Source organism: Breznakia blatticola, from assembly GCF_004365815.1.
Taxonomy (GTDB): Bacteria; Bacillota_I; Bacilli_A; order Erysipelotrichales; family Erysipelotrichaceae; genus Breznakia; species Breznakia blatticola.
In genome coordinates this window covers 57,672-100,616 of sequence record NZ_SODD01000004.1, presented here as the reverse complement: position 1 = coordinate 100,616, position 42,945 = coordinate 57,672, and the positions used below count along the sequence as shown (strand labels likewise).

42 protein-coding genes and 2 other annotated features (1 of these 44 cut by a window edge) are annotated in these 42,945 nt (G+C 34.4%); of the genes, 2 read left to right on the top strand and 40 right to left on the bottom strand.

The features are described from left to right. Window positions 1-246: 246 nt before the first annotated feature. Genes EDD63_RS02450 through truB form a run of 3 tightly spaced genes read right to left on the bottom strand, consistent with a single transcriptional unit; the run spans window position 247 to window position 3,345 of the window. Entirely contained in the window at window positions 247-1,608 is a 1,362-nt protein-coding gene (locus EDD63_RS02450; RefSeq protein WP_166667519.1) for a GTP pyrophosphokinase, read from the bottom strand. Continuing rightward, window positions 1,589-2,515 carry a bifunctional riboflavin kinase/FAD synthetase gene (locus EDD63_RS02445; RefSeq protein ID WP_134168135.1) on the bottom strand — a complete coding sequence of 309 codons (927 nt, stop codon included), beginning with the start codon at window positions 2,513-2,515 and terminating at the stop codon, window positions 1,589-1,591. Before EDD63_RS02445 ends, EDD63_RS02450 begins: the two co-directional genes overlap by 20 nt. Then, window positions 2,515-3,345, bottom strand: a complete 831-nt coding sequence (gene truB, locus EDD63_RS02440; RefSeq protein WP_134168133.1) for a tRNA pseudouridine(55) synthase TruB — start codon at window positions 3,343-3,345, stop codon at window positions 2,515-2,517. Before truB ends, EDD63_RS02445 begins: the two co-directional genes overlap by 1 nt. A gap of 120 nt (window positions 3,346-3,465) precedes the next feature. On the opposite strand from truB, the gene EDD63_RS02435 reads away from it, so the two are divergent. Together EDD63_RS02435 and EDD63_RS02430 are read left to right on the top strand one after the other, a co-directional pair. Continuing rightward, entirely contained in the window at window positions 3,466-4,218 is a 753-nt protein-coding gene (locus tag EDD63_RS02435) for a tRNA lysidine(34) synthetase (RefSeq protein ID WP_134168131.1), read from the top strand. Window positions 4,219-4,225: 7 nt separating this feature from the next. Further along, a complete protein-coding gene (locus tag EDD63_RS02430; protein WP_166667518.1) occupies window positions 4,226-4,708 on the top strand; it encodes a GNAT family N-acetyltransferase in 483 nt (160 codons plus the stop codon). A gap of 37 nt (window positions 4,709-4,745) precedes the next feature. Here EDD63_RS02430 and EDD63_RS02425 read toward each other — a convergent pair whose 3' ends face one another. The 37 genes from EDD63_RS02425 to pepV all read right to left on the bottom strand — a co-directional run. Continuing rightward, a complete protein-coding gene (locus tag EDD63_RS02425; protein WP_134168127.1) occupies window positions 4,746-5,663 on the bottom strand; it encodes a transketolase family protein in 918 nt (305 codons plus the stop codon). Then, the gene (locus tag EDD63_RS02420) at window positions 5,663-6,475 is read right to left on the bottom strand and encodes a transketolase (RefSeq protein ID WP_134168125.1); all 813 of its coding nucleotides are present in this window, start codon (window positions 6,473-6,475) and stop codon (window positions 5,663-5,665) included. The genes EDD63_RS02425 and EDD63_RS02420 overlap by 1 nt, the downstream gene beginning before the upstream one ends. 162 nt (window positions 6,476-6,637) lie before the next feature. Continuing rightward, on the bottom strand, window positions 6,638-8,236 hold the full coding sequence (locus tag EDD63_RS02415) for a xylulokinase (RefSeq protein WP_134168123.1): 1,599 nt from the start codon (window positions 8,234-8,236) through the stop codon (window positions 6,638-6,640). Between the two features lie 11 nt (window positions 8,237-8,247). Beyond that, window positions 8,248-9,246 (bottom strand): aldose epimerase family protein, encoded by a 999-nt coding sequence (locus EDD63_RS02410; RefSeq protein ID WP_134168121.1) that lies wholly within the window; start codon window positions 9,244-9,246, stop codon window positions 8,248-8,250. A gap of 2 nt (window positions 9,247-9,248) precedes the next feature. Next, a complete protein-coding gene (locus EDD63_RS02405; RefSeq protein ID WP_134168119.1) occupies window positions 9,249-9,950 on the bottom strand; it encodes an L-ribulose-5-phosphate 4-epimerase in 702 nt (233 codons plus the stop codon). 8 nt (window positions 9,951-9,958) lie between these two features. Further along, window positions 9,959-11,443: an L-arabinose isomerase gene (gene araA / locus EDD63_RS02400; RefSeq protein WP_243833725.1), complete on the bottom strand. Its 1,485-nt coding sequence runs from the start codon at window positions 11,441-11,443 to the stop codon at window positions 9,959-9,961. Continuing rightward, window positions 11,433-12,524, bottom strand: a complete 1,092-nt coding sequence (locus EDD63_RS02395) for a GntR family transcriptional regulator (RefSeq protein WP_134168117.1) — start codon at window positions 12,522-12,524, stop codon at window positions 11,433-11,435. Before EDD63_RS02395 ends, araA begins: the two co-directional genes overlap by 11 nt. Before the next feature lie 408 nt (window positions 12,525-12,932). After that, window positions 12,933-14,672, bottom strand: coding sequence for an aspartate--tRNA ligase (gene aspS / locus EDD63_RS02390; RefSeq protein WP_134168115.1), 1,740 nt, complete (start codon window positions 14,670-14,672; stop codon window positions 12,933-12,935). Between the two features lie 8 nt (window positions 14,673-14,680). Then, the gene (gene hisS / locus EDD63_RS02385) at window positions 14,681-16,015 is read right to left on the bottom strand and encodes a histidine--tRNA ligase (protein ID WP_134168113.1); all 1,335 of its coding nucleotides are present in this window, start codon (window positions 16,013-16,015) and stop codon (window positions 14,681-14,683) included. Between the two features lies 1 nt (window position 16,016). Continuing rightward, window positions 16,017-16,340: a TfoX/Sxy family protein gene (locus EDD63_RS02380; RefSeq protein WP_134168111.1), complete on the bottom strand. Its 324-nt coding sequence runs from the start codon at window positions 16,338-16,340 to the stop codon at window positions 16,017-16,019. Between the two features lie 72 nt (window positions 16,341-16,412). After that, window positions 16,413-16,603: a binding site (T-box leader), on the bottom strand. A 101-nt stretch (window positions 16,604-16,704) separates the two neighbouring features. After that, window positions 16,705-16,914, bottom strand: coding sequence for a hypothetical protein (locus EDD63_RS02375; RefSeq protein WP_134168109.1), 210 nt, complete (start codon window positions 16,912-16,914; stop codon window positions 16,705-16,707). Between the two features lie 55 nt (window positions 16,915-16,969). Next, window positions 16,970-17,650, bottom strand: a complete 681-nt coding sequence (trhA, locus tag EDD63_RS02370; protein WP_243833724.1) for a PAQR family membrane homeostasis protein TrhA — start codon at window positions 17,648-17,650, stop codon at window positions 16,970-16,972. A gap of 12 nt (window positions 17,651-17,662) precedes the next feature. Then, the gene (locus EDD63_RS02365; RefSeq protein ID WP_166667517.1) at window positions 17,663-18,259 is read right to left on the bottom strand and encodes a TetR/AcrR family transcriptional regulator; all 597 of its coding nucleotides are present in this window, start codon (window positions 18,257-18,259) and stop codon (window positions 17,663-17,665) included. A 103-nt stretch (window positions 18,260-18,362) separates the two neighbouring features. Continuing rightward, window positions 18,363-19,013, bottom strand: coding sequence for a TMEM175 family protein (locus tag EDD63_RS02360; protein WP_134168103.1), 651 nt, complete (start codon window positions 19,011-19,013; stop codon window positions 18,363-18,365). A 64-nt stretch (window positions 19,014-19,077) separates the two neighbouring features. Beyond that, on the bottom strand, window positions 19,078-19,965 hold the full coding sequence (locus EDD63_RS02355) for a hypothetical protein (protein WP_134168101.1): 888 nt from the start codon (window positions 19,963-19,965) through the stop codon (window positions 19,078-19,080). 21 nt (window positions 19,966-19,986) lie between these two features. Next, window positions 19,987-22,197, bottom strand: coding sequence for a RelA/SpoT family protein (locus EDD63_RS02350; protein ID WP_134168099.1), 2,211 nt, complete (start codon window positions 22,195-22,197; stop codon window positions 19,987-19,989). A 61-nt stretch (window positions 22,198-22,258) separates the two neighbouring features. Next, window positions 22,259-22,774 (bottom strand): adenine phosphoribosyltransferase, encoded by a 516-nt coding sequence (locus EDD63_RS02345; RefSeq protein ID WP_134168097.1) that lies wholly within the window; start codon window positions 22,772-22,774, stop codon window positions 22,259-22,261. A gap of 16 nt (window positions 22,775-22,790) precedes the next feature. Further along, a complete protein-coding gene (locus EDD63_RS02340) occupies window positions 22,791-24,383 on the bottom strand; it encodes a single-stranded-DNA-specific exonuclease RecJ (protein ID WP_134168095.1) in 1,593 nt (530 codons plus the stop codon). Between the two features lie 120 nt (window positions 24,384-24,503). Then, the gene (gene secF / locus EDD63_RS02335) at window positions 24,504-26,795 is read right to left on the bottom strand and encodes a protein translocase subunit SecF (protein WP_134168093.1); all 2,292 of its coding nucleotides are present in this window, start codon (window positions 26,793-26,795) and stop codon (window positions 24,504-24,506) included. Beyond that, complete coding sequence (locus tag EDD63_RS02330) at window positions 26,788-27,084, bottom strand: post-transcriptional regulator (protein WP_166667516.1); 297 nt, start codon at window positions 27,082-27,084, stop codon at window positions 26,788-26,790. The genes secF and EDD63_RS02330 overlap by 8 nt, the downstream gene beginning before the upstream one ends. Before the next feature lie 63 nt (window positions 27,085-27,147). Further along, window positions 27,148-29,013 carry an NAD(+) synthase gene (gene nadE, locus EDD63_RS02325; protein ID WP_134168089.1) on the bottom strand — a complete coding sequence of 622 codons (1,866 nt, stop codon included), beginning with the start codon at window positions 29,011-29,013 and terminating at the stop codon, window positions 27,148-27,150. Window positions 29,014-29,044: 31 nt separating this feature from the next. Then, window positions 29,045-30,343 carry a thymidine phosphorylase gene (locus tag EDD63_RS02320; protein ID WP_134168087.1) on the bottom strand — a complete coding sequence of 433 codons (1,299 nt, stop codon included), beginning with the start codon at window positions 30,341-30,343 and terminating at the stop codon, window positions 29,045-29,047. A gap of 7 nt (window positions 30,344-30,350) precedes the next feature. After that, window positions 30,351-30,821: a dihydrofolate reductase gene (locus EDD63_RS02315; protein ID WP_134168084.1), complete on the bottom strand. Its 471-nt coding sequence runs from the start codon at window positions 30,819-30,821 to the stop codon at window positions 30,351-30,353. After that, window positions 30,821-31,708, bottom strand: a complete 888-nt coding sequence (gene thyA / locus EDD63_RS02310) for a thymidylate synthase (RefSeq protein ID WP_134168082.1) — start codon at window positions 31,706-31,708, stop codon at window positions 30,821-30,823. Before thyA ends, EDD63_RS02315 begins: the two co-directional genes overlap by 1 nt. Window positions 31,709-31,711: 3 nt before the next feature. Continuing rightward, entirely contained in the window at window positions 31,712-32,407 is a 696-nt protein-coding gene (locus tag EDD63_RS02305) for a pseudouridine synthase (protein WP_208318288.1), read from the bottom strand. Continuing rightward, window positions 32,407-34,053, bottom strand: a complete 1,647-nt coding sequence (locus EDD63_RS02300; protein ID WP_134168078.1) for an oligosaccharide flippase family protein — start codon at window positions 34,051-34,053, stop codon at window positions 32,407-32,409. The genes EDD63_RS02305 and EDD63_RS02300 overlap by 1 nt, the downstream gene beginning before the upstream one ends. Beyond that, the gene (locus EDD63_RS02295; protein ID WP_134168076.1) at window positions 34,043-34,579 is read right to left on the bottom strand and encodes a hypothetical protein; all 537 of its coding nucleotides are present in this window, start codon (window positions 34,577-34,579) and stop codon (window positions 34,043-34,045) included. The genes EDD63_RS02300 and EDD63_RS02295 overlap by 11 nt, the downstream gene beginning before the upstream one ends. Window positions 34,580-34,693: 114 nt before the next feature. Continuing rightward, a complete protein-coding gene (gene tyrS, locus EDD63_RS02290; RefSeq protein ID WP_134168074.1) occupies window positions 34,694-35,920 on the bottom strand; it encodes a tyrosine--tRNA ligase in 1,227 nt (408 codons plus the stop codon). 33 nt (window positions 35,921-35,953) lie between these two features. Beyond that, window positions 35,954-36,134, bottom strand: a binding site (T-box leader). After that, window positions 36,131-37,126: a LacI family DNA-binding transcriptional regulator gene (locus EDD63_RS02285; protein WP_134168072.1), complete on the bottom strand. Its 996-nt coding sequence runs from the start codon at window positions 37,124-37,126 to the stop codon at window positions 36,131-36,133. Its footprint overlaps the feature before it by 4 nt. A 19-nt stretch (window positions 37,127-37,145) precedes the next feature. Beyond that, on the bottom strand, window positions 37,146-37,634 hold the full coding sequence (locus tag EDD63_RS02280; RefSeq protein ID WP_134168070.1) for a hypothetical protein: 489 nt from the start codon (window positions 37,632-37,634) through the stop codon (window positions 37,146-37,148). Further along, a complete protein-coding gene (locus EDD63_RS02275) occupies window positions 37,624-38,013 on the bottom strand; it encodes a hypothetical protein (protein WP_134168068.1) in 390 nt (129 codons plus the stop codon). The genes EDD63_RS02280 and EDD63_RS02275 overlap by 11 nt, the downstream gene beginning before the upstream one ends. 46 nt (window positions 38,014-38,059) lie before the next feature. Continuing rightward, window positions 38,060-39,367, bottom strand: a complete 1,308-nt coding sequence (murC, locus tag EDD63_RS02270; RefSeq protein ID WP_134168066.1) for a UDP-N-acetylmuramate--L-alanine ligase — start codon at window positions 39,365-39,367, stop codon at window positions 38,060-38,062. Window positions 39,368-39,382: 15 nt separating this feature from the next. Then, window positions 39,383-40,084, bottom strand: coding sequence for a hypothetical protein (locus EDD63_RS02265; protein ID WP_134168064.1), 702 nt, complete (start codon window positions 40,082-40,084; stop codon window positions 39,383-39,385). Between the two features lie 10 nt (window positions 40,085-40,094). Next, window positions 40,095-40,685 carry a YtpR family tRNA-binding protein gene (gene ytpR / locus EDD63_RS02260; RefSeq protein ID WP_134168062.1) on the bottom strand — a complete coding sequence of 197 codons (591 nt, stop codon included), beginning with the start codon at window positions 40,683-40,685 and terminating at the stop codon, window positions 40,095-40,097. Beyond that, window positions 40,682-41,017 (bottom strand): thioredoxin family protein, encoded by a 336-nt coding sequence (locus EDD63_RS02255; protein WP_341768190.1) that lies wholly within the window; start codon window positions 41,015-41,017, stop codon window positions 40,682-40,684. Before EDD63_RS02255 ends, ytpR begins: the two co-directional genes overlap by 4 nt. Before the next feature lies 1 nt (window position 41,018). Next, complete coding sequence (trmB, locus tag EDD63_RS02250) at window positions 41,019-41,645, bottom strand: tRNA (guanosine(46)-N7)-methyltransferase TrmB (RefSeq protein ID WP_424945037.1); 627 nt, start codon at window positions 41,643-41,645, stop codon at window positions 41,019-41,021. After that, window positions 41,638-42,945 carry the 3' portion of a dipeptidase PepV gene (gene pepV, locus EDD63_RS02245; RefSeq protein WP_134168057.1) on the bottom strand. Its footprint extends 90 nt past the window's final position, so 1,308 of the gene's 1,398 nt are visible here — the last part of the coding sequence; its start codon lies off the right edge, out of view — the gene reads right to left on this strand; its stop codon occupies window positions 41,638-41,640. Before pepV ends, trmB begins: the two co-directional genes overlap by 8 nt.

Here is a 42,945-nt window from a genome sequence, read left to right as displayed (position 1 = left end):
TTTGTCTGCGTCAGCGAGGACTGAATCGACTTCCACTCTATATAACTAACGGGGCTCAATCACTTCACGCTTTCGCATTTCGGCTCTCAAACTTCTTTGACTACGCTTAAACCTAACGTCACCGCTTCGGCTCCAAGTCTAGGTACTGGTTGTTGGTTATTCTTTACCAGATTGGGAGTTTCACCCAATTATATATTATGCACCGAACTGGCGCACCCTCACTAACTCATTATAGCACAACAAAGACTAAAATAGTTGAGCAACACTGTCAGATAATTCTTTTTGGTAATTCTCTTTATTCACTTCAAAATCAATGTAATTAATAATTCGTTTATCTACACTGTTTAAGAAGTTATTATAGGTTTCTTGAATTTTCTTGATTCTTTCGTTATGTACGATTTGAATCGTTTCTACTTGAATAAGTGCTTGTGCTAACATTAACTCTAAATCTCGAATAACTAAAGTTGCATCACTTTGACTACAACTTTTAAATCGTTGCTCATAACAATCTTTTTCAATAATAGAATCATGGAATACTTTCACAAACAATGCAAAGTCTTGATCATTATTTCCTGGTTCTACTGCAAATAGTATTTTAAAGAATACATACCATTCAAAATCCTTATTCATCACTTCAATAAAGAAGTTTGAAATTGCTTTACTAAATGCATCTTTCGCACGTTTTGGCGGATGTACAACAAGCGCATTTTCAAAATCCATGTCATCATCTTGAATTCGTTTAAAAATTCCTAGTAACGATAATATTTGATCTTTATTGCTGTAATCCATTAAGTCTTTTTCAAATATATAATGTCCAAGAATTGCACTAGTGCCTCGTATATCCACACCAAAGCCAATCGAAGTTTGTAGTTTTTGTAAACACAAATCATTGATTGCTTTACTTATTAACTCTTCGAATGAAAATCTGGAATTAAAACTGCTCGTAATTTGATTTTCACCATCAAACGAATCATAAATAATTTGCAATTGTCGATCGATAATCACTAGATTTGCTTTAATTGAACTCAACATATCTTTAATCATCCCATCCGCTACACGAAACGTATGGTTTTTATAGACAAGTTTATGTTCAATATCTGACCAAAACGAGTTAACTAGACTTTTGATTTGCAGTTCAAAGCGTACTTTATGGGTTCCATTTAAGAAATATCCATCAATACGATAAATCGTATATCCATTCTTTTGTGTTTGTGGTTGAAAACTTCCCATATCAAGTGCTAAATTCTTATGATGATCATTAATATAGTATCCATCTTCCAATTGCACATTGAAAAATTCTTTCAATTGTTTATATGCTTTAAATTCATCTTCAATAAAACGCACATCAATTTTCAAACCAATTAAATCATGCATATTATCGATAATTGCTCTTGGTGAATCAAATGTCAAATAGTAACGATTACGAATAATCTTTTCACGTAAAGACATCTCTGTTTTAATTCGCGTCGTAATTCCAGTATGAATTTCTGAATCCAACATATTTAAAAGTGTATATTTGATTTCTCTAGTGATAATCAAATACTCTTCTTGGTTTTCCTGAAATAAATTAATGCTTCTGTCGATAATATCAAACATTTCTAATTTCATAGGTATAATCTCTAACGGATTGAACATCGTTATCTAACTGTTCAATCAACTCCTCCTTACTGTTAAACTTCTTTTCATATCGCAAATACTTTGAAAACTCAACAACAAGTCGTTTTCCATAGATATCTTGATCAAAATCAAGTATATGTGCTTCTAGCGATAAAAAATCACGTCGGTTGATTGTCGGATTATGTCCAATATTAATCATTGCTCGATACGTTTTCCCTTCATAAATCACACGTCCGATGTATACCCCAACCCGAGGTAATACAATAAATGGGTTGTACTCTATATTTGCTGTTGGATATCCTAGTTTTGTACTTCCAACTTTATTCCCATGGATAACAAAACCATCAATTGCATAGTAACGATTCATACATGAACTAACATATTCCACTTCACCTTTTTCTAGTGCTTCAATAATCGTTGTTGAAGAAATTTTTTGTCCATATAACTCAACTAATGGAATGATTTTTGTTGGCATCTGTTTTTCAAGCATTAAGACATCCCCTTTGTTTTGCTTACCAAAGCGAAAATCTTCACCAGCAACAATTGTATCAATGCATAATGATTTTAGTAATTCGATAAAATCAGCAGCACTTACATTTGCCATCGCTTGATCAAAATGTAGTAAATAACACTGTTGAATTCCATAAGAACCGATTGCTTGTAAACGTTGTTCGATATCCATAATTGTTTTAATATCACGTTCTGGATATAAAACTTGCAGTGGTTCTCTTGAAAGCGTAATGCAAGCAGGCGTTAATCCTTTTTGCTTTGCTAGCTCAACGGTTTGTTTGATTAAGTGTTGATGTCCTACATGTACCCCATCAAAGAAACCAATACAAGCAACTGTCTTATTCATTACTTGATAGTGCTTGTTTGCATATATATCAAATATTTTCATTACCAAAGTCCTCTTTCACTACCATATAAACCGTTATCTAATCGTTTGTAAATCGCTATACAATTACCATCATGTGTAATGCATACACGTTTTTCAGTCGTATCTAGTTTAATTTTCTTACCATGATAGATTTCCTCAATTGGTTCATACTCCACCATCTGTAAATGATTAAGCAATTCTTTAATTGGATATAATTTCATAGATTCAGGATGTAGATCATCTAAATTTGTTGCTTGATTTATATCAAAGCGACCCACTTTTGTGCGTACAAGTGAAGACATACAGCCTAAGTTATTACTTGCTGCTGCAATATCTACACATAGTGAACGTACATAGGTTCCACTACCACAGTGCACACGAAACTTTAGTGCAGATGCATCTAAACATTCAATTTCATAAATATCCACTTGGCGTGTTGGTATTTCTACAGGCTCGTTTGCTCTAGCATATTCATAGAGTTTCTTTCCATTCACTTTTATACTAGAAACCAATGGTGGAGTTTGTGTGATGGTTCCTTGAAACTTTTGTAAAAGTGAAGAAAAATCTTCAATTGGTGTAATTGGCTTTTCTTCTAACACTTCACCCCAAATATCATCACTTAATGTCTTTTTTCCTAAAGCAAGAGTTGCAATATACTCTTTATCTGTATCTTCTAAAAACGGTAAGATTTTTGTGGCTTTACCTACCAACAATAAAAGAACACCAGTTGCATTAGGATCTAAAATTCCCGTGTGTCCGATTTTCTTTGTCTTTAATTTTCTTCTTGCGATATTTACAACATCATGACTTGTCATGTCTGTTGGTTTGTTTATTACGAGTATTCCGTCCATAAGCCATCCTTTTTTCCTTTCATATTATACCATATTCGCTACAACAAATATGTATAATAAACTATCGAAATTGGTGATTATTACAATTTGTGAATTACGGTATTCTAAAGAAGTGGAATTATGTATAATAGATGCATGAAGAAAATACTGAAACAATTACGCAAAGCAGATGAAGACTTTCATTTAATCGAATCGAATGATTTAATTATTGTTGGCGTTAGTGGTGGTAAAGACAGTATGTTATTGTTATATGCATTATCACTATACCAAAAGTTTGAACATAAAAAATTTAATCTACTTGCAGTTCATTTAAAAATGAATTTCCCTGATATGGATAGTACACCAATCAGAGAATATTGTAAGAAGTTAGGTGTAGAATACTATGAAGAAGACACCTATATGAATGAGATTCTTGCGTATCATCAACGCAAAGATGGATCTTATGATTGCAGTTTATGTTCTACTTTAAAGCGTGGAGCAATTGTCAATATCGCAAAAGAAAGACAAGCAACTAAAATATGCTTTGCCCATCACGCAGATGATGCAATTGAGACATTTTTCTTAAATGCGATCTATGGTGGACGATTAGAAACCTTTCAACCAGATATCTATTATGAAGATAAAGAGATTCACTTTATTCGACCGCTTATTTATACTTACGAAAAAGATATCAAACAGGCAGTTAAAAAATACGATCTTCCAATCGTAGAAAGTACGTGTCCAAACGATGGAGTAAGTAAACGTGAAGATATGAAGCAACTTGTTCAAAGTATTTATAAAATCTATCCACAAGCAGATAAAAACTTACTAAATATGCTGAGTAATGAAAATATCCATTTATGGAAAAAAGATACTGGTACGTCAGAAAGATAACATTATTATGAATATACGTTATGCAACTTTAGATGATGCACAAACATTAGCATCAATTGAAGCTTCTTGTTTCCCAAAATCAGAGGCTGCAAATTTACATGCAATTATGATGCGTCTTACTACTTATGAGCACTGTTGTTTTGTTTTGGAAGTAAACAATCAAATTGTAAGTTTTATTAGTGGAATGTATACAAATACACCATGCATTTGTGATTCTATGTATGATTCTAGCGACATGTATCAAGCAGATGGTGTATATTTTGCGATTTTTTCTGTTAGTACACATCCTGACTTTCAAGGAAAGCACTATGCATCTACTCTCATGAATCATGTTATTGCTACTTGTAAAAGTCAAAATCGTAAAGGTATGATTCTTACTTGCAAAAAGCAATTACTATCTTTCTATGAGCAATTTGGCTTTAACAATCAAGGGATTTCTTCTTCTACACATGGTGATGCTGTGTGGTATGATATGTATCTAGACATCTAAAAAAGGACTTGGCAATTTGTGCTAAGTCCTTTATTTATTATAGATATGTATTTACTTTGTTTGCGATAGCTTGACTATCAAGTCCGTATTTCTTTAATAGATCTACAGGTTTTCCTGATTCTCCAAATGTGTCATTAACTCCCATACGAACAACTGGACATAGGTTGTGTTCTGCTAATGCTTCTACAACTGCTCCTCCAAGTCCGCCAATGATACTGTGTTCTTCAATAGTCACAATTACATCATGTGTTTTTGCTAGATCAATCAATAAGTCTGTATCAATTGGTTTGATGGTTGGCATATTGACGATTGTCGGGTTTCCTTCATATAAGTCTTTTGCTCCTAGTGCTTCTTGCACCATCATTCCTGTAGCTACAATAGCAACTTTTTCTCCCTTGTTAAGGATGACTCCTTTTCCAAGTTCAAATGTATAGTCTTCATTGTTCACTCTTTCTACTCCAGAACGTCCAAGTCTTACGTAACATGGTCCATCAATATCATATACTGCATTGATAATTGCTGCAGTTTCAATATCATCACATGGTTGGAATACTTTCATATTTGGAATTGCACGCATAAGTGCTAAATCTTCAACACTTTGGTGACTTGCTCCATCTTCTCCAACGGTTAACCCTGCATGTGTTGCACATACTTTTACATTTAGGTTTGGATAACAGATAGAGTTACGAATTTGTTCGAATGCTCTTCCTGCTGCAAACATTGCAAAACTAGATGCGTATACAACTTTATTACTTGCTGCAAGTCCTGCTGCTACACTCATCATATTTCCTTCAGCAATCCCCATGTTGAAGTGATGGTCAGCTCTTGCATTTTTTGCATCAATTGTTTTTGTACTTTTTGTTAAGTCAGCATCTAGTACGATAACATTATCTTTCTCAACGATTAATTTCGCTAAGGTTTTTCCGTATGCTTCTCTTGTTGCTACTTTTGCCATTACTTACTACCTCCACGTAAACATTCCATTGCTGCTTCGTATTGCTCCTTGTTTGGTGCAACACCATGCCATCCATAGTCACCTTCCATGAAACTTACACATTTTCCTTTTGTGGTTTTGGCTAGAATCATGGTTGGTTTTCCTTTGCAATTTCTTGCTTCATCAAACCCACGACGAATGTCATCAAAATCATGTCCGTCAATGTGTACAACATTCCATCCGAATGCCGCAAATTTCTCATCAATTGGTGTTGGATTCATAACATCTGTAATGTTTCCATCGATTTGTAGTCCGTTAAAGTCTACAACTGCACATAGATTATCAAGTTTATAGTGTGCTGCTGCCATAGCTGCTTCCCATACTTGACCTTCTTCACATTCACCATCTCCAAGCATTGCATATACTCGATTTGGTGAGTTATCTACTTTATTTGCAATTGCCATTCCTACTGCACATGAGATCCCTTGTCCCAATGATCCCGTAGACATATCTACACCTTCTACATAATTCATGTTTGGGTGTCCTTGTAGTTTTGAATCTACTTGTCTGAATGTTGGAATTAAATCGGTAGAAATAATACCTTTCTCCATTAAAATTCCATATAACAATGGTGAAGCATGTCCTTTACTTAAGACAAAACGATCACGATTGTTTGATGAAGCATTATCAGTATTGATATTCATTTCATCGAAATACAAGTAAGTAATGATGTCTGCACCACTTAATGAACCACCTGGGTGTCCTGATTGTGCTGCATAGACCATGTCAATGATGTTCTTACGAACGTTTGTTGCGTGTTCTTTTAAGTTCATACGTACCTAATAAAAGGGAAAAGTATTTCTCCCTTCGTTTTCCTTTCTGCATTATTGTACCATTTTTTATAGTGCTTGAACATTGGCAATACGGTACATTTTTTGTCCAATATTTTGTCACAGAGTATACCTATGTATATTTCTATCACAAAAAATGTATACTTATTGACTAATTAATTCAGAAGCAAGCTTTACAACTGGTAATGCTTCGACATATTTTTCCATAAATGCATCAAATCCAATAGCTTCATCCTCATGAGGCAATATGATTGCTTGTTTTGCATTTTTAAAGACATCTTCTTTCAAGTAAGAAGCTAACTTCTTTGTATTTTCTTTTGTATACTTGGCAAGTACAGCAATTCCCCATGCACCACCTTCACCAGCAGTTTCCATAAGCGCAACTGGAGTACGTAAAGCTGCTGCTAATACACGTTGTCCAACCTCTTCTGTTTTGAAAAATCCTCCATGTCCATAAATGCAATCTAAAGATACTTTCTCTTCTTTTAATAAAATATCCATACCAAGTTTTAGTACACCAAAAGAAGCATATAGTTGTGTTCGCATAAAGTTTGCAAGCGTAAATGATGAATTTGGTGTACGAACAAATAACGGACGTCCATGATCAATCTCAGTAATATGCTCACCTGACAAGTAGTTGTAGTTTAATAATCCACCACAATCAACATCTCCTTCAAGTGCTTTCTTAAACAATGTTGTAAATAGATCATGCTTTGATATCGTTGAACCAAAAGTATCTAATAACTGCTCAAATAGTTGCATCCAAGCATTTAAGTCTGACGTACAGTTATTAACATGTACCATAGCTACAAGTTCACCACTTGGCGTTGTGACTATATCAACTGCATCATAAACCTTTGATAATTCATGTTCTAAAACAATCATGGCAAAAGTTGAAGTACCTGCTGAAATATTCCCAGTTTTTACTTCTACTGCATTGGTCGCCACCATACCCGTTCCTGCATCACCTTCAGGTGGACAGAAAATACTACCTGTTTCTAGTTCGCCACTTGGCTCAAGTAATAAAGCCCCAGATGTACTTAATGTTCCTGCTTGCTCACCTGCAAGCAATACTGAAGGTAAGATATCGCGTAAGTTCCATGAATATCCATCTGTTTTTGCTAGTAAATCAAATGTATCAATCATTTGTTGATTATAATCTTTTGTTTCTAAGTCAATTGGAAACATTCCACTAGCTTCACCTACACCTATCACTTTTTGATTCGTTAACTTGTAGTGAACATATCCAGCAAGTGTACTTAAGAAGTGAATATCATGAACATGTTCTTCTTTTGCTAGCATTGCCTGATATAAATGTGCAATTGACCAACGTTGCGGTATTTTATAGTTAAATAATTCCGTTAACTTCTTACTTGCTTCTTGGGTCATTGTATTTTGCCATGTACGAAATGGAACTAATAGTTTATCTTGCTTATCAAAAACCATGTATCCGTGCATCATTGCACTTATACCCATTTGTCCTATCTTCACTAACTTTACACCGTAAGCTTTTTTTACATCTTCTTTTAATGCTCGAAAACTTGCTTGAATTCCACTCCATACATCTTCTTCACTATATGTAAAAATTCCATTTTCAAATCGTGATTGCCATTCATGATTTCCACTTGCAATCACTGTTGTATCACTTGCAATAAGAACTGCTTTAATACGAGTAGATCCTAATTCAATTCCTAAAGATGTACTTCCTGCAAGGATTTCTTGTTTTACTTGTTCTTTATTCATGCTTTACTCCTTTATTCAAAGGTAAATGTTGTAGTTGAAGTAAATACTTCATTTGCTTTTAACACAGACTTTGGTTCATTTTCGATATTGATATTATCAGGCATAAATGATGTTTCAATACATAGTGCACAGTGTCCTGTATATAAAGCTCCATCTTTACCAATAAGCGCTTCTTCATAAGCAGGTACATACATGTGATATCCACTTAAATCCGTTTCTACACATAGTTTATGTTTTGTAGTTGGATCATAAACTGTGACTTTTCTTTCTACATTATCCGCAAAATCAAAGTAGTGATCATATCCATTACAAAACTGAATTTGTGGATCATCTGCATCAATGTCTTTTCCAATCGCTTTTCCTTCTAAGAAATCAAATGGCGTACCTTTGACATCAACTAATTTTCCAGTTACCAAACGATCTGCATCCCCAGGTGCATACAAAGGTGCTGTTGAACTCATGATTTGATCAACAATTTCACCATTGCCTTGCCCTTGTAAAGCAAAGTATGTATGGTTTGTGAAGTTTATAACTGTATCTGCATCACTTTGCGCTTTATATGTAACAACAAGTGTATTTTCTTTTAATTGAAAAGATACATTGAAATCTAAATTTCCTGGATATCCTTCTTCACCATCTTTACTTGTGTAATGTAATGTAAGTATGTCATTATCAATTTGTGCATCAAAATAGCGCATATGAAATCCTGTAGGACCACCATGTAATGCATTAGGACCATTGTTTGTTGCTAATTGATAATCTATATTGTTGAGTGTGAATTTCCCATTACGAATACGGTTAGCAAAGCGTCCAATCGTTGCTCCAAAGTATGTATCATCATTTGGATAATCATTTACTGTTGGTTGTCCCAAAACTACATCCATACCATCTTCATTGTAGATAATATGGGTAATCGTTGCCCCTAAATTGATAATTTTAACACTTAGATCTTTGGAAGTCAGTGTATACTGTTCCAATTGATCATTTATTTTTTTTACAGTTATTGCCATACCTACTTCCCCTGTCCATAATACGCATTTGGACCATGTTTTCTTTTGAAATGCTTGTCCAATAATTCTTGTTGCATCACATCTGCTTTTCCTTGATGTAATTGCAATGTTGTAAATGCCATCGCTGCACATTCTTCCATAACAACTGCATTATGGACAGCATCAAAAGCATCGTTTCCCCAGGCAAATGGACCATGCGAATGAACAAGAACAGCTGGAACATCTACAGGATTTAGTTTCTTATCTGCAAATGTCTCGATAATCACGTTCCCTGTTTCAAGTTCATAGTTACCATGAATTTCATCATTCGTCATTTTCCTTGTGCATGGAATTTCACCATAAAAGTAATCGGCTTGTGTGGTTCCAAAAGCAGGAATTCCATATCCAGCTTGTGCAAATGAAGTTGCCCAGCGTGAGTGTGTATGTACAACACCATGCACTTGTGGCCATGCTTTATAAAAAGCTAGATGAGTCATTAAGTCGCTAGAAGGTTTCAAAGAACCTTCTACGACATTTCCTTCCATATCGACAACAACGATATCTTCTACTTTCATGTTGTCATATTCAACCCCACTTGGCTTAATAGCTACAACTTGATGTTCACGGTCAATCTCAGAAACATTTCCCCATGTGAAAGTTATTAATCCATGTTTAGGTAAGAGTAGATTTGCATCTAATACTCTTTGTTTTAACTTCTTATACATATAGTCACCTATTTTAACTTCCAAATAAGATCGTTGTATTGTAGTTCTCTTCTAAATGATGGTAAATCTAAGTCTTTACCAATGTGGATAAATTCAATATTCATGATTTCTGCAAAGTCTCGCATTTCTTCTGCAGTTAAATCATAGCTAATAGTACAGTGGTGTGCTCCACCAGCATAAATCCATGCTTCTGTACTTGATTCTAAATCAGGCAATGGCTTCCATAAAACACCAGCTACTGGTAACTTTGGCATTTCGTGTTCTTGTTTTTGACACACTACATCATGACAAATCATTCGGAAACGATCTCCCATATCTACAAGCGTCACAAGAATTGCTGGTTCTGCTTTTGCTTTAAAAGTTAAACGCGCAGGTGCTTCACGATCTCCGATTCCTAAATCATGTACTTCAATATTTGGTGTGGATTCTGCTAATGTTGGACATACTTCTAACATATGTGCACCCATATTCATTCCATTTTCTGGATCAAAGTTATACGTATAGTCTTCCATAAATCCAGTTCCACCATTTTTATCAATCGTCATCGCTTTCATGATTCGTGTCATTGCCGCTGTTTTCCAGTCACCTTCACCAGCAAAACCATATCCTTTGCGTTCTAAATCTTGTGCGGCTAATCCTGGCAATTGTTTTAATTCTTGTAAGTCCTGGAAGTTTGTATGGAAAGCATTATAGTCTCCAAATTCTTTCATTGCTTTTTCGATTGCAACTTCTTCTTTTGCTTGATAACGTACAGCATCTAAATTTTTTGTTGCTATATGGTAGTGTGTTTCATATTCTTTCATTTGTGCATCGATTTCCGCATCACTAACTTCATTTACCATGCGTATAATATCACCAACTCCATAGTGGTCCACTGTCCAACCAAGTTTAATTGCAGCTTCTACTTTGTCTCCATCTGTAACTGCGACATCACGCATGTTATCTGAAATACGCATAACCCGAGTTTTATTTGATTCTGCTGCACCAATTGCTGCACGCATCCAAGAACCCATACGCTTTCTTTGGTTTTCATCTTCCCAATGTCCGCTAATTACTTTTTGATTCATACGCATACGCGCAATGATGTATCCATGTTCACGATCTCCATGTGCTGCTTGGTTTAAGTTCATAAAGTCCATATCAATTTCATTCCACGGAATATCACGATTAAACTGTGTATTCACATGTAACAATGGTTTATTTAACACCTTAAAACCTGGAATCCACATCTTGCTTGGACTAAATGTGTGCATCCACGTTATTACACCTGCACAGTTTTCATCATTGTTTGCAGCAACGATTGTATCCTTAATTTCTTTTGCATTTCGTACGACTGGTTTCCAAACAATCGTTCCAATAATATTTGGATCTTTATTCCACCCATCAACCATAATTTTTGTGTGTTCATCTACTTGTTTTAATGTTTCTTCACCATATAAATCTTGAGATCCCACCACGAACCAAAAATTGTACTTTTTCAAACTATTCATCATAACCTCCTCCATTTTGTTGAATGTTTTTTACACTATTTCCTTCAACCAGTTTTGGTTGAAAGTCCACCGACTTGTTATATGTCGGTTTTTGAATCATTTCTAACATTGTTTTTGCAGCTGTACTACCAAGTTTTTGTAATGGATGTGCAACTGATGTAATTTCCACATCACTTTTTCCAATAAAGTCTGTGTGGTCAACAGACACAATGGATATCTGTTCTGGCACTTTGATATCATGCGCTTCCAAAAACTCAAGTAATTGATATGCTAGTGCATCGTTGTAGCAAAGAATTGCTGTATAATCCTTTAACTTATCTAGTAACATTTCATTCATAAAGCCCTTTTCAAAATCATCCGTACTGTACCAAAAAATATCTTCATCACTAATTTGTTGGCCATGTAACTTACTTGCATCATTAGCTCCTGAATATCGCAAATGTCCTTGGATATCATCATATTTAAAGAAAGAGAAGATTCTTCTATGTCCTCTTTCATACACATATTCATAAATCATTTGTCCTGTTTTGCGATCATCTAATGCAACATGAACGGATGGTAATACTTGATAACTTGCATTGATGAATAACAGTGGATATCCTTGATCCATCAAGCTTTGATACAAATCCATATTTGGATTTGGCAAGGCGCTTCGAGTTGGTTCAATAATAAAACCATCAACATTTGACTGAATCATAAGTTCTAATGCCCGTCTTTCATCACTCACGCGATTATGTGTAAAACCAAGTTGCATCGCATATTCATGATCTGCAAGTACCTCTTCAATTCCACCTAAGATCCTAGGGAAAATATAATCTGTATTATAGGTTGTAATTACTCCTACAACTTTACTTTCCTTTTCACTTCTCTTGCTTTTCTTAACATACGTTCCTGAACCTTGTGTTGATTCCAATAAACCCTCATTAATCAATAATGAGATTGCTTGTCTAATTGTTTGTCTTGAATATCCAAACTGTTTGGATATTTTTGCTTCTGTTTGAATTTTATCTCCATGATGAAGTGACCCCTTATCAATTTGGTCCTTGATCCAATTTGCAACTACCATGTACTTTGCTTTTGTCATAATACCCTCTTTTCATGCATACCTTAACAAAATAAAAATGGACTTTCAATCGAAAATCCACAATTTGTACGTACAAATAAAAAGTCCGTAAAATATTCATATGAAATCGTAAAATAGCAAAGATTTACACCGATTTGTATGTAACAAATTTCTCTGTATAAACAAAAAAAGCACAAGCGTGCTTTTTGTTTATATTATTGTCTAGGAGGAGATCTTTCCCTGTTTTAGCAGGTGGGTTTTCTGTGTACCACACTAGGATTCCTAAGCAATGCAAAGGCGTTCAACACAGTGATACAACTTCTAAAATCCCTTATCTCAAAGTGTCGGAAAATATGTAACTCCTAGACATGTATATTATATCAGTTTGTTTGGTAAAGTGCAGTCTTGACAACCAAGTTATTTATGCTTTTACTCTTTTTCGCTATAAATGACTTGTAAATGCAACTCTTCAAGTTGTTTGTCATCAACTTTACCTGGTGCACCTGTCATTGGACAACGTGCAGCAGCATTTTTAGGGAATGCAATAACATCACGAATTGAGTCAGATTTACTTAAAATCATCGCAACACGGTCAAGTCCATATGCAAATCCACCATGTGGTGGTGTTCCATATTTAAATGCATCCACAAAGAAACCAAATCGTTCTTGAATTTCTTCATCAGAGAAACCTAAAATCTTAAACATTTTCTTTTGGACTTCATTATCGTAAATACGAAGGGATCCTCCACCAATTTCATATCCATTTAATACCATGTCGTATGCAGCTGCATGAACTTTCTCAGGAGCTGTATCTAGGTATTTTAAATCTTCATCTTTTGGACGTGTAAATGGGTGGTGTTTTGCATAATAACGACCATCTTCTTTATCGTATTCCACAAGTGGGAAATCTGTTACCCATAAGAATGAGAAATCATCTTTACTTGTAAGTTGTAGTACATCAGCAAAGTGTAAACGTAATGCACCAAGTACTTCACATGTTGTTTGCCATGTATCACTACTAATAAGTACTAAATCATTGTTTTGTAGGTTTAGTACAGTAATCAGTTCAGCAATTTCGGTATCACTGAAGAATTTCACAACTCCACCTTGTAGTGCATCATCTACAAATTTTAAGGAAACAAGTCCCCCTGCTCCATATTTTTTTGCAAGATCAGTAAGTTTATCAATTTCTTTTCTTGATAGGCTTGCTTGTTCTGGCACAACAATGGCTTTAATGCTTTCTACACCCTTGAACACTTTAAATTCTGAATGTTCAAAAACTCCTTTGATATCTTTTAATTCAATACCAAAGCGATTGTCTGGTTTATCTGAACCATAACGATTCATTGCTTCTTCATATGGTAAACGCAAGAATGGAACTTTTAAATCGTAGTCTAAAGTTTCTTTCATAACCTTTACCATCATGTTTTCTAACATGGTTTGAATTTCTTCTTCTGACATAAATGACATTTCAATGTCCACTTGTGTAAAGTCAGGTTGACGGTCTGCACGTAAATCTTCATCTCTAAAACAACGTGCAACTTGGTAGTATTTTTCAAACCCTGAAATCATCAGCAATTGTTTAAACAATTGTGGAGACTGCGGAAGTGCGTAGAATTCACCTTCATGAATACGACTAGGCACTAAGTAGTCACGTGCACCTTCAGGTGTTGATTTTGTTAGGATCGGTGTTTCAATTTCAAGAAACTCTTGATCATCTAAGAAATTACGCATCGTTTTTGTGATTTTATGACGTAACATCATTTTATTTTGCATCACAGGACGACGTAAATCTAAGTAACGATATACAAGACGTGTATCTTCTAATGCATCTGTTTCATCTGCAATAATTAGTGGTGTAGTTTCTGCTGTATTTACAATTTCAACACCTTTTACTTTAATTTCAATATCACCAGTTGCTAGTTTTGGGTTTTTATCTTTACGTTCAGCAACAACTCCATCTACTTTTAAGATGTATTCATTACGTACATTTGTAATATGTTTAGCAAGTTGTTCATCAAAGACTAACTGTGTAATACCATAACGGTCTCGTAAGTCAATAAATACAAGGGCTCCAAAATTACGACGCTTACTTACCCAACCAATTAAGGTTACTTCTTCATTTACATTGCTTAAACGCAATTCTCCATTGTTATGTGTTCGTTTCATACTCTCTCCTACTCATGATGGCTGTGACATTCACAGTTTCCATCTTCACAGTGACATTCGTGTTCATCTTCACTTTGAAATAATTCATCCATCAAATCAACCACTTGATTTACAGGTACAGTAAAGTTTTCTTGGCTCTCAATCACCTTCACAGTCACATTTCCTTCAATTAAATCTTTTTCACCGACAATTACAGCTACTTTTGCATTTTTACGCTCTACGCTCTTAAATTGTGCCTTAAATGAACGATCTAAATAATCTCTTTCACTTGTGTATCCTGCAGCTCGTAATTCTGTAACTAATTGTAATGCAGTAAATGATGTATTTGGACTTAAGCTTAATACATAAGCATCTAGTGTTTTTTCTTCACCAAGTTCTACGCCTTCACCTTCTAAAGCGATTAATAGACGTTCCATACCCATAGCAAATCCAATTCCTGATAGCTCTGGACCACCAAAGTATTCGACAAGACCATCATAGCGTCCGCCACCAAAAACAGTAGATTGACTACCCATCTCTTTATTTGTTGATACAACTTCAAATACCGTATCTGTATAGTAATCTAGTCCACGTACCAAACGATCTTCGATTTCATATGGAATTCCAAGTCCATCAAGTCCTTCGCAGACTGCTTCAAAGTACGCTTTACTTTCTTCAGTTAAGTAATCTTCAATTCTTGGTGCTGTTTTCATCGATTCACGGTTGGCATCAATTTTACAATCCAATAAACGCAGTGGGTTTTGTTGTAAACGACGTTTACAATCCGCACACATGTTATCGATATCTTTTTCAAAGTGTTCTTTCAATGCTTTACGATACGCTTCACGACTTTCATTATCACCAAGTGTATTCACTAATACTTTTAATTCGCTCATTCCTAACGCAGAAACAATAGAATATCCTAAGGCAATTGTTTCAACATCAAGGTATGGATTTTTCGCACCAATAACTTCAACGCCAAATTGGTGGAAGATTCTCTGTCTTCCCTTTTGTGGGCGTTCATAGCGGAACATTGGTCCTACATAGTATAATTTTTTTGGTAAATCACCTTCACCAAACATCTTGTGTTGTACAAAGCTACGTACAACACTTGCAGTCATTTCTGGGCGTAATGTTAAAGAGTCTTTTCCATTAATGGAAAATGTATACATCTCCTTATTTACAACATCACTGCTATCATTTTCACGTTTAAAAACTGCAGTGTCTTCAAACATTGGTGTACGAATTTCTTCATAATCATAAAGCATGCAAAATTGACGAATCACATCTTCAATTGCGTGCCATTTCTTTATATCTTTAGGAAGGATATCATTAGTCCCTCTCGGGTTTTGAAATTGCTTCATCTTATTCTCCTTTTTTCTTTCTTTTCTTTGGTACTGGAGTAACTTCTTCCAGTATTTCAATTACCGCTTCAACAAGTTCGCGATTTTCAATATCCAATACATAATGTTCTTTAGCAGATGGATAAGGAAGACCACAACTGGCATCTTTCATAAGTTCTTCTAATTGCGGATGTTTTTTTACAAACACGGTATTATCACAAACGAGTAATATGGGTTTATCATTTGCATATACCATGTATTCACCAAACATCTTACGATGTCGTGTTTCATATGGAATGTGAAGTTGATCCATCACAAATTCTATATAGTCTACTGTTGTTGCCATCTACTCACTTCCTTTCATTATATTAGTAATTACAACATTTATGTATATATCTAAAAGAAAAACGTCCTTACTTCTAAGGACGTTTATACGCGGTACCACCTTAGTTCATGTATACATACATGCACTCAAGACCTGTAACGTTGGCTAACGGCTAGGATTAACTAGCATCTCCAAAGCGTCCTTTATGTAGTTTATCAGAAACTTTCACCAACCGTTTCTTCTCTAGAGACTACTTACATAAAGCTCTTTTTCTTCGATATATGTGAATATATTACCACGCTTAGTAAAAAAAAACAATGAAATGCTCACATTACATAATCGAAGTTTTAAATGAATCATATTCGTTTGCGCTTTGCATGCTGCTTTACTTCTCAATTTTCTTAAACTCAACCGTTTTATTCTTTAGTGATATTTTATTGACCTCATAACCATAATTACAACATTCCTTTTTGTAGGTTAGAAATGAATGATCAATTGGAATTCCAGTTATAGAGAGTATATCTTCATAAGATAGAACCAAGCATTTCTCTTCACTAGTACTTACATATTTCCATAATACATCGTATTTACTCATCGTCTATCTCCTTTACTGTTATTTTAGCAAATTGACATGCAATCGCATAATGTAATTACATTACATATAGTACAATTGCAAGAAAATGAAAGAAACTACCAACTAGAATAAATAAATGGAAAATCGAATGCGAGTATTTCATCTTTTTTCCTAGGGCATAGAAAATAACACCAATCGAGTATGCAATACCACCAATTAACATATATAGTAATCCAGTAAAACCAACTCCAGTAAGAACTGCATCTTTAGCAAGTAAAACACTCCATCCCATTGCTAGATATATAATTACTTCTAGTATTTGAAACTTTTTAAACTTTGAAGCTGTTAATATCATACCAGCAATCGCTACTAGCCAAATCGCAATACAAAGTGTCCATCCAAGTTGATTATCATATTCACGAATCGTACATAAAGCTATTGGTGTATACGTTCCTGCAACTAGTAGATAGATCGCGCAGTGATCTAGAATACGAAATACTTTCTTGGCTTTTAAACGTGGACTCAAACCATGATAGACACTACTTGTTGTATAAAGCAAAATCATAGTTGACCCAAAGATTGCACCACTAACAATACCATATCCATTTTGATGTCTTGCAGCTATCACTACGCATAAAACTGTTGCAACTATCCCTAATACACCACCAACGATATGACTAACCATATTAAAAATTTCTTCACCTTTTGTATATGGTGGAATTGTTATTGCATCTAATTTACTTTGTTTTCTCATCATTGCTTGCTCCATTTATCTCACCATCTCTTTCACAATTGTATCAACTGGATATTCTTCATCACTAATTAACTTTTGCATCATCAATCCATTTACACTACCTACAAGAATATACACAAATGCATCGACATTATGATTTGGTAGACGATCTTTTAGGATAGTGGCAAGTTGATGATGCCACTGATCATAAATACTTTGAAAACGCTTTGCTAACTCTTCATCACCAACAATTGCTTGACTGAGTAAATGAACATGCAATTTCGCTCTTTGATCTGCATGCAACACTTTCTTCATAATCGTCGAGAGTATGGTTTCTACAGAATCACTGTCTTTTACATTTTCAAAAATACCATCAGTAATTCCCTTTAAATTGAAATCGGAAATATCTAATATAATATCATTTTTAGCTGAATAGTAATAATATAGCGTTCCTTTTGAAATGCCAGCAGTTTTCGCGATATCTTTTAAACTTGTTTCCTTGATTCCCTGTTTCATCATCAAGTCAGTTGCAACACGTAGAATATGTGTTCGCATATCAACAAGAACTTTTTCTTCTTCATTTTTTGTTTCTAACACTTCAACTTCATGTTTCTTTTTTTCTTTTTTACTCATAACTACTCCTCTACCAGTCGGTCGGTCGACCGATATGGCAGTATTATAATACCACTTCATTAATTTTTCGTCAACGTCAACTAATAAAGTGGTTGTTTTACAATTATGAAACTAATGGTTTTTTATCATTTTCTTGATTACGACTTAACGGCAAGAAGAAAAATGATACAATTGGCATTGCTAAATATAGCACCATAATAACATCATGAGCAACATTTGCAAGTGCGATTAAAATAACATTTAGTAATAAATTCAAGTACATGCGCCCAAAAAATAAATGACGTAAGATTTGAAGATTATCCGTTCTATTTACACCAGATGCTACTACTTGATATAACATGAAAAGCAGTATCAACTGCACAATCAGATACAATATTCCATAGCACATCACTGATGTTGTATTTCCTGAAAACATAACCCATTTACTTATTACTGGCAACAAAGCTAGTAAGGCTAAAAAGATAAAATTGATTACTAATATAGATTTAGTAAATGCATGAATACCATTCATGATACGATGATAAGAAATCCAAAAATAAGCGATAATAAAGAAACTTATAAGAAACACAATAATGGATTTTATAAAGTCTGTGTACTCACTTGTTTGCGCTGGGATTGGTATTTCCAATACCATGACTGTGATGATAATTGCGATTACAGCATCACTAAAGGTAACTGCTTTTTCTTTTAACCAGTCAAAAGATTCTTTTGGAAAGTTATGATCATGGATCTTTTTTCTAGTTTTTCTATTCATAATACTACCTCAACATGCTTGCAATTATACAACTATCCAACCTAAGAAGCAACTAACTTGTATTCTACAAAATAAATAGACAAAAAAGCATACATGCAATCGCACAAATCCCAATCACTAAGTTTTTTGTTGGGTTTGTTGAATCCTCATCAAAGAAGTGCATTGTATCTGGATTATAATAAATTGTTTTATACACACCAATAACATCATCACTTTTTGCTTGCGATAGTCCCATATATTCATAGTGTTTTCCATCAACTTCTATACTATAAAGTGGATGTACAAAAGTTACCTCATAAGACGAATGATCATCACTACGTATTCTAGTAACTTCAGTTAGTTTAGTAATTTTAGCTTGCACAGACACCAATCGATTTTGTTTCACATCAAAATACATAGAAAATGAAGTGATTGCAATGACTAACGATAATAATGCAAATATCACATTACGAAACCCTTGACCAAAGATTTCAAGTTCGCTTGTATCGCTTGTTAGTGATACAACACTTGCGATGATTAGAAGTGCTACTAGGATATAAAATGACCATGCTTGTTTCGCTAAATCTTTTGTATCTTCTACTCGATACATACGTGTAATCGTATCTTGTTTGTCTTTTTCAATGTATACATCAAAAGTATCGTCGATTGCAAATACTTCCCTTGTATATGTTTCTTGAATATCTCCTATATACTGTCCATTAAAATCAATACGAATAGAATAGATATATTTAGGTGATCCTGTTGTTTGTTCAATCTTTAGTGATGTAACGATTGCTTGATAAACTGGATCATTTGCAAGACGTTTTTTATGATCTTTCGTCACACTTACATATAAAATCATCATAAGAATAGCAAAAACAGTAGTTACCACGATAGTAGCTACTGTATGTTCAATGATTAGTGATAGTATCAAAAAGACTATCGCTGTAATAATCGATAAGATAAGTGACATAATATCCCTCTATTTTTGAAACTATAGAATTACACGTTCTACTGAGTTTACACTTGTTACTTTCTTTAAGTTTGTCATTAAATTTTGCAATTGATCAAGATTTTGTACAAGAACAGTTAATTTTGTTGTTGCATGAATTCCATCTTCATTTACTTTACTATCCACATGTTGCATTCCTACTTTGCTTTGACTAGATACCGTGACAATATCACTTAATAAGAAATTGCGATCTGTAGAATGAATAACAAGATGTACTGGATAGTTTTTTACAGTACGATTATCTTCCCACTCCACATCAATTAGACGTTCTTTTAGATCTTGTACATTCGGACAATCTTTACGGTGAACTTTAACCCCTTGCCCTTTGGTAATATATCCAACAATATCATCACCAGGCACAGGCGAACAACATGGTGCCAAACTAATAACAATACTGTCAATACCTGGAACATGCACTCCATACTTACTTGAACTTTGTTCTTTAAGTTCCTTTTTCGTTGGTGCGTGTGTTTTGAACTCGATATCTTTACTTCCCGTTTCACCAGCTCCAGCTTTTTGGTGTGTCAATTTTTCAATCGCATTTTGTAATGGCAACGCCTTAACAAATATTGCGTAATACAAATCCGTTAATGTATGCATTTTAAATTGACCAGCTAGATTTTCAAGATGACGATTCACCATATAGTCTTTAGTTTCATAACCACGTTTACGTAATTCATCCTCTAGCATTTTCTTTCCTTTTTCTGCACCTTCTTCTTTTTCTTCTTGTTTGATGCGTTGGAAATAGGAACGAATTTTGTTTTTCGCATGATTTGATTTTACAATTTTTAGCCAATCTTCACTTGGTTTTGAATTCTTATTTGTTTTGATGTTAACAACATCACCCGTTTTTAGTTGTGTATTTAAAGGAACCAATACACCATTAACTGTTGCACCAATGGTTTGGTGACCAACTTCTGTATGGATACGGTATGCAAAATCCAGTGGTGTCGATCCACTTGGTAGTGCAATAACTTTTCCTTTTGGACTCATCACATATACATTTGCTTCAAAGATGTCTTTAGAAATCAAATTCATAAATGATTTTGCATCTTCATTTACATCTTCACTCATCAATTGGAAATCTTTGAAGAAGTGTAGTTGTTCTTCTATTTCTTTTTGTTGTTGGTTTGGTACATAGTTTGAGTTTTCTTTATAACGCCAGTGCGCAGCAACCCCACGTTCCGCAATATCATCCATCATTTCTGTACGGATTTGCACTTCGAAAATATTTCCCTCTATTCCAACAATCGTCGTATGCAAACTTTGATACATGTTCATCTTTGGCATAGCGATATAATCTTTAAAACGACCAGGAATTGGTGTATATTTCGCGTGGATATATCCAAGTATCTCATAACAACCTACTTCCGTGTTTGTTACAATGCGAATGGCAAGTAAATCTAAGATTTCTTCAAAACGTTTATTTTTATTTACCATCTTTTTGTAGATACTATATAAGTGTTTACTGCGACCAAACATACGGAATGGTAAATTATGTTCTTCAAGAATACTTGAAAACTCGCGAATCATTTCTTGGACTTGTTCATCACGTTCACTTTTTCTATTTTCTACCAATTTGGCAATTTCATAGTATTTTTCAGGATTTAAGTAATGGAAAGATAAATCTTCCAATTCATTTTTAATTTCACTAATCCCTAAACGGTGTGCAATTGGTGCATAGACATCTAAGGTCTCTTGTGCAATTTTCTTTTGTTTTTCTGGCTTCATGAATTGCAGTGTACGCATATTATGCAAACGGTCTGCAAGTTTAATTAAAATGACACGAACATCATTTGCCATCGCAATAAAAATCTTACGGTGATTACTTGCTAAATATTCTTCTTCATCACTGAATTTCAAGGAACCAATTTTCGTAACTGCTTCAACAAGTATATATACTTCTTGACCAAATCGTTCAATGAATTCTTCTTTAGTGACCCCACAATCTTCAATCACATCATGAAGTAGTCCAGCTGCAATCGTACTAGGACCAGTACGTAAATCAGCTAGTATTTTTGCCACATGTAAAACGTGCACTACATATGGTGCACCACTTTTTCTTTTTTGTGGCCGGTGTTTTTCTTCGGCGAATTCATAAGCATCTTGAATAAGTTTTAGGTTTTCTTCCTTTTTAATATAGGCCTTTACCTCATCCATAACCTCTTCAAACGTGATCAACTTGTCTTCCATAAAATTCCTCTTTATTACACAAATTATAACATAACCTTATGAAAAAAGTGCATTCGCACTTTTAGTCATATTGAATAATTGATTTAATCTTGTAACCTTTTAATAAGTCACGACCTTTTAACTCCATAAGTTCATTGAAGAATTCACATCCTACAACTTCCCCACCAAGACGTTCTACTAAATCAATTGTTGCTTTTACAGTTCCACCTGTTGCAAGCAAATCATCAATGATTAATACTTTTTGTCCAGGCTTAATTGCATCCGCATGAATATGTAATTCATTTGAACCATATTCTAAGTCATAAGCAATTGATTCTGTCTTTCTTGGTAGTTTTCCAGGCTTGCGAATTGGCACAAAGCCAATACCTAATGCATAGGCAACTGGACAACCAAAAATGAATCCTCTAGATTCAGGTCCAACAATCACTTCAGCACCTACTTCAAGAGCAAATGCAATTAATGCATCACACGCTTCACGGAATGCTTTTCCATCTTGCATAAGCGGTGTAATGTCTCTAAATAATACCCCATCAACTGGGAAGTTTTCTATTTCAGCTATATATTTTTTTAAGTCCATTTTCATACCTCATTTGTTATAATAACACAGATTCTACAATCATGGTTATTGTTTTTTTATTACGGAACGTATTTATTGAAACATCGCCAATAAGAGTCAACTTTTTATGCTCATAACTTGCTAATTCATGGCCATGATTAAAGTATAAAAAGTCCATATTTGATGTTTGTATTTTCAAGTGTTTTCCATAGCTTAATGTACTCATTTGAAATTCATCAATCGTACATGCAAACTTTGGTTTTGCAAAATCAATTCCAAAAGGATCCAGTGCTTCAAGTTTTTCAATACGATCAATGGTTAAGTCCTCATTTTGCAAAGGAATATACACTGCAACATCTTCCACACTTTCTTCTTTTGCGATTTTTTGCAAGTGCTGATAAATTGTATCAATATCTTTTTCATAAAATGAAATACCAGCTGCTTGTTTATGTCCACCATATGCAAGCAAAACATCATCCATATCTTTAAACACCTGTCGTAAATCTAAACCAACAGAACGAATACTTCCTTTTAAGACTCCATCCTTATTGGAAAGAACCATGGCACTTTTTCCATAGGTTTGTGTAAGCTTCATCGCAACAATACCATTAAGACCTTCATGAAAATCTTTTGAGTATGCAACCATAAAATCATCATCAGCATTTACTTTTTGTAATGCCATCGCTTCATTTTTAACACTGATTTCTTTACGTAAGCCATTAATTGATTTGATTTGTTTTGCACTTTGTTCAATTTGCACAATATTTTGTAATAATAAGTAGCGAACAATTGTATTTACATTTGCTTTATCTGCTAATCGACCAATCGCATTTAACTTCGGTGCAATTTGAAATCCGATTTTTGTTGTTGTCCATGTGCTTTTATCATCTGCAAGTAGTTGAATATTCGCAAACCAGTTTTGGTTAAGAAATGATAAACCTTCCTTGATAATAATTCGATTGGCATCAAGTACACCAACCATATCTGCAACAGTGGCAATTGCCGCTAGTGTTGTATGATAATCGTGTCGTCCGATAAGTGCACGACTAATCATGAAAGCTACACCTGCACCACATAAATGATGAAATTCTTCTTGCATGATTTGTGGATGCAAAAAGTAATCACAGATCAGTTCATCTTGTTCATAGCTGTGATGGTCAGTTAAGATAATTGTTAGGCCTTGTTGCTTTGCATATGCAAGTGCTTCAAAAGCTTTCACCCCGTTATCCACTGTAATCAATATTTTATAGCCTTTTTCAATTGCCATCTCAACGGTTTTCTTGTTTAATCCATATCCTTCTGTAAAACGATTTGGAATATAGTATCCACAAGTAATTCCAAAGATTTGTAGTGCATCATACAAGATGGTTGTTGAACAAATCCCATCTGCATCATAATCTCCACAAATAAGAACTTTTTCACCATTCACTTTTGCTTGATGTAATCGTTCTACAATTGGCTTAGCATCTGTATATGATAAGTCTTCTGTTGTTTTCGTATCATATAAAATTTGCTCAATTTGAGCTTTCGTAAGTTGATTATAACTAAACACTTTTGCCACGAGTGGATCTACTTGATACTGTTGGACAATGTTTGCTATATCATCTGCTTTATATTCTTCATATATCATGAAAGTATTGTATCACAGTTTACTAGTAAGCAATATAAAATCACCCGTAAAAGCACGAATTTCATTAAAGTAAAAAAGATTTCTCCATGTATAGCATACACAGAGAAATCTATATGTCATTTAATCGTTAACCCCAGGAATAATACGTTCTTGTGGTCCTTTTAATTTCTTTTGTTTTTTCTTTGGTTTGTTTTTAACTTTAAATTTTAAACGTAACACATACCAAAGTTGTGGTGCGATAAATAATGATGATACACAACCACCAACTAGTCCAACAAGAAGTGCTACGTTGAATTGGAAGATGTTACGGCTACCAAAAACAAGTAGTGCAATAACTGGTAAAATCGTAGTTGATGCAGTTACAACGGAACGTCCAAATGTTTCACGTAATGATACATTTACAATATCACGTAGTTGTTCTTGCGATGGTTGTTTACGCGTAAATCCTTTCAAGTTTTCACGCATTCTATCAAAGATTACAATCGAGTCATTAATACTATATCCAATGATTGTCAGCAATACGGCAATAACATCTGTTGTAACTTCCATACGTGTTATTGCAAATACTGCAAGAATAACAAACACATCATGAATCAAGGCAACAATTCCACTAACTGCAAAGTCCCATTTAAATCGGATACTTACATAAATTAGAATTGCAAGCCAAGATAGTAATGACATAATAATCGCATTTTTAACTAATTCACGACCGACAATTGGAGAAACTGTAGAATCTGATACTTCAATTTCCTTATATGTGTCTGTCATATAATCTGAAATTTGTTCACGTTGCTCTTCTGTAATCGCTTTTTTAATTGATACAGATGCAATTTCATTGTTTTTTCCTGAAAGTGTAATATCACTAGGTTCAACACCTAGTTTCTCGAATTCTTTTTGTAAGGTATCAGCTTTTAAACCACCTTTGCTTTCTAAAGTGATTTTTGTACCGCTTGAGAAATCGATACCAAAGTTAAAGACACCATCACCCTTCATTCCATTGAATCCCATAGATCCAATTCCTAACACCATTACAGCTGCTGAAATTGCAATAAAGTATTTTGCTTTACCAACAAAGTCAAAGTTTTTCCATGGTGAGTGATCTTCGTATGTTTCTCCTCTTTGCACATTTGGAATGTAATCTTCCTTAATTCCAAACCAAGATTTTTTGTTATCAAGGTATCCACTTTTTACAACTTGTCCAAGTAAGAAACGTACCAATGTTACGTTAAATACAACTGCTAGAATTGTTGAGATAAGCAACATTGTCGCAAATCCTTTAACACTTCCTGTTCCGAAAATATAAAGAATTAATGCAGCAATCATGGTTGTAATTTGTGAATCAAGAATTGTTGATAGTGAGTTATGACTACCTTCTTTAAAGGCATTTTTCACACTACGTCCAGCGTATAAACTATCTTTAATTCTTTCAAATGTAATAACGCTACTATCAACAGCCATACCTACACCAAGAACTAAGGCAGCAATACCACTAAGTGTAAATACTCCTCCTAATAGTGTATATAAAGCTAATGTTGATACTAAGTAAATCGCTACAGAAAGCGCAGAAATAAATCCACAGAAACGGTATAGTGCAATTAATAAAATCGCGATAGCAACAATACCAATTCCACCAGCTAACATTGTTGATTCAAATGAACCTTCTCCCAAATTAGGACTTACTACATTCGAGTAAATTTCTTTCATTTGGAAGTTTAAAGATCCTGAGTTTAATAAATCAACAAGTTCTTGTGCTTCTTCTTCGGTAAAGTTACCAGAAATCATTACCGTTTCTGAATTTAAACCTTCACTTACTTTCGCTGCAGAAATATATGCAGGACCTTCTTCTGTCTCTGCTTTTGTTGCTTCTTCAGCATAACGTTGTCCTTCTTGGTAATCCAACCAAGTAACCATCAATTTATCTGATGTTTGTGAAAGTGCAGAAGTCACTTCATAAAATTTAGCTGTATCTGCAATTTTCAAGTTAACAATTGGTTTTCCTTCATTAAAAGCTAATGATGCACCACCATCTTTTAAAACCGTTGCATCCATTAATAAGTTGTCAGATGTATCTCTAAATGAAAGTACTGCACTACTAGAAATTACATTACGTGCTTGTTCATTATCTTGTACACCTGCTAATTGTACACGAATACGATCCCCTTCAACTGTGATATCTGGTTCACTTACTCCAAGTACATTTACACGTTTTGATACAGAGCTTGCTACTGCTGCCATATCCACTTTTTTTGTTTCTGAACCTTCTAGTGGTGATACTTCATATAAAATTTCAAATCCACCTTTTAAGTCTAATCCTAGGTTCATGTTGTCTATTGCTGGTTTTGCGCTTACACCCACAATTCCAATAATCGCTATTACCGATACCAGAAAGACAACGAGTCTTTTTTTATTCATCCAAATCTCCTCTCATAACCCCTTCGATTTTATCAAGTCCCATGCTTGATCCTTTTTCAATTGCACAATACGACAAGTATGCGACCACGGTTGATGCCTGTAATGACATAACATCATTTACTGCATCATGGACATGTCGAATGGTCTTATTCTTCCAAACAAATTCTTTCATCGTTTTCACGACTTGCTGATACGTTATATTTTTGATTTGTTCACGTTTCAACTGACTTGTTTTAAGCGTTAGTGCCAAACGGACATCCTTGTCATTGACAATATTGTCCTTATTCAATTCCCTCACTCCTTAAATACCATGTTTTATTATATTATAAAACCGTGCAAATGCAAAAGAAAATCAACGCAAGAGTATCTTTTCTTTCAATTCTTGATAGCGTTTACTTTGAATCACACCGAGTTGTGCTTCTCGATAGTCATTTCCAAAGGCTCCACGACTTAAACTAACAATCGGTGGCATTTGGATTCGTTTGAAGACAGAATTTGCGATTTGCTTTAAAAACCACTCCAAATCTTCAATAAATGCTTTTCCATCATCTAAATGATAGTATCGTATCCACTTACCAATTTCTTCATCATAAATACTGCCATCAAGATAGTTTTCTAAATAGGCTTCCACATTCATCGTTGGATAATCAAAGAAACGATGAATCAATTCATCATGATAATACCATTTCATTGGATCAATTTGTGCATCTTTCAATTCTGCACTAGGAGGCATTTTCCAATCCAACATTCCATCCTTAATTTCAGGAATGAGTGTTTTTGAAATTACTTCCTTTCCAAAGTATGCATTGATTTGTTTAGCAAGTTCAAATACTTCTACTTTCGTTAAATCTCCAATTGGTGAAATAGCACCAATACTATCACCATAGAGTGTGCAGTATCCAACTGCTATTTCCACTTTATTGGCATTATTTACAATTACTCCGCCTTCAAGTGCTGCAAATGTACTTAACATATGTCCACGAACTCTAGCTTGAATATTTTCTACAACGAGTGATGGATATGGTTTTTCATAGCCATACATCTGTGCTGTTTTTTCAGTAGCCCCAACAACTTCTTCAATGGAACCATTTCGTAATTCAATACCTAATGTATCAGCAACTTGTTTTGCATTGTTTTTTGTAAGATCGCTATTGTATTTTGTGGCTAAGTTATAACCAACCACACGGTTTGCTCCTAATGCTTTTACAAGTAAACCTGCATTGATACAACTATCAATGCCTCCACTTAAACCAATAATCCACTTTGGTTGAAATGGAAACATTTGCTTATCAAATTCATATAAAGCAACTGTAAGTGCTTCAAGTATTTTATTTTCACAGAACGAATCTAAACGAATGCTATGGAAATCATAAACTGCATATTCTTCTTTGAATCCATCATTACATGCGAAGATTGGTTTTCCTCTTGTATCAAATACAGTAGAATCTCCATCAAATACAATTACATTTTTACCATTGTTTTGCATACCAACTGCATTTACATAAATAACCATTGGCATTTTATCACCAAGCTCACTTGCATGTTTCAGCAGTTGTTTATTTCGTGAAATTTCTTTATTGCGTGTATATGGACTCGCTGATACATTCACAATAAAATCAACATCTTGATTCGCAAGTATCTTCGTAGGATCGACACTGTAATCATATGACCAAATATCTTCACAAACTTCAAGTCCAATTCGATAGGTTTTATCTTTTGTTGTAAATAGGAATGGTGAGATGAGTGCATCCATTTTCTTATAGAGATAATTACTTACCTCCATCCCGCTTAAATAGAAACGTGAATCATCAAAGATTCGATAATCTGGATTTAAATGCTTGATGTGCATTCCATCCATGATTCCGTTTTCTTTTTTTACCCAACGTTGATTATGCGCAAAGAATGCACAATTACAACGCAAGATTCGTCCATCACGACCTTTTTCTATCCCTTCTAGAGCGCCATGATACAGGTTTCCATAGATAATACCAATCGTATCACTTAAGGCAAGGATTCGCTCATTAAAGCTATGTACGTACGCACAAAATGCTTCATCTAATAACTTATCTTGCAATAGATATCCAGAAATACACATTTCTGGAAATACGATGATATCGACTCCATCATCTTTGGCTTGAGCGATACAACGTTCCATGGATTGGAAGTTTTGTTCACACTTACCTGCTACCACATTCATTTGGGCTAAAGCGATTTTCATCTTTTGCCACTCCCTTCTTTATTCATAAATCTTATAATACTGTGTAAATTAGTGGTTCTACTTCCACTGGTTCTTTTGAAATTGTGAAACAATCTTTTGCTTGTTTTACAAATGATTCATCAAATACTTCATTGTAGTACAGTTTACATAAAGCTTCACCAGCTTCAATTGCATCACCATGTTTCTTATATACTTCAATACCAACACTGTGATCAATTGCATCTTCAATACGCATACGTCCTGCACCTAAAGCACATCCTAGTAAACCAATTCCTTCTACATGGATTTTTGAAATATATCCACTTGTATCTGCAAGTACTTCGATTGTTTTATCACTAATTGTAAGTTTTGATGGATCATCAACTACACTTGTATCTCCGTGTTGACTTGCGACCATTTCTTTAAATTTAGCAAGTGCTGAACCATCATTTAACGTTTTTACTACCATGTCGTGTGCTGCTTTTTCATCTGTACAAATTCCTGATGATTGCAACAATGTAACAGCAGAGTGTACACAAAGTTCATAGAAATCATTATGTACTTTACCTTGCAATGTTTCGATTGCTTCAAGTACTTCTAATGAGTTACCAACCATGCTTCCTAAGACATCATTCATACTTGTGATTTCTGCATTCACAACTTTTCCTGCATCTTTACCAATTTGAATCATACGTTTAGCAAGTTCTGTAGCACTTTCAACATCTTTCATAAATGCTCCATCCCCACACTTCACATCAAGTAAAATCACATCGCTTCCTGCAGCTAGTTTTTTAGACATAATACTTGATGCAATTAATGGAATACTACTTACAGTACCTGTAACATCACGTAATGCATACATTTTTTTATCTGCATACACCATATCGTTGCTTTGTCCGATAATGGCACATCCAATTTCACTTACTTGTTTCTTGAAGTCTTCTTCAGAGATGGCTACTTGAAAGCCTGGAATTGATTCTAGTTTATCCAGTGTTCCTCCAGTAAAAGAAAGACCACGTCCACTCATTTTAGCAACTTTTAAACCACATACTGCAAGTACTGGCGCAAGTACAAGGCTTGTCTTATCACCAACACCACCCGTGCTGTGTTTATCAACAAAGATACCTTCCAAATCACTAAAGTCATATACCTTACCTGTTGCAATCATATCTTTGGTTAAGTCAGATAATTCACGATCACTCATCCCACGTAAATAAATTGCCATCAACAATGCACTGGCTTGATATTCTGCGATTTCTTCTTTTGCATAACTCTCCACAAAGTATGCAATTTCTTGTGAACTTAATTCGTGTCTATCACGTTTTTTTTCAATTATTTCAACAATGTTCATTTCCTTCTCACTTTTTACGATAGTGTATTAACGTAAATCCTTCCTTTTTTTCTTTTGTTACTACGATAAAATCATTTGGATCAAAAGCTGGGAAAAATGTATCTCCTTCATAGTGTTCATCTACTAAAGAAATCCACATTTCATCTACATAGGGTAACGCTTCTGTATAAATTTGGGCACCACCAGCTACATATATGACATCTTCATTATTTTTAAATGTCTCTAATAGCGCTTTTAAATCATGTGTTATCGTTACAGCTTCATGATCGTATGTATACTCTGTATTTCTTGTTACGACATAAGTGTGACGTCTTGGTAATGGCTTTTTCATACTATCAAAAGTCGTACGTCCCATTACAATATTGTGATCTAATGTAATGCTACGAAAGACTTTTAAATCTTCTGGTAAATTCCAAGGCATCCATCCATCTTTACCAATAACCCGATTATCACCCATTGCAACTACTAGTGAAACCATTAGACACTCACCTTTCCGACAAGTTTTCCGTAGCTTTCATAGTTTTCGATTTTAATATCATCAATTGTAAAATCAAAGATATTTTTCACTTCTGAATTTAAAGACAATTTGCATTTTGGTAATGGAACACGTGTAAGTTGTTCATTTACCACATCAAAATGATCTTTATAAATATGTGCATCTCCAATTGTGTGTACAAATTCTTTTGCTTCATATCCACAAACTTGTGCAAGCATTGCAGTCATTAGTGCATAACTAGCAATGTTGAATGGTACACCTAAGAATACATCTGCACTACGTTGATATAACTGACAAGATAAATACTTTTTATCTGCACTCACATAGAATTGTAAGAACGCATGACATGGTGGAAGTGCCATTTTATCGATTTTTGCAGGGTTCCAAGCACATACGATATGACGACGTGAGAATGGGTTATTAATCAACCCATCAACAAGTTCCTGGATTTGATCAATACCTTCTCCGTTAAAGTCACGCCACTGTGCACCATAAACTGGTCCCAGTGCTCCATGCACTTTCACAAATTCGCTATCTGCATCATGACTTTTAACCAACTCAACAAACTCTTCTAATGTTTCCCCATGATAATCATCACTTTTCTTGAAGTTTTCATATGGCCACTCATTCCATATTCGGACATTACGATCCACTAAATACTTAATGTTTGTATCGCCTTTTAAAAACCAAAGTAATTCTTCAGCAATCGGGCGTAAAAACATCTTTTTTGTTGTCATTAATGGAAATCCATCACGTAGATCATAACGTGTCTGATATCCAAATACACTACGTGTTCCAGTTCCTGTACGATCATCACGGTCTTCACCATTTGATAAGATGTACTTACATAAATCTAAATATTGTTGCATCTTTTACCCTCCTAAAATTTCTACTTCCTCTTTTGTTAATGCACGATATTCTCCTTCATCTAAATTTTCATCTAAATAAAGATCACCAATACGAATGCGTTTCAATCCTAGCACTTCATTATGTACTGCATGCATCATTCGTTTTACTTGATGGTATTTCCCTTCATCAATCACCATAGCATATTGCATGTCTGCAATTTGCTTTATTTTTATCGCTTTACTTATTTCATCATCAATACATACACCATCATACAATTGTTGAATATCCGCTTCTTGTAGTGGATGTTCCAAATCCATCACGTATTCTTTTTCTACATGACGTTTTGGTGATGTTACTGCATGATTGAATTTCCCATCATTTGTTAGTATCAACAATCCCTTTGTGTCGACATCTAAACGACCAACACATTGTAAATCAAAGGCATAGGGTTCAAAAACTAGATGCAAAACACTTGGATCTAGTTCATCATTATTGCTTGAAACATACCCATCAGGTTTATTCATCATAATGTAGTAGAATTCTTGATAGTCTAAGATAAAGCCATCATAAATGACTTCATCTTTTGTTTCATCGATTTTATAATCATCATTTCGTACAACTTCACCATTTACAGTAACTTCTCCACTGCGTATGATTTTTTTCACTTCACGACGCGTTCCATATTTTAAATGCGCCAAATATTTATCTAATCGAATCATCATTTACCTCTTCTGAACTTGTTTTTAATTCCATCTAAATCAAAATGGAAAATACTTTGTGGAATATTACAATACAAAGTAATTGCAGCATATACACCTACAGTAAGAATTCCCATAAATCCAAGTAATAGAAGAGATACAATCCGATTTCCACTGTAGTTTAATAATCCTGTCCAGTTAAATACCATAGAAACTAAAAACATTCCAACAAGTCCCGTTAATATAAAGATTAACTTTCTAAATGAGTATTTCCAGTTCACTTGACATTCTTTTTGGATAATATAGATATTCAATCCAGCAAAAATAATATATGCAAGTAAGCTTGATAGCACCATTCCTGGCACCCCAAACATCGAAATAAATAGACGGTTTGTTAAAAGCTTTGTCACTCCAAAGACCATCGTAGTATATATAATTTGTTTACGTCTTCCTAGAGCAATAACTAAACTTGCAAAAATAGGACATATCGTTGCACTAATTCCTTCAATGGTAAACCATTGCAATGTATTGACATATAATTCACTGTATTCACCGCTTACTCCATATAGCGTGTATAAAATCGGTCTAGCAAATAATGCCAAGGCCACACAAATTGGTAAGCAAATGTAAACAACTGACTCAACACATTCAACTACATATTTACTTACAACTTTAGGTTGATTGCGTTCACGTGCTTCTGTAATATATGGATAAATCGCTGAACTAAACCCTGGTGCTAATACCATTGGAATAGCAATTAACTTCATCGCTTTATAGAGTACTGCATCTTGATACATATCGATAATACTCGCATTAATTAAGGTACCTGATTGTCTACCAAATGCTTCAAGTCCTGGTTTAAAATCAATGATATTTAAAAATTGATCACAATACCCAAAAGCAGCATTAATTAAAAATGGAATTGCAAGAATAATCAATTCACGAAAGATAATTTTCGCATCAACTGGTTCTTTCTCTTGTTGGTTAGCTAATTCTACAACTGGTTTAATAGTTTTGGAGTCGTTTCGTTTAATGTAAGCAATGGTCACAACACCGGAAACACTTGTCGCAATTACACCAAAATAGACCGCCCAGTAACGTCCAAAATCAAGTACATAAATAGCAATCCCACTAACGATAAGCAAAAATAAAATTCGTACGATTTGCTCGACGATTTGCGAAGCTGAATACACATGAATTTCTTTTAGTCCTTGATAGAATCCACGTACACTACTTAGTATGGGAATAATAAACACTGCTAGTGATAAAATAACAAGTGAATTTCGATACAATGGAACAAGTGCTGGCTTTGAAGCCATTTGTGAAGCAAGTGGACCTGATGCTACTAGTAAAAACAACATACAGATAAAGCCAAAAGCAGTCATTGTATAAAATGACACTTTTCGTACAAGTAATGTTGTCTTGTAGTCATCTCGCGCCATATAACGGGATACAAGCGTCGCAATCGCAAATGGTAGACCTGCTTGCGCAATGGTTAATACATACGAGTATACCCCGTATGCTCCCCCATAAACCGCTTTATATTCAGCTGACTTTAAAATCGCATCAAATGGTATTGTATAAAATATACTTAAAAACTTCGCAATAAATAAACCCGCAGAGGATACTAATCCTCCAACGAGTAATGACTTCTTATTATTCTTCATGCTCTACCTCTTTTACATACACAACTTCACCGTTAATGATGGACGTGGAAAAGAACACTCGTACATTGCTTTGGTTTTCTTCCATATAAGAAACCATCACATAAATATCAAATGTGTTTGTTTCACTTTCCCCATTCACAGCTAAACCTTTTGGATAGCCACGACTAGCATCCACCTGATTTGGAATTAATCCATATGTTTCTTCTTCAAAAATACCGATCGAAGGTTCCATTTTAGATTCTGAAGTACGTTCAGGATCAAGTGCCATCATTTGTACTTGATTCATCAATACCTTAGGTTCATCAATAATCACTGTATACGATACAGCATCACCTTCTAATTCATGAATTTCAAAAGTGAAATTAAAGGGTATATCATAACTATCCGAACCGTTTTGTGCATTGGCAACAATTCGTTCTTTAAATACATTATAAATTTGCATTGCTTGTGAACTCGCTTCATCACTAGTTTTACAACTAACAAGGAGTACGGCTGCAATCAAGCATAAGAGTGTTTTTTTTCGCATAATTACCTCTAGATGATTATACCATAATTGGACTTAGAATAAAGTGATTTTGGTATTGTCTTTGTTCACGAAAACTTCAGAAAAGAAAAGACGTACATTGCTGTACGCCATTTGTTAGATAAGCTCTAATACGTAGTAATTACGTTTTCCTTTTTTTACAATTGTGTAGTTATTGATAATACATTGTTCTTTATTTACATTGTATTCTACATCTGTCACTTTAATTCCGTTAATCGCAATTGAATTTCCACTAACAAATTCACGTGCTTCACGTTTACTAGATGCAATATTGCTTTCTACTAAACAATTGACAATATCCATTCCTTCTTTAACTTGAATTGTATCAAATCCACGAATTGCATCAGCAAGTTCATTTTTATCAAGATCTTGAATATTTCCTTTAAATAGTGCATTCGTAATACGTAATGCCTTATCGTATTCATCTTCTCCGTGTAAGTATGTAACTACTTCTTTAGCAAGTACTTTTTGTGCTTCACGTTTGAATGGTTCTGTTTTTACTTTTTCTTCTAATGCTTCAATGGTTGGACGATCTAAGAACGTTAATTTCTTTAAGTAGTCAATTACTTTTTCATCTTCTGCATTAACTAAGAATTGGTAAAGTTCATATGAAGATGTTTGGTTTTTATCTAACCAAATTGCTTTTCCTTCACTTTTTCCAAATTTTGTACCATCTGCTTTCGTGATTAGCGGCATTGTAAACCCAAAGGCTTCTTTACCTGTCTTTTTACGGATCAATTCAATTCCTGCAGTAATGTTTCCCCATTGGTCTTGTCCACCAACTTGCAATACTGTATTTTTGTTATCAAATAAGTGTAAGAAATCTAACGCTTGTAAAATCATGTAAGAAAATTCTGTATATGTAATACCAATATCCATTCTTGATTTTACAGTTTCTTTAGCTAGCATATAGTTCAAGTTAAAGTATTTTCCATAATCACGAAGATAATCAATGAAGTTTAAATCTTTCATCCAGTCATAATTATTCACAACTTCAAAACCAAAGATATCTTCTACTTGTTTGCGTAGTTTACGGTAGTTATGATCCAATTGTTCTTTGGTAATCATCGGACGTTCGGTATTAGGTTTTGGATCCCCAATAAGTCCTGTCCCTCCACCAACTAATAAAATTGGGTGATGTCCTGCATCTTTCAAACGTTTTGCGATTAGAAAACTAGAGTAGTGTCCAATATGTAAGGAATCTCCTGTTGGATCTGTTCCAATGTAAAATGTAATACTCTTGTTGTTTAACATGTCTTCAATTTCTGGAGAACTTATATCATTGATAAGTCCACGCCATTGTAATTCTTCAAATAATTTCATCTCATATCTCCTCAAAATAAAAAAACGCCCTCATCTAAGGACGTTATAAACGCGGTACCACCTTAGTTCATAAGTAAACTTATGCACTTAACTCCTTAACGCTGAGTTGCGTAAACGCTCATAGGTGTATTTCCCAATTCTTTTGCATGGCTTGCACCAACCGCCACTTCTCTATTGCTTCATTATTAGGTTCTTGTCTAATCTACACGTTTATTTTGTTGTTTGTCTTGGAGTAAACACATAGCTTAACTCCGTTTCTCTATTATAACTGTCATGTTCATCATCTTGCAACATTTTTGTCATAATTCGCATTGACACTGCACCTAAATCATAGTCAGGAATTTTGAATCCTGAAATTTGTGGACGTGCCATTACGTTATATTTACTATCTAATACACAAACAAGTTGCATATCATTTGGAATATCAATTCCTACTTCTTTGGCAACGTTTAACACAGCCATCGCTTGTGAATCACGGTATGTGAACACAAATTCATGTGTATTGTTGTTGAAGTATTCTTTTAAGTACTCATATGATGAGCGGTATTCTTTTGGAATCGTAATATAGTTTTCAAACACTTCACCGTGTTCTTCATATACACGTTTTAATCCTTTGTATAATTCTTCAATCATCGCAGGATTTTTACGGTCTTCAACTAAAGCCATATTGCGAATTCCTGATTCATATAATTGTGAAGCATAATCATAAATCAGTGCTTCATAATCAACATATACCGAGCAAATATTGTTGTTAGAAATACGGTTTCCAATAACAACAATTGGAACATCATAGTTTGTTAGTGTTGCAATATCGTCGTTATTTAACTTGTCATTAAAAATCACCACTCCATCAACTCGTGATTTAATAATGGTTTCAATGATATCACTTGTTGCTGAAATTCCTTCAGTTGTCGTATGTAATACCATGTTGTAGTTATATAATTTTGCAACATCAATTAACCCATTAATAATTTGTCCAGTATAGAAGAAACTTGCTTCTGGAATCACAAAGGCAATCGTTGTTGTCTTTTGTAAAGCAAGACCTTGCGCAATCGCATTTGGCTTGTATCCTAGTTTCTCAATTGCTTCTTGAACTTTTAGACGTGTGTCTTCACGTACCACTTCTGAGCCGTTAATAACACGAGACACCGTAGCTAAGGATACGTCTGCTTCTTTTGCAACATCGTAAATTGTAATTCTTTTCATGTATCGTTACTACCTTTCATTACCCTTTCTTCTTTAATAGATTTTTCACTCCATCAGCAACTTTTTGGGTAAAATCAATTGTTGCATCTTTTGCAGTTTCAATCTTTTCTTGAACATCGTCACGTGCCATAAAATCATTCACGCTTTGTCCGACTTTTTGTACAGTCTCATTTTTAGAAATCGACTCTACAACGTCATCAAATGTATTATTTAATTTCTTTAGAACATCTTGAACTCGATCGTCTTCTTTGAAGTCTTCAAGCGCTTTTTTAGTAGCTTCAACCATCTTTTCAACTTGTTCTTTTGCTTTTTCAAAAAATTCTTGTGTTTGTTCAGAATCTTTAACATCTTTTACTTTTTCTTTTGTTTTGTTAAATACTTTTTCTAATTCTTGTGAAAGATTATCAATAATTTCCTTCTTTTTTGAGTCATCTTTATGCTCATCTTCTAAACGAATAATGTCATATTTCGTTTGATTTTCAAACTCGTTAAATTCCTCATTCTTCATTGATAATGACCTCCTCTACTTCAACTGTAGTTTGATCTGAAGTTGATTTAGCGTGTCTAGGTTTTACCTTCACGCCTTTCGCTTTTTCCTTAACAGCGCTGAAACCTTCTTTCGCCGCATCAAGACCGGCATCAATCGTATCGCGTGTTTTGATATGGAAACGGTCGACGGTGTCCGAGATATCTCCAACCGTTTGTAAGGGTCGATCGAGTTTCTTCACCTGCGCTTCCGTTGTTGTTAATGTTTTGTTTAGTGTTTTTAAAGACTCGATTACATTCTTAACACATACGATTAAGAAAATAATCAATATCAATACTGCCACAGGAATCAATTTGCTTGAAACTTGGCTTAGCATTTCGATAAATTGGTCACTTCCCATATTACATTCCTCCTATAAGGTATTCTATATCATTTTGAAAGCATTTTCAAACGTTTTGAAAACTTTTCAAACGGTCTTTAAACTTGTAAATATCTTTGCTACTCATAAATACATAAACTGCTGGTTTATGTGCATCAAGTTCACGGATTGCATCCTCTGACATATCGCATGCTTTTGCTTGTTTAACATGTGCTAAAAATGATTCATTTGTAACTGTAATTCCTTCTTCTCTTTTTGCATTTTCTGGAAAAGGACATAAATATATGGCATCTGCTTTTTTGAATGCATCAGAAAAATCATCTAAGAAATATTCAATTCGTGAATATCGATCTGGTTGAAAAATTGCAACGATCTTCTTATCTGGATATTTTTGTTTCGCAGCATCAATTGTCATCTTAATTGCTGTAGGATGATGCGCATAATCATCAATATAGACATTATCATTTACTTCTTCAACGATAAAGCGGCGATCCACTCCTGCAAAACTTTGCAATCCTTTCTCAAGTGTATCCCCATCAAGTCCATTCATAACTCCAATACTAATCACACCAAGTGCATTATAAAGTAAATGCACACCATAGAACGGTAGTTTGAAATCATGGAAATGTTCACCATTTACCATACAAGTAAAGGAAACACCATCTGCATCTTCCACTACATCTTTTGCATATACATCATTATCTTCATGTAGTCCATAGTACATGTGATTTACATCAACTTTTAAATTTCGTGAACTTGCTTCATCACCAAAAATGGCAAGTCCTTTTTTTATATTTTGACTAAATTGTTCAAATGCTAAAACATAGTCATCCATATCTTTATAATAATCGACATGATCAAGTTCCACATTCAAAATAATCGCATAATCTGGATGGTAATTTAAGAAATTACGCATATACTCGCAAGATTCTAAAATAAATGTCTTAGCATCTTTTGGCATATATCCGGTTCCATCACCGATCAAGTATCCAGTTGGTTGTACTTGTTCGAAAACATGGGCAAGCATACCAGTTGTTGTTGTTTTCCCATGCGTACCTGCAACACAAATCGAATGATATTCATCAACTAATTTTCCTAAGTACTCGACATATCGATAGGTTGTAACTGTTGGATTTGCTTTTGCAGCTTGCACTTCTTCATGAGAGTCATCAAAAGAATTTCCAATGATAACTGTCATGTTATCTTTAATATTTTCTTTCGAAAACGCGAAAAAAGGAATCTGATGTTCCTTTAGTTTTGTTTCCGTAAAGATAAATTTTTCAATATCAGAGCCAGTAACTTCTTCACCCATGTCTTTTAAAATACAAGCTAAAGAAGCCATACCAGACCCTTTAATACCGATAAAATGAATCATAAAGTTTCCTTCTTTCTAAAATGGAAGATCCTCATTATCTTCTGTATCTTCTTGTGTTTGTTCTTGCTCTTCTTCTTGTAAGTCACGAATTGGTGCATCATCACCAAAAAGTGAGAACTGAACCATTTCCTCTTCTTGTTCATATGGTGAAGCAACAATTTGATCAAGCGAAATATTTTCGATTTCTTCTTCTTCAACATCATCGCTTTGCATTTGATTCACAGCAAGTTCTACTTGTGCTTGTTGATGGAATTCTTCTAATTCCACTTCTCCATAAAATGGCGAAATCACAGTACCTAAAGAATCTTTCGTACGACGTGGTTTCGATGCAACAAATTCAGCTTCTTCATCAATTTTCTCTGTAGTAACACCTGTAATTGGTGAAATCACTTGAGGAATTTCAAAATCCTTTGCAATTTTTGGTTGCAAACGTTTCGTAATTGATGGTTCTTCTTTTTTTACCTCATCTGCTTTAATATCAAAAATGTTTTCTAACTTACTTTCTGGTTCACGAATTCGTTCAATGTCCTCAGTAATTGCCTCAACATCTTCATAACGTGGTTTTGGTTTTGGTAATGGTTTCGGTTTTGGTTTTTGTACCTTTACCTCTTTTTCTTCTTCGATGAATTCCCCTTCATCTTCATCACGAATTAAAGTTTCCTCTACATCCGTTTCTTCTGTGAAAAGTACATCTTTAATTTTATCAAAAATTGACATATGCTAGCTCCTACTTGAAGAAAGGTTCGCCGACCTTAGCTTCATCTTCTAGTATTAATATACCCTTTTTCTTCTCTTCTATCAATCCTAACTCATAGGCACTTGCTAACATTCCATCACTTTTTATACCACGAAGTTTACCTTTTGTGATGAATTTGCCATCTGGAAGGACAGCATTTGGTAGACATGCAACAACGTTTATATTTGCTTTTACGTTGGCAGCACCGCATACGATTTGAACAACTTCTTTTCCAACATCGACTTGACATACGTGTAAATGATCACTATCTGGGTGATCATCACATGCAAGTACGCGTCCAACCACAATGTATGGATTGAAATCATGAATGATTTCTTCATCAAAAGCATCATGTAAGCTACCATTTACAAAACGTAGTAAATCGTATGTCATCTTTTGATATCCATCTTGATCGGATTCAAAGTGATCAACTTCAATATTGTAACCAAGCAGCTTTTCATCTTTACCTAGAAGTTTTGTGACATTCTTACTTTTAATTGTAGAAATTACTTCTTCATCATGTAAGATAACAAGCACAACTCCTGGAAATGCTTTTGCATTATAGAATACTCTTGCGATCATCTTAACGCTCCTAAGAAATCATCAATTTCTTTTTCACTTTTGCGTAGTTTAGAAACAAAACGCGCTTCTTCTTTTCCGTTCTTAATCGCTACAAATGATGGGATTCCCATAATTTGTAAACCGATTGCCAAATCAATAAATTTGTCACGATCTACATAAACGAAATCATAGTCACTATATTTCTCTACCAACTTTGGCATAAATGGTTCAATAAAGCGACAGTCTGGACACCAGTCAGCACTGAATGTAAAAACTACAACACCTTCTTTTTTATATAATTCTTCAAACTGTTCTACAGATTCAAGAATTTGCATTCCTTCTTTTAAAGCCATCTTACTTTCCTCCTTTTACCCATACGGCACGATAAATCGGACCTTTTTCCATAAACTTTCTTTCATATTCACTGATGATATCTTCATCATGTTGTTCACTACGAAAATCCAAATAAATCTCTTCAAGCTTGAAGCCAAAGTTTTGGAATTCAATAATCGAATACTCAAACAAACTACGATTATCTGTTTTCATAATAATTTGGCCATCATCACTTAAGATTTGATGGTATTTATCAAGAAAGCGTTCATTGCTTAAACGACGTTTCTTATTACGATTCTTTGGCCATGGATCTGAGAAATTCAAATGAATGACATCAATTTCTTTTTTGGCAAACCACTGATCAATATTTGCAGCATCACCATGAATAAATCGAGTTTGTTGTTCCAGTGTATCTTTTTTACGCAATGCTAAAGCAGCTACACTTTCTTGTTTTTCGATTCCAATCCAACCAAGTTCTGGATATAAATTTGCCATACCAATCCAGTAGTCACCTTTTCCTGTTCCAATTTCCACGTGGATACAATCACGGTTTAATAACTCTCGCCACTTTCCTTGGTATATTTCAGGATTGTGGACATTGACTTCACTATTTGCAATAAAGTCAGCTGCCCATTTCAATTTACGCATCCGCATGCGAGTCTTCCTTTGCTAGATCTTGTAAGGCTTGTGCATAGATTGCACCTGCTTTTAATAAATCATTTACTTTGATTCCTTCATCTTTCTCGTGTGGTCCACCAACAAAGAAATTTGGTGTTTCACGATCTGGGAATTCTGGACCAAATGCCACAAAGTTTTCAAACTTACGTGCATAAGTTCCTCCACCAATCGTTTTTGCTGGTGAGAACAAATCTTTTGTATATGCTTGATATGCATGCATTAGTGTTTTTACAATTGTACTGTTTGGATCCACAAATAAAGGTTTGCTATCTTCTACAGGTTTACATGTAATACTTGCTGGTAAGCTATCAATAATTCGTTGTTCTAATTCCTTACCAGTTGTATCATTTGGATAACGAATATCCAATGTGATTTCACTGTGGTTATTTTCAATTGAAACAATTCCAACATTCATAGTTAAAAAGCCCATGTATGCACCTTCCATTGCAATACCTAAACCAGTACCTTTCCAGTCCATCAATATATTGGCAAAACTAGCAGCTAGTTCATCATGAAAACTTGCACCTACATAATTTAAGATATGTACTGCAGCATTCACTCCATTATATGCCATTGCTGCATGGAAGTATTTTCCTTCAATTTCAATAATGTCATCTTCACCGGCATCAATAATTTGACCAGTTAATTTTTCAACTTGTAAATAGTAATGAAATTCATCTTTTTGTTTATCTGTTAATTTTGGTAATGTTGCTTGTGCTTTACCAATAACGATGTTTGGACGTTCTCCAGCAACCAGTTTCTTAATCACTGTTGTTTTGTCGCTTACCAATACTGGATTGATGTGTCCTTTTTCTCCATATATAACTGGGAAGTCCGCATCTGGTGTAAATCCACATGTTGGAATTTCACCATGCTTTGCATAGTAATCCATACACTTCATTCCAGTTTCTTCGTTTGTACCTAAAATTAAAATGATTTTCTTGTCCAATTTAATATTATGATCTTTTAATGCTTTTAGTGCATAAAAGGCAGCCATTGTAGGTCCTTTGTCATCAAGTACTCCACGACCAAGAATATACCCATCTCTTTCTACCATATCTGTTGGTGCATTTGTCCAACCTTCACCAAAAGGAACGATATCTAAATGACCAAGTACCCCGATACTTTCTTTACCTTCTCCATATTCAATCGTACCAGCATATCCGTCTAAATCTTTTACGACAAATCCTTCTTTACGACCTAAATCAAGCATATAATCCAATGCGTTTCTAACTTCCGTACCAAAAGGTGCATGTTCTTTTGCAGTACT

What these genes read in the sequence shown, in the direction of transcription:
- EDD63_RS02365 (WP_166667517.1), bottom strand. Translation starts at nt 18,259, where the DNA reads ATGAGTAAAAAAGAAAAAAAGAAACATGAAGTTGAAGTGTTAGAAACA.
- thyA (WP_134168082.1), bottom strand. Translation starts at nt 31,708, where the DNA reads ATGCAACAATATTTAGATTTATGTAAGTACATCTTATCAAATGGTGAA.
- EDD63_RS02450 (WP_166667519.1), bottom strand. Translation starts at nt 1,608, where the DNA reads ATGAAATTAGAAATGTTTGATATTATCGACAGAAGCATTAATTTATTT.
- EDD63_RS02430 (WP_166667518.1), top strand. Translation starts at nt 4,226, where the DNA reads ATGAATATACGTTATGCAACTTTAGATGATGCACAAACATTAGCATCA.
- secF (WP_134168093.1), bottom strand. Translation starts at nt 26,795, where the DNA reads ATGAATAAAAAAAGACTCGTTGTCTTTCTGGTATCGGTAATAGCGATT.
- EDD63_RS02415 (WP_134168123.1), bottom strand. Translation starts at nt 8,236, where the DNA reads ATGAATAAAGAACAAGTAAAACAAGAAATCCTTGCAGGAAGTACATCT.
- EDD63_RS02345 (WP_134168097.1), bottom strand. Translation starts at nt 22,774, where the DNA reads ATGGACTTAAAAAAATATATAGCTGAAATAGAAAACTTCCCAGTTGAT.
- EDD63_RS02425 (WP_134168127.1), bottom strand. Translation starts at nt 5,663, where the DNA reads ATGGCAAAAGTAGCAACAAGAGAAGCATACGGAAAAACCTTAGCGAAA.
- EDD63_RS02445 (WP_134168135.1), bottom strand. Translation starts at nt 2,515, where the DNA reads ATGAAAATATTTGATATATATGCAAACAAGCACTATCAAGTAATGAAT.
- EDD63_RS02380 (WP_134168111.1), bottom strand. Translation starts at nt 16,340, where the DNA reads ATGGCAACAACAGTAGACTATATAGAATTTGTGATGGATCAACTTCAC.
- EDD63_RS02280 (WP_134168070.1), bottom strand. Translation starts at nt 37,634, where the DNA reads ATGAAGAATGAGGAATTTAACGAGTTTGAAAATCAAACGAAATATGAC.
- EDD63_RS02435 (WP_134168131.1), top strand. Translation starts at nt 3,466, where the DNA reads ATGTATAATAGATGCATGAAGAAAATACTGAAACAATTACGCAAAGCA.
- EDD63_RS02320 (WP_134168087.1), bottom strand. Translation starts at nt 30,343, where the DNA reads ATGAACATTGTTGAAATAATTGAAAAAAAACGTGATAGACACGAATTA.
- EDD63_RS02300 (WP_134168078.1), bottom strand. Translation starts at nt 34,053, where the DNA reads ATGAAGAATAATAAGAAGTCATTACTCGTTGGAGGATTAGTATCCTCT.
- EDD63_RS02255 (WP_341768190.1), bottom strand. Translation starts at nt 41,017, where the DNA reads ATGGCTTTAAAAGAAGGAATGCAAATTCTTGAATCTGTAGAACAGTTT.
- trhA (WP_243833724.1), bottom strand. Translation starts at nt 17,650, where the DNA reads ATGATGAGAAAACAAAGTAAATTAGATGCAATAACAATTCCACCATAT.
- ytpR (WP_134168062.1), bottom strand. Translation starts at nt 40,685, where the DNA reads ATGATCGCAAGAGTATTCTATAATGCAAAAGCATTTCCAGGAGTTGTG.
- EDD63_RS02360 (WP_134168103.1), bottom strand. Translation starts at nt 19,013, where the DNA reads ATGAATAGAAAAACTAGAAAAAAGATCCATGATCATAACTTTCCAAAA.
- trmB (WP_424945037.1), bottom strand. Translation starts at nt 41,645, where the DNA reads ATGCGTAAATTGAAATGGGCAGCTGACTTTATTGCAAATAGTGAAGTC.
- EDD63_RS02295 (WP_134168076.1), bottom strand. Translation starts at nt 34,579, where the DNA reads ATGCGAAAAAAAACACTCTTATGCTTGATTGCAGCCGTACTCCTTGTT.
- EDD63_RS02405 (WP_134168119.1), bottom strand. Translation starts at nt 9,950, where the DNA reads ATGTATAAGAAGTTAAAACAAAGAGTATTAGATGCAAATCTACTCTTA.
- EDD63_RS02395 (WP_134168117.1), bottom strand. Translation starts at nt 12,524, where the DNA reads ATGACAAAAGCAAAGTACATGGTAGTTGCAAATTGGATCAAGGACCAA.
- araA (WP_243833725.1), bottom strand. Translation starts at nt 11,443, where the DNA reads ATGATGAATAGTTTGAAAAAGTACAATTTTTGGTTCGTGGTGGGATCT.
- tyrS (WP_134168074.1), bottom strand. Translation starts at nt 35,920, where the DNA reads ATGAAATTATTTGAAGAATTACAATGGCGTGGACTTATCAATGATATA.
- EDD63_RS02355 (WP_134168101.1), bottom strand. Translation starts at nt 19,965, where the DNA reads ATGTCACTTATCTTATCGATTATTACAGCGATAGTCTTTTTGATACTA.
- aspS (WP_134168115.1), bottom strand. Translation starts at nt 14,672, where the DNA reads ATGAAACGAACACATAACAATGGAGAATTGCGTTTAAGCAATGTAAAT.
- murC (WP_134168066.1), bottom strand. Translation starts at nt 39,367, where the DNA reads ATGATTCATTTTATCGGTATTAAAGGGTCTGGTATGGCTTCTTTAGCT.
- EDD63_RS02375 (WP_134168109.1), bottom strand. Translation starts at nt 16,914, where the DNA reads ATGAGTAAATACGATGTATTATGGAAATATGTAAGTACTAGTGAAGAG.
- nadE (WP_134168089.1), bottom strand. Translation starts at nt 29,013, where the DNA reads ATGAAAATCGCTTTAGCCCAAATGAATGTGGTAGCAGGTAAGTGTGAA.
- EDD63_RS02285 (WP_134168072.1), bottom strand. Translation starts at nt 37,126, where the DNA reads ATGAAAAGAATTACAATTTACGATGTTGCAAAAGAAGCAGACGTATCC.
- EDD63_RS02410 (WP_134168121.1), bottom strand. Translation starts at nt 9,246, where the DNA reads ATGGCAATAACTGTAAAAAAAATAAATGATCAATTGGAACAGTATACA.
- EDD63_RS02315 (WP_134168084.1), bottom strand. Translation starts at nt 30,821, where the DNA reads ATGGTTTCACTAGTAGTTGCAATGGGTGATAATCGGGTTATTGGTAAA.
- EDD63_RS02265 (WP_134168064.1), bottom strand. Translation starts at nt 40,084, where the DNA reads ATGTCAATTTTTGATAAAATTAAAGATGTACTTTTCACAGAAGAAACG.
- EDD63_RS02420 (WP_134168125.1), bottom strand. Translation starts at nt 6,475, where the DNA reads ATGAACTTAAAAGAACACGCAACAAACGTTCGTAAGAACATCATTGAC.
- truB (WP_134168133.1), bottom strand. Translation starts at nt 3,345, where the DNA reads ATGGACGGAATACTCGTAATAAACAAACCAACAGACATGACAAGTCAT.
- EDD63_RS02340 (WP_134168095.1), bottom strand. Translation starts at nt 24,383, where the DNA reads ATGATATATGAAGAATATAAAGCAGATGATATAGCAAACATTGTCCAA.
- hisS (WP_134168113.1), bottom strand. Translation starts at nt 16,015, where the DNA reads ATGAAGCAATTTCAAAACCCGAGAGGGACTAATGATATCCTTCCTAAA.
- EDD63_RS02275 (WP_134168068.1), bottom strand. Translation starts at nt 38,013, where the DNA reads ATGGGAAGTGACCAATTTATCGAAATGCTAAGCCAAGTTTCAAGCAAA.
- EDD63_RS02350 (WP_134168099.1), bottom strand. Translation starts at nt 22,197, where the DNA reads ATGGAAGACAAGTTGATCACGTTTGAAGAGGTTATGGATGAGGTAAAG.
- EDD63_RS02305 (WP_208318288.1), bottom strand. Translation starts at nt 32,407, where the DNA reads ATGATTCGATTAGATAAATATTTGGCGCATTTAAAATATGGAACGCGT.